This is a genomic window from Prevotella sp. TF12-30 (assembly GCF_003436715.1).
In the GTDB taxonomy this organism is placed as follows: domain Bacteria; phylum Bacteroidota; class Bacteroidia; order Bacteroidales; family Bacteroidaceae; genus Prevotella; species Prevotella copri_A.
This window is the reverse complement of sequence record NZ_QSQJ01000030.1, coordinates 1-47,540: the sequence shown is the minus strand read 5'-3', so window position 1 is coordinate 47,540 and position 47,540 is coordinate 1. Positions and strand designations below refer to the sequence as shown.

The window sequence follows — 47,540 nt, the reverse complement described above, 5'->3', positions numbered from 1 at the left end:
CTCTCTTATTCTCCTTAGGCTGCTTTAGAGCTTTATGTTAATAATCCTAACTCGTAGTTTTTAGAAGAAAGAAGCGTTGAGTTGTGTTTCCGGAAATATAGTTTTTTGTCTTAAAGTTCTTCCAGTAAGATAGTTAAGTAGAATATCCATCAGCAGCAAAAAGTGACTCACTGAGTCATTTATTTAAAAAAAAGAGGAAATGCAGGAACGGCATTTCCTCTTTTATCTGGGGTATTGCTCTTATTCAGAAGAGCCGAATTATTGCTTATCCGAGTCGATGAGGGCGAGCAGATGCTCTACTGCCACCTCCTGCGGAATGTTCTTTTCTACGCAAACCTGCTTGCGGTAAAGACTTACTCGGTTAGGACCGGCGCCTACGTAGCCGTAATCGGCATCCGCCATTTCGCCTGGACCATTCACGATGCAGCCCATGATGCCAATCTTCAAGCCCTTGAGATGCTTGGTTGCCTCCTTGATCTTGGCGATGGTTTCACGAAGATCGTAGAGGGTTCTGCCACAACCTGGACAACTGATATACTCGGTCTTGCTGGTGCGCAGACGGGCTGCCTGAAGAATGCCGAAAGCGGTTTCATCTACTGTCTGGGCAGGGATGTCGCCATCGTTCATCAGCCAGATACCATCGGTCAGACCATCTATCATCAGGGCTCCCATATCGGCTGCTGCCTCCAGCTGGAAGTCGCTCTTCTCCTCCTTGCTGTGCTGGTACATCTCGGCAAAGATAACAGGGTTCTTCAAGCCGGCATTCATCATCTCGTGAACCAATGCACGCTGGTCGCCCAGGCGGTTCTGATGATTGCTGACGCAGATAACCACTACCTCTGGATGAGCCTTCAGGCAGGCGATGTATTCCTCGGCTGGAGTTCCAAACTGCAGGGTGAGGAACTTCACGTCGGCCTTGATGCTGGCGATGAGCGGCATTGCCATGGCAGGGAAGATAGGGTAGAGCTTGGCACCTGTGGTTTCAGGCTTACTGTTCAGCGTCTCGTAAACATTGTAATCTACGATGTAGCTCTGACCAGGCACAAACTGCTTAGGCATCTTACCGCCTATATAGATATAATCAGGCGTAGCATCCTTGTTCTCACAAACGGTGCTCTCGCCGTTGATTCGGTTGCTGATAACCACTGGAACGTTGTTGCCGCCGATATTGCCTACAGCCACTGTTTCGCGGCGGGTAGGGTGCAGCCAGTCGAAGCTAGGACAAGCTGCGGCCGGGATGAGCAGCTGACCCTTCTTTCTGCCGATGTAATCCACCAGATGGCGAGCCACCGGAATCTCTGCAGCAGGCTCCTCGCTGAGGCTTACTCGAACGGTATCGCCGATGCCGTCTGCCAGCAGGGCACCGATGCCTACGGCACTCTTGATTCTGCCATCCTCGCCTTCGCCAGCTTCGGTTACGCCGAGGTGGAGTGGGTAATTCATGCCTTCCTTCTCCATTTCTTCAACCAGGAGGCGCATGGAGCGGACCATCACAACGGTATTGGATGACTTGATGCTGATAACCACATCGTGGAAATTCTCCTTCTTGCAGATGCGCAGGAATTCGAGGCAGCTCTCTACGATGCCCTCAGGGGTATCGCCATAGCGGTTGCGGATGCGGTCGGAGAGTGAACCGTGGTTCACGCCGATGCGGATGGCAGTATGGTTCTCCTTGCAGATGTTGAGGAAAGGCACGAAGCGGTCCTCAATCTTCTGGAGTTCGTGGGCGTACTCCTCATCTGTATATTCCTGCTTGATGAACTTGCGGGCAGGATCCACGTAGTTGCCCGGGTTTACGCGCACCTTCTCGCAGTAGAGTGCAGCCACATCGGCAACGTTAGGATTGAAGTGAACATCGGCAACGAGTGGAGTCTGATAGCCGTCGGCACGGATGCCGGCATTGATGTTCTTCATATTCTCTGCCTCGCGGGAACCCTGTGTGGTGAAGCGCACCAGTTCGCCGCCAGCCTTGATGATTTCCTCTGCCTGACGGACGCAAGCCTCAGTATCATTGGTATTGGTGGTGGTCATCGACTGGATGCGGATAGGGTTATCGCCACCCAGGTCGAGGGCTCCGATATGTGCCACAGAAGAGGCACGGCGGGTATAATTGAATAAATCTACCATAATGTTTAAGATGGGATATGCCCCCGGAAAGAGACATATCGGATTAGATTAATTGCACTTGAAATCGTATTTCACCTCAGCCAGATCCTGGTTTGCCTTCTCGATTTTGGCACCAAGACCAGCCTTCCATGCCTCTACCTTCTGAGCCACTTCCTCATCGGCAAGGGCAATCATCTCGGCAGCGAGGATGGCAGCGTTCTGAGCTGCATTCACACCAACAGTAGCCACAGGAATGCCAGGAGGCATCTGGATGATGCTGAGCATGGCATCAAGACCATCGAGCATACCCTTGATTGGCACACCGATAACTGGCAGTGGGGTAGATGCTGCGATAACACCAGGAAGGGCGGCAGCCATACCGGCAGCGGCGATGATTACCTTTACGCCACGCTCCTTGGCTCCCTTGGCAAATGATTCTACTGCATCCGGTGTGCGGTGTGCAGAGAGGGCATTTACCTCGAAAGGAATCTGGTTGTCGTTCAACCACTTACATGCTTTTTCCATAACAGGCAGATCACTGGTACTGCCCATGATAATGCTTACTAATGGTTTCATTTCTTACTATATTATGTTATTAATTCTTTTTTCTATGTTCCTTGTACGGCACCGGAATCAGATGACCAGGATGGCGCAGGCGGCTCCTACGAGGAATCCCCCGACCACCTGCGAGAGCGAGTGCTGTCGCAGTATCATGCGCGCCGTTCCTACGGCTCCTGCCAGTATCAGCACGAAGCAGAGCCACCACAGTGGGTTGAAAGAGAAGGCGATGGAATAGGATACCAGTCCGCCTGCCACGCCTCCGATGGCGGCTGTATGGGTGCTGATCTTCCACCATATATTGATGAGGGCACATACCATCTGGATGGTGAGTGCCACTACCACGATGATGCTGATGACGCGGGGAGTGTTGCGGTACTCCATCCAGAAGAAGCAGGCGAAGTAGCACACGATGGAGATGATATAGGGCACGAGACGGCGCTCCTTTCTGCCCAGTTCGTGGGATGTCCATCCCTGGCAGAGCCGGTAGAGATGGATGAGCAGCGAGGGTGCCACCACGGTGAGCAGATACACCATGGCAAGCATCACCAGCTTGTACATCATCGGCAACAATGACATGTAGCTGAAGATGAACAGTGCTATCAATCCCACTATCGGCAGATAGAAGGGGGTGAAGATCATGCTCATGATTCGTGCAGTGAATATGATATTCTTCTCTTTCATTTTCTTAATCGTGCTACTGGAATATTGAATTGTTCGCGATACTTCGCTACGGTGCGTCGGGCGATAGGGAATCCTTTTTCCTTCAACGCCTTTGACAATGCTTCATCGCTCAATGGTTTCTTCTTATCTTCGTGCGCTATGATTTCCTGAAGGGCAATCTTGATCTTGCGGGTTGACAGTTCCTCGCCATCCTCGGTGGTATAGCCATCGGTGAAGAAGAACTTGAGGGGGAAGATGCCCCATTTGGTCTGTGCATACTTCACGTTGCTCACTCGCGATATAGTGCTGATATCCAATCCGGTTCTTTCGGCTACATCCTTGAGAATCATCGGTTTCAGGTCGGCTTCGTCTCCATCCAGGAAGAACTGTCGCTGGATGTCGATAATCGCTTTCATGGTTACGATGAGGGTATGCTGCCGCTGCTTGATTGCCTCGATAAATCCCTGTGCCTTGTCCACCTTTCCCTTGGCATAGAACAGGGCTTCTTTCTCGGCTCTGCTCATCTTGTCCTTGTGATTGCGGTATTGCTCTATCATGTCGGTGAAGGATGGAGATATGGTGAGCTCCGGAATGTGACCGCGGTTCAGGCTGAAGGTGATGGAGCCGTCGTCGTTGGTATCTACGATGAAGTCGGGGGTAATCTGCTGGATGTTTCTGCCTTCGGTTTCTCCCATCGAAGCACCCGGTTTCGGGTTCAGTTTCCTGATTTCCTGCTGCAGGGTATCAAGCTGGGTATCATTGAGTTCCAATCCTGCCTTGATCTTGTCCCAGTGCTTCTTGGTAAACTCATCGAAGTAGTCGGTGAATACCTCTTCCATGGTCTTGCGGAGTACGCCTTTCGGCATTCGCTTTACCTGAAGCAGGAGGCATTCCTGAAGGCTTCTTCCGCCTACGCCCGCAGGGTCGAAGCTCTGCAGGACATGGAGCACGTGCTCTATCTCCTTCTCGGTTACATCGATGTTGTGATAGATCATCAGCTCATCGCTGATGCTGTCGAGATCCTTGCGAAGCAGGCCGTCGTCGTCGAGCGATCCGATGAGATATTCCATCACTTCCTTTTCCTTGTCGGTGAGGTTCTGCATATCCATCTGCTCCTTCAGCTTGTCGTAGAAGGACGTGGTGTCTCCATATACCATTTCTTCGTATTCGGCTGTGTCCTGGTTGCCGTATTTGTCGGAGCTGTAATCGGGCATCTGGTCATCCTGTCCGATGCTTTCCAGTGCCTGGTCGAGCTCGTCTTTTCTCTCTTCCTTCTCCGACTGTGCCTCGTAGGCATCATCAGAATCAGTATCACTGTCGCTATTACTGCTATCTGCATCATGTTCCAGCGGAGAATCTCCATCGTAGCTTTCGCTGAGCATATCGTCTGGATTCTCACTCTCCAGTGCAGGATTATCGTCCAGTTCGGCATTGATGCTCTCCTCGAGTTCGGTGAGGGGCATCTCCAGGAGCTTCACCTGCAGCATCTGCTGGGCGGAGAGTTTTTGTAGCTGTTGCAGCTTCTGTGCCTGTGTCTGAATGAGTTTTTGAGCCATATCTTTATTCTTGAGTTGAGCTTTTGCTGTTTATATATCTTTTTTTCTGTTCTGCCTGCAGTGTTTTTTCTGCTTGCAGTATTCTTTTTTCTGTTCTACTTGTAGTATTCCTGCAGGTTGATGGCAAGCTGGTTCAGCTTGTCTGGGTTTCCGTTACCATATCTGTGCCAGATATCCTTGCATGCGCTAATCAGTTTGCTGTCAGGTGCTTGCTGGCGGTTGAGATAAGGGTCGCAGTATTGGTAAACGCCCATCACTTCTGCAATCAGCTTGGGTGAAACCTTGATGAGTTTTCCCAGGTTGATGATTTCCGGTGTTTCAGCCACCATGGTGATGGGTGTGAGCTGGAAGTAGAGGTCGAGGATGATGATGAGCTTCACGGGGTTGAGCGATGGCTCTTCGGCGAGCGGTTCCCAATCTTTCTCGAACGACTCCTTTACTTCTACTCCTGCAAAGAAATCCTTGGCATTTCCGCATCCGTTCATGGATCGGAGAATCTTGATGTCGTGGGATAGGAGACGTGGATTATCGGCATATTTATCCCATAGCCGCTTGATGCGAGGCGTGATGCGCTGCAGCTTGAACATCTGTGCGTGCAGATATTCCGGCTGGATGTGCAGTTCCAAGCTCAAATCGACTATACCCTTTGAATATAAGGGCTTTACTCCCATCGGCTTCTTCTGGTAGAGCTGGAGTAGCAGGAGCCAATAATCGTCGTTCCAAAGAGGATGTTTTGCCATATTACCTTGTTATTTATTATCTTTTGCAAAAGTACAACTTTTCGGTGGTAATACAAAATTATTTAGTGTATATTATCATAAAAATGAGGGGATTATGCCTAAAATACCTCAAGAATGCCCATAGGAAGGGGGCGGATTGCATATAAGAACTTGGCGTGTTGTATAAAAAAGTAGTGCGCAACTTCGATTCTCTCGAAATTGCGCACCTTTAATGCTATATTCCCAAATTTTTCATAACTCAAAGGAGATTATCGCTTTCACAAGCTTTTCTCCATTGCGGCGCCCGAAGCAGTCATTTACTGCTCACAGGCATCATCTTGTTATCCGATACATGTCTTTTTTTACCTTAAGTTACGCTTAACCTATCGACATTATCCTGTTCTCACTGAATAAACAATCTTTTTTTCTTACCTTAAAACTAATAACCTAAAACTAAACAACTAACAATCTTAAACCTAAAAACCTAATAACCTAAACAAAATTTCTTTTCGTCGTCCTTGAATAAACAATCTTTTTTATTACCTTATAACTAATAACCTATAAACAACTAACAATCTTAACCTAAAAACCTAATAACCTTTTGTCTTATTGACGATGCAAAGGTACGACGATTTTGCCATTCCACCAAAACTTTTATGGAGAAAATGCGAAAAAAGCCCGAATTTTTGATGTATGTCAACTATATGTGTGCGCACACAAGTGTTATGAAGCAGATATTTGACCTACATCAACCATTTTACTTCCTATCGAAGAGAAAGGCTTCTTCGCTCATGAAGACGGCTATGGTCTTGAGGCGGAGATAGTCTTCAGAGAGATAGATGAGTCCCTGGTTGCCCCATATCTTTCCTGCTGAGTTGCGGCAGACGTAGTATCGCTGCTCGTCTTTTAGGAAAGTGCCGATGATTTCCATCACGTGGTCATCGGTGGTGCGAAGCTGCTCAAACTCCTCCTGGCGGGAAGTAGGGGTTACGGGACGTTCGTTTTTAGAGATATCCACATAGTTGTCCTTGGCGTGGATAAAGCCTTCTTCAGAAATATCGCCCTCCCAGCATACCGGGTGGCCGTTCTCTATTGCCTTCTGGATATGGAGCATCATCTCATCGAGCGGCAGATTGAGGTAGGAGTCGTGCTGACGGTTGTCGGGAATCTCCAGGGCGAAGTACTCGCGGTAAGGGTGATGGGTGAAGCTGGTGAGCGATACATACTCTTCCGGGTAGCATACGCTGTGGGCGAACTCCAGCGGGGTATATTCGGCACCGAGCATGTGAACCTGCTTGGCTGGCATGTAGCCTATCTCCTGATCAAAGAGATTGTCGAGATCATCCTTCAGCTTTCCGAACCCCGACTTCTGTGAGATGGCTGCATCGCAGAGCTGCTCCACCTTCCGGCAGAGCGTCTTGTAGTTGATATCCTTCGGGTCTTCGTAGCTGTCGTAGGGTTGTGCGCCATACTTATCTATATAATGTATGAGCATGGAAGCCATGCCTCGCATGCTGATGGGCTTGCTGCCCTGCGAGAGATAGTACTCGATGGCTTTCTCCTGGAGCATCATTCGGGCGATGTAAGCCACGGAGAGGTTCACGGAGTCACCCTTCATGATATGTTCGCTCTCTATGGTAGCGAGCATGGCGTATGCCCAGCTGAGTTCGCTCTCGCCCTGATCCTTGACGGGAGTGGTACTGATGAGCCTTACATGGACGGGCAGATTGTTCTTGCCCCCATCCTGAGAGGAAGGAGAGGATGATTTGCCCTGATATCCGCAGCTTACCAGAAGAAGTGCGGCGAGAAGGTGGAGAATGATGCTTCTATTCATATTGTAGTTGTTGTTTATACCTTATTATATATATAAGCAGGATACCATGTATGCGATAAGACTACCATATCGCTGGCTTTAAACAATAAAAGTTCCGCCCCACACATCTGGATGGAACGAAACTTCTATCATCGTATTTATGCTTTGTTTTCCTTTTTCGCAGCTCGCTTTGAGCTGGAGGCGATGCTCCATACTCCCGCTATGATGAGCGGAAGACTCAATATCTGACCCATATCCATAGGCAAGCCTGCCTCGAAAGCCACCTGAATCTCCTTGGTGTATTCCACGAAGAAACGGAAGGTGAAGATGAGGGTAAGGCAAAGACCGAAATAAAGTCCGCTTCCCACACTTTTAGGCCCCTTCTTCTTATAGATGAAGAGGATGAGGAGGAAGATGAGGAGATAGGCTATCGCCTCGTAGAGCTGGCCGGGATGACGCGGATACTGATCTTCCTTGACGAAGATGAATGCCCAAGGCACATCGGTTACCTTGCCGATGATCTCGGAGTTCATCAGGTTGCCCAGGCGGATGAAGCAGGCGGTGATGCCTGATACGATACCCATATTGTCGAGCAATGTCCAGCCGCCCACCTTCGTCTTGCGGCAGTAGAGCCAGATGGCGATGAACAGTCCCAGTACGCCTCCGTGGCTAGCCAGACCTTCATATCCAGTGAATTTCCAGCTGCCGTCTGCCATATGATGCATCGGGATGAACATCTCGACTACGTGATCCCACTGGGTGAGGAAGTATTCCGGCTGGTAGAAGATGCAGTGTCCCAGTCGGGCACCCGCCAGGATGCCGACGAAGAGGTAGATGAAGAGCGGTTCAAATTTATCCTCGCCCAGCTTCTGCTCCTTGTAGAGGCGGTGCATCATCAGATAACCCAGCAGCAAGCCTACCATCCAGCAGGTGGCGTAGTATCTGATGGAGATAGGACCCAGGTGAGCCAAGATGGGATCCGGATCCCATACGATATAGTTAAGCAGATTTGCCATCATAATCGTAGAATTTTTAAAGGGGGAATGCATCCCCCCTCCTTGTTATTACGTAGAAACGGTTATACGTTGAAGCGGAAGTGCATGATGTCGCCATCCTGTACGATGTACTCCTTGCCCTCGATGCCGAGCTTACCAGCCTCGCGTACAGCAGCTTCAGAGCCATACTTGATGTAGTCATCATACTTGATAACCTCTGCACGGATGAATCCCTTCTCGAAGTCGGTGTGGATCACTCCGGCACACTGAGGAGCCTTCCAGCCCTTGTGATAGGTCCATGCCTTCACCTCCATCTCACCGGCGGTGATGAATGTCTCGAGGTTCAGCAGGGCGTATGCCTTCTTGATGAGTCGGTTTACGCCGCTCTCTTCCAGGCCGAGCTCTTCGAGGAACATCAGTTTGTCCTCGTAGGTTTCGAGAGAAGCGATGTCTTCCTCAGTCTTGGCTGCGATGACCATGCACTCGGCACCTTCTTCCTTGGCGATTTCCTCTACCTTCTTGCTATACTCGTTGCCGGTCTTGGCAGAAGCCTCGTCAACATTGGCAACGTAGAGTACAGGCTTGGTAGTGAGGAGGAAGAGGTCGTGAGCCACCTTCTGCTCTTCCTTGCTTTCGAAAGTTACGCCACGGGCGTTCTTTCCCTGCTCCAGAACAGCCTTGTAAGCCTCCAGAACGGTAACCATCAGCTTGGCATCCTTGTTGCCGGCAGCAGCAGTCTTCTGCTGTTTGGCGAGCTGAGATTCGATGGTTTCCAGGTCTTTGAGCTGCAACTCTGTATCGATGACGCTCTTATCCTCCAATGGGTCAACCTTGGCGCCACCTTCGCGCACGATGTTGTCATCGTCGAAGCAGCGGATTACGTGGATGATAGCATCGCACTCACGGATATTTCCTAAGAATTTGTTACCAAGACCTTCGCCCTTGCTGGCACCCTTTACGAGACCTGCGATATCTACGATTTCGCAAGTAGCTGGGACGATGCGTCCTGGGTGAACAATCTCTGCCAACTTGTTGAGTCGCTCATCTGGTACGGTGATGACGCCCAAGTTTGGTTCGATAGTACAGAAAGGGAAGTTAGCTGCCTGTGCCTTTGCACTAGACAGACAGTTGAACAGTGTAGATTTACCCACGTTTGGGAGACCTACAATACCACATTTTAATGCCATTTTATCTTTAAACGTTTAAATTTCTGGGTGCAAAGTTACACATTATAAATGAAAGATACGAAGAAATCGTGGAAAATTAACTAAAAATCATAGATGAGGGAAAATTGATGTTGGAAAAACAAGTGAAACGCTGAAACGCTTGCGGATGCAGAAAGATATAGGGGAGAACGTTGAGGTATATAAGGAAAGTCATCGAAAGATATAGGAAAAGTACCTGGAAGGTATAACAAAAGTCTTTGAGACATATAATGGAAGTTGCCGGAAGATATAGGAGTAATTGCCGGAAGAATTAGTTCCTACGACCGCACAACAGCTGTTGTGCGCTTGCATAACAGGTGATGTGCGAGTGTTGGATGGCTGATGTGCAGTGAAATTCTAGCTTCTTCTCTTGTTATAGAATTATGATAGATATTATTTCTTTTTGCTATTCTTTTTGGTCAATGTCTTTTCGTCAGATTTTAATCTGCGTTCTACTTTCTTGATATCTTCACCTGCAGGAAGATTTTCTGGCACAATGCCACGTTGGAGCATCATATTACGAACAGCCTTATTATTATCGACATGCTCTTGACAGATAGATTGCTGACCATGTAAATCCTTTTGCTGAACGTTGACAGAAGTCATTTCTGCAGCAAAATCTTTAGCTTTAATATTTAGTGTTGGAAGGAAATCGGCGAGAGGTCGGCTGTTAGGAGCACCCAATTTACGTTTGAGAAGAGCCGTGTCGAGATTAAACAACGCCTTGTCACCTAGTGAGCGAATGATGGCAAAGCCTTTGCTGTCCACCCCTCTTTCATACAGCACACCAGAGAGACGCTTCTCTGTTTCTGCAAGTTTTGCACGTGCTTGTACACGTTCGTATTCCAGCAAACGCTTTTGCACCAATTCTGCTCGGCGAGTTTGTACGGCAAAGTAGTTTTGGGCAAAAGAGATTTGTGGCTTGCGTGGATCACCGTTTTGGGCAATGAGATAGCAAGCATAACGAGTCAGCATGTAGTCTTTGACTTCACGCTGAGCACCTTTAGCAAGAGGTATCATTTTCCCAACGCCGGGAAAATGATATTCTACCATTTCGCCAGCGTTGATACAAGCGTCTTTAGCTCGCTCGATGACTCCTTCAAATCTTTCCCATTTGGAATAACCCAACACTTGTGCAAGTTCTCTTGCACTCCAACATTCTACGCCTTCGTATTCGTTGGCAATAGCTTCGAATTGCTCGAACAATTCTTTGATTTCTTCTTCCTTCATAATTGCTTATTTTTATGATATTTCGGCAAAGTTACGCTTTTTATTTGGTTGTAGCAAGGAAAAGGTTATTTATTTCCTTCTTTGCTCATCAATAAATACTTGTATCTCTCCTAAATCTCCAATTTCTTTTGGTAGAACAAACATATTGTATGGGTTCGCATATTTACGGAAATGCTCTTCTATAGAATGTATATCTATTTCATTTATGCTTTTTGAACAGTTAAAACCGATAGGTTCAATGTGACATAGCTTCCATCCTTGTAAAGCATCTGTTCCTAAAGGCTTGGAATACTTTGCTTTTTGTTTGCCATCTTTAGTTTGCATAAACTGCATAGGAATCATATTGTTTTGAAGCATTTCTTTAATTTCTTTCAATGTTGGGGTATGTTGTTTCATAACTTGACCATATACCCAGATTGCAAATGTATTGTCAGAAACTATAATTTCTCTTCCTGTAGGATGTATGAAAGATTGACCTCGGAATTTAATGTCTTTTCGAACAATTAATGGCATGTCTTTGGCATCCACCCAGTCATTAATGATTTTGTTCCAATAATCTAATGTTTCTTTTGATATTTTAGGGTTGAATTCTGAAGAACGCCATAGTTGACCAATTTCCTTGATTTTTCTTCGTATATTATCACCGACCAAATCTGGAGTTGTTTGTTTTGATTTTAAACCAATGTTTTTCGTCTCATTTCGTTCAAACAAGTATTTATTGGCTTTTTGGGGAGTCTTCGTGTAACTATACACTCCTTGTTCTCTGTAACTTTTTGTTTGGATAACATTTGGAAAAGATTTGTAAAAATCTCCTTTCGTCATTTGAAAACTCCCAACAGGTGTCTTTATACAGAAAACGTCGTTTTCTTTTAAGGATTCTATTATGCAAGCTTTAAAAGTTAGTCTGCTACAAGAATATTCTGTGTAACTCATATCGTTTAATTTTGAAAAGACTTCTTGGCTTCTTTCAAACTGTTATATAGCTCATCGTCAAACTCTCGGATGTCTTCGTCAGTCAATACTCCGTCATAGTATAGGTAACATACGGTGATGTAATATCTACCTCCTGACATCCCATCGTATCGGCGAGCGATATGCTTGTCGAATTGGTATACCTTATCATATAGTTTGAGGTATGCATCGTGTGCATCCTCTGCTGATGCGTTCTTGTTCATGAAATCTTTGGTAGATTGCATGAACTTGGCGCACTCTCGCTGCAAGCCCAAATTAATGAGCTTGCGAGCTGTTTTCTTCTGAGACTTCGTTAATTCTATCATGTTCTAAACGTTTCTTTTCTTTTTTAGCCTTATTTCTTATTGATATACATTTCTTGCAGATGTGCAGTCTGTGTCCTTTACCACTGAACGACTCGTTGGATTTATACTCTCCACACATCTTGCAATAATGTCCTTGATGCTTATGTTTCTTTTTACCCATGACTTATTTTGTAAACAACTTTCCTGTGAGATTCAAGAGATTAGAGACAGTCTCTTTGCTCTCCACAGGTATCTTGATGGAGGTTTCGCCTGTCTGCTCGTTTTTCCCAACGATGGAATCAACCAGCTGGGCTGTGGCTTCTGGCGACTTTAAGGTTTCGGCTAAGCCTGAGAGGAAAGATATTCCTTGGTCTATCAAATTCTTTGGCTGACTTGAGCGGTAAGAGGCGGAATCTCTGTTCGAAGATGAATTCGTTTGCTGCTGGATGGAAACCTCTTCTTCTTTTTCCTGGTGGTCTTCTTGGCGCTGTTGCCGTTTTGATCAGCTGTCTGCTTATTGTTTTTGCCATTGTTGTATTACTTTAAATATATTGACGCAAAGTTACACATTATAAATGAAAGATACAAAAAAATCGTGGAAAATTAACTAAAACTTGGGGTATGAGACGAGAAAAAGGGCTGGTGGTATAGGTTTTCTCAAAAACTTTTCTTACCTTTGCGAAAAAATCAAGGCTTATGTCAGAGAATCAAGATATACGATGGGTACAGCGATTGAGCAACTATGACAAGGCGGTTACTCGATTGCTGTGAAAAAGTTACCATTTTCCCAGCGCTGGGAAAATGGTAAGAGATTAGAGATTTTTTTCGAATTGCTTCAATACATCGCATCGGGTGGTGTATTGATCCACAATTTCCGGATGCTGATGACAGAACTTGCTCCATTCCATCATAGCCTGATATTGAGCGGATTGTGGCTGTAGAAGCTTCTGCTCTTTCCAGTTGGCATCGTAGGTTATCTTAAACCATGGATCGATGCCGATGGATGAGAGGGCATAGAGCGAATGATAGCGAAGCGTGAGGTTACTGCTTTGCTTGCTCACCTTGAGATATTTCTGAGCGATAGCTGCGAAATCGGCTTCGCCTGTGCGGGCACTATCGGCTACACTCTTGCCATAATGGGTAAGATACCAGCAGTCGCCATAGCAGGATGCCTGATAATAGCGGGTGGCAAGCTCATAGGCAAGTTTTTCTCTAACTTCGCCTTCACGAGCCACATTGTATTGGCTGATGAGCTGGTTCATCTCCTGGCAGAATTTCCATTTCGGGTTCTCCTTCAGGTGGGCATAACTGCCCTGAATGCTCCACATGTTGGAATCATTCACCTTCTGGTGGTTAAACCAGTAAGGCACAGTATAGCTGCGCTTCTCGGCGTAGAAGCTGATGGCCTGGTTGTTGATGAACTTCAGGGATACATCCTTCTGCCAGCGGGCAGCTTCGCCAAAATTGCCTTCGGCAAGATACTTGGTGCCTATCATGTCCTTGAAGAAATCGGCATTGCGATAGAGTGACTGGCAGACGTATTGCTCGAAGGCATCCTGATGCTGAGCGGTGATGAAGCGATAGTAATCTGCCAGCTGCTGCGCAGAGAGTGAGTCAAGACGAATGGCGTATTCTGATGAATAAAGATAGCGGCTGATGTATTCTTCATTCTGTTGCTCCTTGTAGAAGGTTCGCATGTAGGCATCCATCATGCCATACATCGCCGTGGCTATGCTTTCGTAATCTCTGCCGGCTTCCTGCCGGTTTTCCTTTTTCGCCTTATCTGCCATCGTCTTGAACCGGTTGTACAGGGCGCGGTAAGCTACACGCTCCATCACCTCAATATAATGAATGTCGGGATTGGTGAAATCATCCTTTTTCGGGTATTCTCCCTTCGCTTTTTGGCTTTCTCCCTTTGCCATCTCATTGAGCCATTTGAATTCGCCGACCAGATATTGTGGGTAATCGCTATCCACCTGTACATTTCGGGTAGAAACCAGAAGTCGGATGGCTCTTGCATTGTCTTTCATTCTCTGTGTGCCATCTAGCTTGATGGCTTCGGTGCTTTCCTTCCATGCTTCCCGCTGATATCCATAGAGATAATGGAGCATGGCGGTGGCAGAGCGCCACAGACAAGGATTCTGCGTCTTGCCTTCGGCGATGACCTTATTGGCAAAGGTGATGAAGTTGAGGGCTTCTTTCTGATAGATAACCTTGGCGCCTATTTCCTCAATCCACTCCTTATTTAACTGTTCTTTGGAGCGACTGTCTATCGTCTGCTGACAGTTGTTCACGAAATCCTGCACCAGATAGGTGAGCATAGCCGAGTTCGGATTCTTGAAATAAGTGCTCTGAATGCCTGCAAGATTGCGATAGTTTCGGGCGAGCACCCTGATGCTTGCCATATCTCCCTGCTCGGCATAGATATCCAGTGCCTGCTGATGTCTTCCCGTCTTCCATAAAGCCCGGGCATAAATGTTGCGCATCGCCTCTCGCCATGGTGATTTCGGAAGTCGGGAGGCGATGGCATTCCAATAGGTGATGTTCTGCTGGTGGAATCCTTTCATCATGTTGGTGCGCATACGGAGCAGGGCATACTGGCTCTTGAGTTGGGTGCCTTTATAAATTTTGGCGGCATTGTTGAGCCGTGTCAGCGATTGCTGTATCTGCAGTCGTTCTTGCTTAGAGGCGTAATTCCAGGCATTGGGATTCAGTTTCTCGCAGGCATCCAGGTAGGCATTCAGGTTTCTTAAGTAAGAAAGCATTCCTGCATCCTTCTTGCTTTGGGCTATTTTCTTAATGTCCTCCTTGTTCCATCTGTAGAAAGATAAGTTGATGGAGGATGTATTGCCGGCATACTTCTGCCAGTAGCTGGCGATGTCGTAGAGATACGCCGGCGAAGTCTGGTCGCGATTGAACACGCTGAACATATAATAGTTGTGATCAGAGTATTCGGCAACGCAGGCGTTGGCGTGGGTGCTAAATGCTGCTGCCATCACTCCTATGATTAAAAATCTTTTCATAATCTTCTGATTTAAATCGTTTGATATTATCGGTGTTGAGGTCGAAGAGAATGACCTCGCTGTTGATGTCTTCATCCTGATGATTGATGCTTCTTACGGCTTCCATGATGTCGCTCATTTCGGGCTTTCTTATCACGATGCTGTCGTTTGGCAATACGGGGAAATCATCATCTGCATGCATGATGCCTACGAATTTTCCTTCTCTGAAGAGGACTCGCCAGCTGAAGAGCGGATAAGCGGCAGAAAGCGGCAACGGATAACTGCCCAGATGCTGGATGTAAGGAGCCACATCCTTCATATCGAGTATCGGCTTTTGGCAACTTAGCTGTTTTACATCGCCCGTATTATACATCATCAGGATGCCTCTATCCACAGGGGGTGGGGTCATCGAGAGCTGGTGTAGCCGGATGGTGGCTGACAGCTGTATCTGCTTGTCTTTGGCTTTCTCCTTTAAAATATGGAGGAATTTAAAATAAGCTTCTTGCGTTGATGCTGTCCAGTCGCAGTCTATCTGAATCTCTTTCACGTTCTCGATGTCATTGGCTTCGTTCATCTGAAGGATGCGGTTCAGAATCTTATCTGCGAGTTGCCGGGGTGTTTCATCTGAAGATTTTCTGCCCGACTTGTCGTTGCGGATAGGATTCGTCTTGGTATTTGCTTTGAAACAGTCGTTTACGATATAGACAACGGGGATAATCTCCATTCCTTTCGGCATCAGAGATTCTTTCTCCTTTTCTTCAGTTGTCCTTTTCTCATCGGCTGTATCAAATTGCAGGGTAGCATTGGGCATGATTTCTCCATCTGCATCCCTTACCACATCAAAGAATCTAACGTAGAGTCGTTTGATATGGTGTTTCTGGATGAAGTTCTTCTTGCTGCTGTCCATCTGCCAGGTCGTACTCCAATAGTAGGCGGAGCGTATGGTTTCTGTTGTTTTATCTTGTGAACAGGAAATCAAGCAGATGCAGATGAATAATGCCAGCAGCAAGCGCATTGATGTAAGATCATTCCATATTCTTCTCATCATCTATAGCGTTTTGTCGGCAAAGATAGATATTTCCTGGTGAATGTGGCAAGAAACGAGATGTAAATAAAGTTAAAAAGGTCTCATATCATATTCCCTACATTGGGAAAACGATATGAGACCTTTTGTTGGTATGATGGTTTTTATCCTTCAATTACCCCTTTCCACAAACCGTGGAGATTGCAGTATTCGCGAGCCGTAACATCCTTGGCTTCAGCGCTTGTCATGAAGATGGCTTCCGGCTTTTCGCCTGGTTTCAACTCATGGCGGAGCACATCGGTAGGGGTGAGCAGCTCAATCCACTGGATGTAATGCTCTGGGAGCATCGGATGCTCCACACTTCCTACAGTTACTCGGTAGCCGCCCTCGATAGGTTCTATCACAGGCACGTGCTTCTCCTTGGCGCCATCGCTGGTGTTTTCCTTCATCAGCTTCATCGGTTCGCCACAGCAGCTGAGCACGGCTCCCGGGTTTACTACTTCTACCACGTTGCCGCAAATCTGGCAGCGGTAGATTTCTCTAATCTTTGTCATAATGGTTCCTCCTATTATTTTATGAATGTGTTGCCTGAATATCAGGCTTTTCATTCAGATGATTCCTTTGTGAGTATTTCCTTCGGGGGATTCCCCAAAAGAGTCTTACTCCTCAACAGGGCTGAAATCGTCCTTGCCTACTCCGCAGAGAGGGCAAACCCAATCATCAGGGATATCCTCGAAAGCTGTACCTGGAGCGATGCCACCCTCTGGATCTCCTACTTCTGGATCATAAATCCAGCCACAAACGTCACATACATATTTCTTCATAATGTTTCCTTTCTTCTTTTTATATTAATAATCTTGTTCTTGTAGTCGTTATCAGACAAGTACTGCTGTATATCTGGGAATATCCTATTGCTCAGATGTTTTGCTATACTTCTTTCAGACCGACAATGCAAAGATACAAATAGTTTTTCTAACTTCCAAATAAAATTGAATAAATTATAATTTTATTATATCTTTTAAATTCTGATAACATTGTGTTTTTCCCAAATTCCTCGTAAAACTGCTCCCAGTTTTTCTCTAAGCTACCTCTAATCTTTTCCTAATCTTTCCCTGAAACTCCTTTCTTATCCCCATTCCTGGTCTTCCTTATCTCGCTGCAGGCATCTTTTTTATCCTATTATATAGAGTTTTTTGTGTTTTATCGCTTTGCTCTGAAAAAAAAGTTGTATATTTGCACCATCATAACTAACTATAACAATTTTATTATGGGAATTAAAATGAATTTCAAGTCACAATTATGTGCCGCAATCCTTACTTTGGGTTGCTCTTGCCTTTCGGCTAATGCCATGGTTGCGAATGATGCTGCCAAGGAAAATAAGGCTCAGCATTATCAGCCATCTGCAGAAAACCTGGAATCACGCAAGCAGTTCCAGGACGATAAGTTCGGTATCTTCCTGCATTGGGGATTGTACAGCATGCTCGCTACCGGCGAATGGACAATGACCAATAAGGACCTGAACTACAAGGAGTATGCCAAGCTGGCTGGCGGTTTCTATCCTTCTAAGTTTGATGCTGCCAAATGGGTGGCTGCCATCAAGGCTTCAGGTGCCAAGTACATCTGCTTTACCACTCGCCACCACGAGGGATTCTCTATGTTCAAGACCAAGTATTCTGATTATAATATAGTAGATGCTACTCCTTTCCGTCGCGACATCGTGAAGGAACTGGCTGATGAGTGCCACAAGCAGGGCATCGCTTTGCACCTTTATTACTCTCATATCGACTGGTATCGTGAGGATGCTGTTTGGGGAAGAACAGGTAGAGGTACCGGTCGCCCTAACCCTGAGGGTAACTGGAAGAGCTACTATCAGTTTATGAACAACCAGCTTACAGAACTTCTTACCAACTACGGTAAGGTGAGATGTATCTGGTTTGATGGATGGTGGGATCAGGATCAGAATCCTAACTTCGATTGGCAGTTACCAGAGCAGTATGCGCTTATCCATCGCCTGCAGCCAGGCTGCCTGATCGTAAACAACCATCACTCTTCTCCTTTCGAGGGTGAGGATGTTCAGGCTTTCGAGCGTGATCTTCCTGGAGAGAATAAGGCAGGATTGTCGGGTCAGGACATCAGTCGCCTGCCTCTTGAAACCTGCGAGACCATGAACGGCATGTGGGGTTATAAGATTACCGACCAGGATTATAAATCTACCAAGACGCTGGTACATTACCTGGTGAATGCAGCTGGTAAGAATGCCAACCTGCTGATGAACATCGGCCCTCAGCCAGATGGCGAACTTCCTGCAGTTGCATTGGAGCGCCTGGCTGAGATGGGTGAGTGGATGAAGACTTACGGCGAAACCATCTATGGTACCCGCGGTGGCATCGTGGCTCCTCACGATTGGGGTGTTACTACCCAGAAGGGCAATCGTCTCTTCGTTCATATCCTGAACCTGAAGGATAAGAGCCTCTTCCTGCCTCTCGGAAACAAGAAGGTGAAGAAGGCATTCGACTTTGCCAGCAAGAAGCCGGTGAAGGTTCAGAAGTGCGAAGGCGGTGTGCTCCTGAATCTCGGTGAGGTTCCTACAGAGATGGATAAGGTTGTGGAAATCGCACTCTAAGATTGTGTGAATATTATATTGGAAAAGTGTCGTAATCTCCTGGAATATTGGAAATTGCGACACTTTTCTATTTTGTGGGAAAACGCGGTCTGCGTTATCGGAAAAAATCCTTTCTTGTTATCGGAAAAAACTTTTTCGTTTTAGAATAATCCTATCCCAAAAGGTTGGCGATGGTTTGCTTTACTCTTTCAGCAGAAGTAACAGGAGAGTTGCTTTCATCAGCACCTTCGGCACCCATATACACGTTGGTGTTGAGCTGCTTCATCTTGCTCGGCACATTGACTCTTGCCGAGAAGTGATATTCGTGGATACCTGTGGCATCGAAGATGGTGCGGATGTTATCCTCGTTTACGCCACATCCGGCAAGGAGGATGATTCGTCCGGCTGCTGCCTGCTTGAGCTCTGAAAGAAGCGCTACGCCTTCTACTGCCTTAGGTTGCTGACCCGATGTAAGGATACGGTCGCAACCCAGGGAGATGATGTCTTCCAAGGCTTTCTGAGGGTTGGCTGCTCGGTCGAAGGCACGGTGGAAAGTAACGCTCATCGGCTTCAGTTCATCACCGCCTTTCGCCAGTTCCACGAGTCGGCGGTTCGCCTCCATATCCACTTCTCCATCCTCTGTGAGGCATCCTATCACTACGCCATCAACGCCCAGTTCTCTGCAGAGGCAGATATCCTCCTCCATGCGTTCAATCTCCAGTGGAGTGTAGAGAAAATCGCCACCACGAGGGCGGATGATGACGTGGAGCAAGGTCTTATCCAACAACTTTCGGGCAACCTTTATCTCGCCATACGATGGGGTAGTACCACCCTCAGGTATGCCTGCACACAGTTCCACACGGTTGGCTCCACCTTCCTGCGCAGCCAGACAGCTCTCTACGCTGTTGGCGCATATTTCAAACTTAAAATCGTCTCTGTTCATAGTTTCTATTTTTTCTTTCTATTTAGTTATTTGATTATTACTAATTTTTTCTCTTTTTACTTGATTTCTCAATATTTGCTGCAAAGATAACATTTTTTCTTTTGGGGATGGCTATTATTTCGAAAAAAAACATTATTTTTGCAGAAAGTTTGTAACGTAACATCAATATATTAACTGGAATATAATAAATATAATTAAAAAGCTAACTAACAATGAGAAAGTTTTTAGTAATGTTCGCCATTACATTCTTAGCCTCTTGGCAGACAATGTTGGCAGCAAACGGCCACTTCATTACCGATGCAGCTTATCGCACGAAAGTGGAAACGGCCTTCAAACAGAAGGTAAATCTTGTAGGTAAGCAGTTTTATGACCAGAAGATGCTCAAGAAGCAGAAAGCTACAGCCGATGAGCAGGGAGCCTTGCAGTTTCTCTATGCCTACATGCCTGTGGCTGATGTAACCGACTATCCTACCAGCTTCTTCCTGGAGAATGTGCGCACCAGTTTCGAGGCACGCCAGCAGATGGCTTGGGGAAACAAGGTGCCTGAGTTGCTCTTCCGCCACTTCGTGCTCCCTGTACGCATCAACAATGAGAACCTGGATAATTCGCGTATGGTATTTTTCAAGGAATTGAAGGAGCGCGTAAAGGGTATGGGTATGAAGGATGCTATCCTCGAGGTAAACCACTGGTGCCACGAGCTGGTAACCTATCAACCATCCGATGGCCGTACTTCGGCTCCTCTTTCTACCATCCGTTCGGCTTACGGCCGCTGCGGTGAGCAGAGTACCTTTACGGTAGCTGCCCTGAGAGCTATTGGCATTCCTGCACGCCAGGTTTATACCCCACGCTGGGCACATACCGATGATAACCACGCCTGGGTAGAGGCTTGGGCAGATGGTACCTGGTATTTCCTGGGTGCCTGCGAGCCGGAAGCTGTACTGAACCTGGCTTGGTTTAATGCTCCTGCATCCCGTGCGATGCTGATGCATACCAAGGCGTTCGGTGACTACAATGGTCCTGAGGAGGTAATGCTCCGCACTTCCAACTATACCGAGATCAACCTCATCGACAACTACGGTTCTTCTGCCCGCATCGATTTCGAAATCGTAGATGCAGCAGGCAATCCTGTAGATGGTGCCAAGGTGGACTTCAAAATCTACAACTATGCAGAGTTCTGCACCGTAGTAACCAAATATACAGGTGCTGATGGTGCCACCTTCCTTTCTGCCGGCAAGGGCGATATGATGATCTGGGCATCCAAGAACGGCAAGTATGGCTTTGCCAAGGCTTCTTTCGGCAAGGACAAGAAGGTAGTGGTTCGTATGGATCATCAGGTAACTGTACCTGGCGCTGAGCAGAAGACCATCCTCTTCCGTGACTCCTTCGATATCGTTCCTCCTCCAGAGCATGCCAATATCCCAGAGGTTTCTGCCGAGGCAAGAGCCAAGAACCTGGAGCGCTTTGCCTATGAGGATTCTATCCGCCATGCCTATCTCGCAACCTTCTACAACAAGGAGAGTGCATTGCAGGCTCTGAAGGATAATGGTCTTGCTGCAGGTTCTGAGGAGAATACCCAGAAGATGGTGAAGTATCTGGTAGGTTCAAGCGGTAACCACCGTGTTATCCTCACCTTCCTGAAGAATCACAAGGACCGTATCGACCGTGCCATTAAGCTGCTCGGTACATTGAGTGCCAAGGACTTGAGAGATATGCAGATGGATATCCTGGAAGATAACTTCAATGCCAAGAGCAATCAGCTTTCTCCTCGCGTGGAAAACGAGATGATCATCACTCCGTTCAAGCAGTTCTTCGAGAAGGAGTTTGCCAAGCAGCAGGTAGCCTTTAAGAATAATCCTAATCTCCTGGTAGAGTGGGTGAAGAAGAATATCCGCATCAATCCAGACCTGAAGGCTCTGCAGATTGCCCAGACACCTATCGGCGTATATCGTTCACGCCTTACAGACGCCCGCTCTCGCAAGGTTTTCTTCGTAGATGTAGCCAGAAGCTTGGGCATCGAGGCTCAGGTGGATGAGGTGACCAAGAAGACTCAGTATAAGAATGCCAATGGTGGCGAATGGATTGACGTAGATTTCGACAATGCCGTGCAGAAGGCTTCTGCCATGGGCAAGTTCGTGCTGAACTACAAGGATAATGGTGCTGTGGATGATCCTAAGTACTACAGCCATTTCACTATCCATCGCATCAACCCTGATGGTTCTACCTCGCTCCTGGAGTATCCTGAGGAGGGTTGTACCTGGAGCGGTACCTTCAAGAATGGCGTAGATATGGATGAGGGCGATTATGCCCTGGTATCTGGTACCCGTCTTGCCAACGGTGGTGTGCTCGCAGAGATGCAGCTGTTCCATGTAAAGCAGGGGGCTACTACCCAGGTGGATATGAATCTGCGCAGTTCTGAGACAGAGATTACCGTAAAGGGTAACTTCAATTCAGAATCCAAGTTCATCCTCTTGCCAAGCAATCAGGAGGTTAGCCTTTTGAGCCAGACAGGTCGCGGCTACTTCGTAACAGGTATGATCGGTGTAGGTCAGGAGCCAACCAACCACGCCTTGAAGGACATCGCCAAGGTGGCACAGGTATTCGAGAAGTGGGGTCGTCCTATCGTTATTCTCTTTGAGGATGAGGCATCTGCCAAAAAGTTCAGAATCTCAGAGTTCCCTGGTTTGCCAAAGAACATCATCTTCGGTATCGACAAGGATGGTTCCTGCCGCAAGGAGATGGTGGAGAACATGAAGCTTCAGAACAAGAACCTGCTTCCTATCTTCACGATTTCTGATACCTTCAACAGAGTGGTATTCCTCTCTCAGGGTTATACCATCGGATTGGGTGAGCAGCTGGAATCTGTGATCAAGAGATTATAAAAGCTGAGCGTTTCAGCGTTTCACTTGAAAATTCGATATAGCTGAGCGTTTCAGCGTTTCACTTCATTTTACGCTAGTACTTTTTGCGTGAGCGATAGTGCAAACACCATATAAAAATAAAAAGCCCAGAGCATTCCGCCCTGGGCTTTTATTTTGCTGTTATTTCTTTACGGAGATGGTTTTGATTTCTACCTGCATATCCTTATCGGCTGTACGGTTCTTGGTAAGCCACTTCTGGAAATCCTCGTACTTCAATTCTCTAGGCAAACCGGCTACGGCATTGTCTATCGCCTTGATGAATGGGTTAGGCGAACTGATTACATAGATATAATTCGTTTCTGCCGCCTTTTCGCAGGTCATGTTATATTCATCTACATCTGCCGGCTGAAAGAGCGGTGCAGCCGTCTTGGAATTGAAAAATACGTATCTCGTGTTGGCATCCACCCTCACCTTGCCATCCTGAGATGACTGATAAGGCAGGAGACAGTAGGCATTCTTGCTGTCATCTATCAGATAAACGGCTACGTATCCCTTGGTAGATGACTGGTAGGAGAGATAGAGATCGTCGCCACTCTTGAAGTTGTCGCTTTCGAATCTGTCTTCTGTACCGTTTCTCAGAATCTTGGCAACGAAACTGTTCTGTGTGGCAACCAGCTCCCGTGCCTTTCCGCTTACTGAGCATTTCACCACCAGCATGCCCTGTTCGTAACTGATTTCGTACTTAGGTTCGCCGATGGTTTCCAGCCATTCACCCTTCACGTCGCTGCTGCTCAGCGAGGTGAAATCCGTTTGTGTAGAGCCATTGGTATTGTTCATCAGGGTAGCGTTATGCTGCGCCACCACGGTACCGAACTCATCGCCCAAGGCTTGAATCTGCGCTCTGCTCAGAGCCGTCTTCTTGGCTTGCTCCAGCGAAACGTTTTCCGGTGCATGGTAGATGTATTCTCCGTGCACTTTCCTGGTGCGCTGGGCATAGCTGGTTGTAGCTACGCCCAGGAACATCAGAATCATCACAAAAATGTAGTGTCTCATCCTTGCTGATTTTTATGTTATTCTTATTTCAGTTTCAGCTCTTTCCAGCCTGCTGCAAGCGAGGTAGAAGGAGTGGCAGTAGGAGTCTGAACCTTGCGGTTGATAACCACTGACTGCTGCTTCACATTTTCAGAGATGTAGCTTTCAAGTTCGCCGAGGCTTACATCACCCTTGGTTTCCTGGAGTTTCTTCAGGAGATAGTAGGTGAAGAGGCCATGACCCTTGGCTGAGTATGGGAATGCAGTTTCATCGCCCGATGCTGCACTGAATACCACCATGTTGCCACGTGGATCTTCCTGCTTAGCCTTCAGCGCTACGCCACGGGCAGAAGCCAGCATGCCTTCCTCGCGCTTCGAGCCGCTGAAGCAGGCATCCAGGAACACCACAATCTCCTTTGCCTTGGTAGAACCCAACTCGGCATAGAGCTTGTTCAGAGAGTAGCAACCCTCTGTCTGCGTGCCGTCGGCATCGGTAGGAAGCAGGTAGGCATCCTTCGTAGATTCGTTAGGAATACCATGACCGGCATAGTAGAATACGATGTTGATGTCGCCGTTGAATGCGCTGGCGATATTCTTGATATCGCGTATGGCGCGGAGCATCGTACCGTATGAGGCATCAGCATAGTAACGCACGTTTTCTGCCGGCATGCCCAGTGTCTTCTCGCAGTATTTGGAGAAGGCAAGACCATCGTTCAGAGCCAGTGGTACGCCTGCCACATTACTGTAGTTCTGGTTGGCGATGACCACGGCAAAGGTCTTGGTGTTGCTGGTAGGATTCTCTGGGATATTCTCATCCACATCCGATGTTCCCAGCTTCACGTTCTGCTGCTGTACCGTCTGCTTGTTTGCATTCTCGTTGGATGCCAGCATATTGGCGGTGATAGGGTCGAAGTGTACCTCTACGTTGGTGGCGGTATAGTTGAGCGCTGCTGCGTTGTCGTACTGATACTGCTTGCCCGAAGGGGTGATGATGGTGAGCTTGGCGAGTGCCAGGTGATCCTTGTCGATGAAGTACTGTGGATCCTTAAACTGCATACCGTTCCAGTTGGAAGCGAAGATGCGTGCCTCGTTGTTGGCTCTTGGCACCGGTACGATCATCTCGCCGAGAACAGGCGATGTTACCAGGAATACCTCGTGGTCGGCATCGTATGGTTTCAGTTCCAGATGACGCAGGTTTACTCTTGATTCGTACTTGCTGATGTATTCCTGCTGTGCAAGTCGCTGCATCTCGGCAATCTTGGCATCTCGGTTCTTCTCGGTCATGCGCGCGCGATACTCATCCAGAGTCTCGTAGCTGTCCTTCTTCTGCCATTTGTCGATGCGGTTTTCGATGAATGGAATGGCAAAGGCAGAGTAAGCTGGGATTCCCTTCTCCTCTGCAGTACTCTGGTCGTTGCTTAGTGTCTGTGTCTGAGGTGCAGCGGCAGCGATGGTTGGCTTTACCTCGCCATTGAACTCGATGAGCTGAGGAATCACGTTCGACTCGATTTTACCGCCTCCGAGCGAAGCCAGCTTGTTGTTGATGATATTGAAGTTCTCCTTATCACCTACACACTTGTATGCGATGGCGAGAGCCTGGGTGTATTTCAGCGAAAGTGGGTCGCTGATGATGATGTTCTTGATGTGACCGATAGAATAGGTGAAGTAATCCTTATATACGGTCTCCAGATCCTTGATGTGAGGATCGTTTTCCTTGAGCTCCAGCGCCTGGTTATAGTTTTGCACACCTATGTTATAGTTGTTGATAGCCAGGTGTTTCAATACATCAAGAGCCTTAGGATGAGCTACTTGCAGTTTCTTGTAGATATCGAGCGCCTGCTCGAAATGATGGCCTTCCTCATAGAGTTTACCCTGGATGTTGAGAAGGGTCTCATCGTCTGGGCGGAGGGCAAGACCCTTGCCTACGAACTTCTGGAGATTGGCATTATCCTTGTGGTCGATACACAGATTTACTGCCGACGAAATGATGTCATAGTCGGTAGGATAGTTATCAGATGCCTGTTCGAGAGTGATGACGGCAAGCTGATATTTATTGGATTGTGCGCAAGCCTTGATGAGGTTGACGAATACCGATTTACGGTACTTCTCGTCACCCGAACGGAGATAAGCTTGCAGGTATGGAATAGCTTCCTCATACTGGCGGCGGTTTACCAGATTGGCTGCCGCAAAGTAAGAGAGCTGTGAATAGGCATTTTGAGAGGTGTAACCACCATCGGCAAAGTCGGATAAGCCGACAACATCCACGTAGGCGCGTGCAAACTTGATGGCGTTTCCTGTGCTCTGGTTGTTACTGTTATAGGCAGCGGCATTAGGTAGGAAAGCAATGATATTCTTCATATTGGCCATCGCCTGTGAATATTCGGCACTCGTCTTCTCTGAGTGGGTAATGATGGCGTAAGTTGCCGTATAGCAACGATATAGCGCATCGTACATCTGAGATTTGTCCTCGTCCTTGTTGGCGAGCTGAACAAACTCTCTGTAGGCGTCGTTAGAGTCAGTTATCGTCTGGGCAGCCAGTTTGCTGCCCGACGATAAGAGTAAAATAGATATTGCAATAAATACTTTCTTCATTATAGAATCCATCAATATTAGAATACATCAATAAAGGTGAACTTCACGCCGATGCGGCGGTATTCTCCACCCTTGTTCTCAGATACTTCGATATAAGTATCATAAGAGGTCTTCATCTTCTGGAGTGCTGGGATATTCTTCTCGATATAATCCTTCACACCCATGGCACGCAAGTAAGCCAGCTGATCGTTCTCGCCGATACCGGTAGATTTGGTTACGGTGATATTGCTCAGTTCGCCGTTCTTGTGTACTGGTTCCTGCTCGAAGTCGCCATAGCAGCCATCGTATGCCACGGTGCGGCTGAATGGCAAGGCATCTGCCATACCGGTAATCTGAATCTTCACCTGCTTGCCCTCTGCGGTATATTTGGCGAAATCTTCCTCCAAAGCCTTCTTCACGATGGCGAGCATTGCCTGAGCGGCATTGGATTCTTCTACCTTAAAGCGACCTGGTGCAAAGTCATCCTTGGCCGAGTACTCCTCATCTACAGCATAAGATACATCTACATCATAGTTGAAGATGTTCTTACCTGATGCATCGGTGGCGTTGGCTACCTTGGTATGTACATCTATCTTGGTATGATCAGAGATGATGTTCTGCTCCTGGGCATTCTTCATGATCTTGTTCTTGATTTCCTCAAGCTTCAACTCTTCCATCTTGGCACCCTGAAGCTGCTCGAATGGTACGAAGTTGTCGTCTGACTCCAAGAATGCCAATGACTTACGCTCGGTGTTGTCGAACACGTATTTCTTGCCTGTCTTCTTGTTGATAACCTCGGTATATACAAGCTCGAATTCATCCTTGTCGTTCAATCCATACTGGGTATTGGTGAATTCCAGGCTTCCTGCATCCATGCCTTCCAACTCGCTAACAGGTACTGTCAAGTAGATGCTTGGCATGTTGTTGAATTCCAGGGTCAACATATTCATATCTGAGTTATAGTTACCGAGCTTTACGTCGGATGTGGTGAGGAGATTATCTGCCATGTTGGTAGCAATCTGTGACTCAAAGAGGCGCATCTGCTTCAATCTTGATTCCTCGTTCACACGGGCATTGTAGTCGTCAAGGCTCTCGCCTTCCATACGCTTCATCCACTCATCCATACGGCTGTTCAACTCATTCTTCAGCTTCTCCTGACGGTTAGGACTCAGGAATCCTACCGGGGTAAAGACGATTCCGCTGGTATAGTTGTGTACCAGATAGATATCATTCTTCACGTTCTTTGAGAAGTTGATGTACTTGATTCCGCCTTCCTTGGCATCCACGTACTGGCGGTCGTCCTCATTGAGCAGGTTGATGAAAGCCACACGCTGGTCGCCTGTTACGATAGCCAGATACTTGTTTTCCGGGTGGAAGAAGCATCTTTCAGCGATACCCATGGCATCGAAGTGCTTGCTCACGGTGAAAGTCTTGGTATCATATACATCGCAGGTTCCGTCTGCTGTGAGAACTGCCATCTGCTTGCTGTTGCTTGAGAAGGCTACGTCCTTGAAAGCTGCCTTGAGCGGAAGGGTAGTGCGCACGGTTTCATTCTCCAGGTTGATGACCTGAAGCTTATCCTTGGTGCTGGCGATGAGGAAGAATCCGTTAGGGCTTGCATCGAGGCGGGTAGCTGGTTCTTTGATGGCGAAACTCTTCACCTCGCGGGTCTTGCGGGTTTCAAAGATGTGGATTTTGGAATCCGATCCCATCACGTAGAGGAACTTGGCGTTTGGTGAATAGCAGATAGCCAGTGGCTTAAACAGCTTGTTGGTCGTAATCTTGCCCAATTGCTGATCCTTGGTCATCAAACTAAATACATCTACGGTATTCTTGTCTTTCTTGCTGTCGATGAAGGCATACGAACTGCCGCTTGGGTTAATGGTAAGTGCATTGATGCGATTACCTGTGTACATCAGGTAGTTACGCATATTATAGATTTCCTTGCCATTGTAGTAGTAGTAGCCACTGTAGTAGTTGGCAAGTCCATCTGGTACCTTATCGAATTTTACCTTGATTTCGTGCAGCTGCTTTTTCTCAGCCTCCTGTGCAGAGAGGCTGAGTGCAGTGCATCCTAACAGGCAAACAATTGCCAATGTAGTCTTTTTCATGTGACTTTGCAAATATTATTTTGTTCCCAATACGTTATCAAGTTTCTTGTGAAGCTCCGCACTCTCGTTTTCGAGGCTCTGGCGGATGGCATTCTTGGCAGCAGCCTTAGCCATGGCTCCATTGTATGCGATGCGGACGAGTACTTCCTTGTTCTTGTTCTTCAAGGTACGGTAGCACTCCATGACTGTGATGGTTCTGCCGATGCTCTGTACGATGAGGCTCTTGCTGGCCATGATACTCTTGGTAACGGTAACTGCTTCTTCCATGGCAAGCTGCTGGGTAGCTACAGAGTTGTCGATAAGACCTGAAACTTCTGTCTGAATCTGAGCTGCAAGGTTCTGCTTGGCCAGTTCCATGGCTTGCATCTTGGCGCCGTCATAGTTCTCACCGATACTCATGGCTTCACCCATGATGTACATTGGGTACATAGATTCGTCATACTGATACTGCATAGCGTATGACTTATCCAACTGCTTTTCCAGTGGGAGTGCACCAGGAGCTGTCTGCCAGCCTTCTTTCTGAAGCTTCTTGGCTTCTTTCTTTGCAGCCTTTGATGCTTTCTCGTTGAGTTCAGACTTAGATGCCTTGAGCATCTCCAAGCGTTCTTTTCTTAAGTCCTTAGCATTCTGTGCCTGGGCAAATGAACTGATAGGTGCTGTCATCAGGCAGAGCAAACCTACAAGGAAAAATAGATGTTTCATAAGCTTTGAATTTTATATTATCATTATTCTTTTTCTTTGCAAAGGTAGGGAAAAAAAGCCAATGTATGTTGGTTCATTTTGGTTCAATTCTCCTTGCCTTACCTATACTTGATAGATTTCTGCTACAAATATACAAAAAAATAATAAAAGAATCTCATAAACCTATAAAAAAAGCCGCAAATGGCTCGTTTTTTACCATTTGCAGCTATTTTTTGTTTATTTGAACGCTAGGAAAGGCTTCTTCTTCTTGTTCTTTGAAGTCTTTCTTGTTGCTCTTTGAAGTCTTTCTTCTTTCTTTTTAAGTCTTTTCCTAAAGAGTTGATGCTCTTTTTAATGCGCTTCCAGCCAGTTCTTTCCCCAGCCGGCATCAGCAATCAAAGGAACCTTGAGCTTATAGGCATTCTCCATTTCCTCTATCACGATTTTCTCTACCTTCTCTTTTTCCTCTGGATAAACAGAGAAGTTGAGTTCATCGTGTACCTGGATGATCATCTTACTCTTGATGCCCTCTGCCTTGAATCGGTTGAAGATCTTCACCATAGCAACCTTGATGATGTCGGCTTCTGATCCCTGGATAGGGGCATTGATGGCATTGCGCTCTGCGAAGCCTCTTACTGTGCCGTTCTTGCTGTTGATATCTGGCAGGTAGCGACGACGGTGGAAGAGGGTTTCGGCATAGCCTTTCTCCCTTGCTATCTCTTTCGACTTCTCCATATAGGCATGTACGCCCGGGAAGGTGCGGAAGTAATCTTCTATGATTTGCTTCGCCTCTCGGTTCTCGATGTTCATGCGCTGAGCAAGGCCGAAGGTGGTAATGCCGTAGATGATACCGAAGTTGGCCGTCTTTGCTTTCTTGCGCTGGGCATCGGTTACGTCCTTGATGTCTTCATGCCAGATCTTGGCTGCAGTAGCTGCGTGGATATCTGATCCTTCCAGGAAAGCCTCTACCATATTAGGATCCTCGCTCAGGTGTGCCATGATGCGGAGTTCTATCTGGGAGTAATCTGCAGAAAAGAACAGACATCCCGGCTCTGGGATAAAGCATCTTCTTATCTCCTTTCCGTCATCATCGCGCACAGGGATATTCTGCAGGTTCGGATCGCTGGATGACAGGCGACCCGTAGCGGTGATGGTTTGGTTAAAGGAGGCATGGATGTGACCTGTACGAGGATTAATGAGCTTAGGAAGAGCATCTACATAGGTTCCCAACAGTTTCTTTAATCCTCTGTAGTTCAGAATCTCATCGATGATTGGACTCTTGCTGCGCAATTGCTGCAATACTTCCTCGCTCGTTACGTACTGTCCGGTCTTTGTCTTCTTTGGCTTTTCCACAATCTTCATCTTGCCGAAGAGAATATCGCCTACCTGACGTGGAGAACCAATATTGAATGATTCGCCTGCCAACTCATAGATATGATGTTCTATCTCATTGAGTCGATTGGTTAAATTATTAGACGTTTCCTTCAGTGTATCTGTGTCTATACATACGCCAGTCATCTCCATGTGGGCAAGAACAGGCACCAACGGCATCTCTACATTCCAGAATAAATCCTCGCACTCTATCTCCTTGAGCTTTGGTTCGAGTACATTCTTCAGGCGCAGGGTGATGTCGGCATCTTCTGCTGCATACTCGTAAACTTCTGCCGGAGACAGGTCGCGCATCGATTTCTGGTTTTTTCCCTTAGGACCTATCAACTCTTCTATGTGAACCGTCTGGTATTTGAGATATACCTCGGCGAGGTAATCCATATTGTGATAAAGCTCCGGCTGGATGAGATAATGAGCAATCATCGTATCGAACATCTTTCCCTGTATCTCCACTCCGTAATTCATCAGCACTTCGTAATCGTACTTGATGTTTTGTCCCACTTTCAGAATTTCCGGGTTCTCGTAGAGCGGTTTGAAGATGTTTACGAATTTTAAGGCTTCTTCACGTTCCGCTGGAATTGCAACGTAGAAAGCCTCTTTCTCCTTTACCGCAAAGCTCAATCCCACTAATTCTGCATCTACTGCGGAGGTGGAAGTGGTCTCTGTGTCTAAACTGAGAATCTGCTTTGTAATTAAATAGTTAAAGAGATTTCGTGCATCTTCTTCTGTTTCAATGAGTTTGTAGGTGTGAGCAACCGTTTTAATGGTTTCAAAACTCGTGTTTTCTTCCTCTTCTTGCCCATCGTCTTGCTGTGCGCCAAAGAGATCAAGCTCTCCTGTAGCCTTTGTTTGCACTTTTTGAGGTTTTTTAAGAACACGCTTTGCGAACGACTTAAACTCCAGATCGGTGAAGATTTCATCCAGCTTGGCATTGTCTGGTTCTTCCAGTTTCAGATCTTCCATCTTGAGCTCTACCGGAACATCGGTTCTGATGGTTGCCAGGAACTTCGAAATTTTGATATCCTCTATGGCACCCTCCACTTTCTCGCGAAGCTTGCCTTTCACCTCGGCGCTGTTTTCTATCAATCCCTCTACGCTTCCAAACTGGTTGATGAGTTTGATGGCTGTCTTCTCTCCAACACCCGGGCATCCAGGGAAGTTGTCGGCAGAGTCACCCATCAATGCCAGAAGATCGATAACCTGGAGTGGGGAAGAGATGCTGTATTTCTCTTCAATCTCGGCAACGCCCAACTTCTCGTAACCACCGCCATGGCGAGGTCGGAACATGAATACGTTGTCTCTTACCAGCTGGGCATAATCCTTATCTGGTGTGAGCATATAGGTTTCGATACCCATCTCGCCTGCCTTCAAGGCAACGGTACCAATGATATCATCCGCCTCGAAACCATCCACCTGAAGAATAGGAATATGATAAGCCTCCAGGATATTCTTGATGATAGGTACCGAGAGCTTGATGTCTTCCGGTGTCTCTTCTCGCTGTGCTTTATACGCAGGAAAAGCTTCGTGACGGAAGGTTTTGCCATGGTCGAAAGCCACGGCAATATGGGTTGGCTTCTCCTTGGTGAGTATCTCGTTGAGGGTATTGCAGAAGCCCATTACACACGAAGTATTAAGTCCCTTCGAATTGATTCGAGGGGCTTTCATAAAGGCATAATACGACCTATAAATGAGCGCATATGCGTCTAAAAGGAACAATTTATCCATAATATTCATTTTTATGGTGTAAAATTACTAAAAAAATGCGATATTTCAAGAATAAATGCGTAATTTTGTATCAAATTTCAGAATTAATGGACTATTTATCACTTATTAAGCAGCCTATTGAGGCAGAATTGGCAGATTTTGTTGATTTGTTCAACAAATCTTTGATGCATAGCGATGGCCTTCTTTCCCAGGTGCTCGACCATATCCGTCAGCGCGCTGGTAAACGAATGCGCCCTATGCTCATCCTGTTGATGGCGCGAAATTTCGGCAAGGTTTCAGAGGTTACCCAGCATTCAGCAGTCGGTTTGGAGTTGCTCCATACCGCCTCTCTTGTGCATGATGATGTGGTAGATGAAAGCGGCGAGCGTCGTGGTCAAGCAAGTGTGAATGCTACTTATAATAATAAGGTAGCCGTGCTTGTTGGTGACTATATTCTTTCTACCGCTTTGCTCAATGTTTCCTATTCACACTCCGAGGAAATCGTACGCTATCTGGCAGAATTGGGTCGTATCTTGTCGAATGGTGAGATACTTCAGCTCAACAGTATTAGTAATGATGAAATCTCAGAAGAGATATATTATCAGGTAATCAAACAGAAAACAGCTGCTCTCTTTGAGGCTTGTGCAGGTATTGGTGCAATGTCAACTCATGCTTCTGCCATAGAGATAGAAGAGGCGAAGCGATTCGGTCAGAATCTGGGTATTATCTTCCAGATTCGTGATGACATCTTTGATTATTACGACTCCAAGGAGATAGGTAAACCTACCGGAAATGATATGACCGAGGGAAAGCTTACTCTTCCGGTTATCTATGCCTTGAAATCTACTGGCGACGAAGAGATGCTGAAGCTTGCACGAAAGGTGAAGGCTCGTACTGTATCGCGAGAAGAGATTGCTCAGCTTGTTGCGTTTACCAAGGAAAACGGCGGTATTGAATACGCTGATAAGCGTATGTGGGATTTCCATGCCGAGGCGATGACTTTCCTTGATACCTATGTGGAGGATAAGAGCATCTATAATGCGCTGAAGGCTTATTTGGATTTTGTGATTGAACGTAAGGCGTAATATCATTTAATCACGCAATTTTGATTTATTGAAACTTGATATACATTAAAGGAAAGGGCTGGTTCTCTCGTTGAGAATCAGCCCTTTATCTTTTATCTATCTCCTTTGTCAAGGTTTGAATTACACGATTGCCTTTTAGAAGTACTTGATTTCCTTTCCTACAAGCTCGCTTAAGAGGAGGTTGGTAAGGCGTGAGGTTCCCAGGCGCAACCACTCGTTGGTCAACCATTTCTCACCCAAAACTTCCTTCACGATGGTGTAGTAAACCACTGCGTCGTGAACGGTGTTGATGCCGCCGGCAGGCTTGAAACCAATCTGGATGCCAGTCTTCTCATAATATGCCTTGATTGCCTGGCACATTACGTAAGCTGCCTCTGGAGTAGCTGAAACCTTCTCCTTACCTGTAGAAGTCTTGATGTAATCAGAACCTGCATACATGGCAAGAACAGAAGCCTTCATGATGTTGCTGCAGTTCTTCAAATCGCTTGTTTCCAGGATACACTTCATCTTGTGCTCGCCGCAGGTTGCCTTCAACTCCTGGATATCGTCGCAGAGACCTTCGTAATCCTCGCTGAAGAATTTGCCAACTGGCATAACGATATCTACCTCTGTAGCGCCATCCTTGATAGCCATAGCTGTCTCGGCAATCTTTACCTCTATGAATGTCTGAGATGAAGGGAAATTGCCGCTTACTACTGCGATTTCTACGCCATCTACTTCCAAACTCTGACTGATAAGTCCTGCGAAGTTAGGGTAGGTGCATACGGTTGCTACGTGAGGAAGTTCAGGATAATCCTTGGCAAATTGATTTACCTTTTCAATCATTGCCAGGATGCTTTCTTCTGTATCTTCTGTATGAAGAGATGTAAGTTCGATGCTGCCAAAGAGGAATTTCTTCACCTCCATGGTTTCGTTTTCTGCTACCTTCTCGTCAAGAATCTTCTTTACTTCTGCTGCTACTTCCTCGTCGTTGAGGTCGCAGTTATACTGTTTCAAGACAGATAAATACTTATCGTCTGACTCGCTGTATTGTCCCTGCTGCTGTGCAAGAACCTGTTCTTTAATGCTGCTCATACTTAATGTTACTTGTTTAATTATTAAAGTTGAGTTATCTATATTATTCTTTAAATTTCGGTTTTACTCCTTCGATTTCGGAGGTGCTTCTTCCTTCAATTTCGGGTTGTTTACTCCTTCAATTTTGAATCATTATGATTCTTCAATTTCGGATTGTCCTTATGTCTTTCCGAATCCCTTTGGGTCTTTTTGTCGATGCTTTTCTGGAGCTCTTCGGTAAGATCGATACCCGTTTGGTTAGCCAGACAGATGAGAACCCAGAGAACGTCTGCCATTTCCTCTCCTAGGTTAGGCTTTTCGCCTTTCTTGAAGCTCTGGTCGCCGTATGTTCGGGCGATGACACGAGCCAGTTCTCCTACTTCTTCCGTAAGACAAGCCATATTGGTTAGTTCGCTGAAATAGCGAACGCCATATTCCTTAATCCACTTATCTACTGCTTCCTGTGCTTCTTTTATTGTCATTTTCTTATTCCTTATTATGGGTATCCATCATGATGGTAACAGGACCATCATTCAGTAATTCTACCTTCATGTCGGCACCAAATTCGCCCGTTCCTACTGGTTTTCCGAGTGCATCGGAAAGCTTTTTGCAGAATTCCTCGTAGAGCGGAACGCTGATTTCGTGTTTGGCAGCTCTTAGCCAGCTAGGGCGATTACCCTTCTTGTAGCTGGCGAATAGGGTGAACTGGCTAATCACCAGAACCTCGCCGTTTACATCCATGATAGAGCGGTTCATTACGTGATTCTCGTCGTCGAAAACACGAAGGCCTATGACCTTTCTAACCAACCAATCTACGTCTTCTGAAGTGTCGCTTTCCTCAACGCCGAGAAGGATTAGATAGCCCTGCTTGATGGCAGATTTCACTTCTCCTTCGATGGTAACAGAGGCATGACCGACACGTTGTATTACTATTCTCATATTACTACTTTGAACTTTGAATGTTGAACATTGAACTTTATGAATAGCATTTTGTGGAATCCTGGGTTCTGTTCAATCTTTATTATTATTACTATAGTTTCAACTGCAAATATACGACTTTTATTTCATATTCTCGCTCTTTTCTGTGAAATATTTCGCAAGAATCTCGGCTTTATGAGGTCCTAATACCTCTGAAAGCTGTTCCTGTGATGCTTCTTTTATCTTTTTCACGCTCTTAAACTTGCTCAGAAGCGCTTCTTTTGCCTTAGGACCGATGCCCTTGATGTCGTCTAACTCGGAATGGAGAGCGTGCTTGCTTCGCTTGTCGCGATGGAAGGTGATGGCGTATCTATGTACCTCGTCCTGTATCTGCGTCAACACCTTGAAAAGCTCGCTTTCTGGTGGTAGAGCGATGGTTTGTGGCGGAAAACCGTAGAGAAGTTCGTTGGTGCGATGGCGGTCGTCCTTGGCAAGACCTGCGATAGGGATTTCCAGGTGCAGTTCGTCTTCTATCACCTCTCTTACCACCTCCATCTGCCCCTTGCCACCATCGGTGATGATGAGGTCTGGCAGGGGAGTTTCTTCCTCTAGCATGCGACTGTACCGGCGTCTTACCACCTCCTGCATCGAAGCATAATCATCTGGTCCTTCCACCGTCTTGATGTTGTATTTTCTATAGTCCTTTCTTGATGGTTTCATACCTTTATATACAATACATCCAGCCACGGCATCGGTACCCGATATGTTGGAATTATCGAAGCATTCTATCTGGTAAGGCATCTTTGGAAGCTTCAGTTTCGATTGCAATTCCTTCATCAATCGGGTTTGCTTCTGTTCAGGATTGAGCTTTTCAGCCTGCTTCAAACGGTCGAATTTATACTGCTTGCAGTTCATTTCCGATAGTTCCAGAAGGTGCTTCTTGTCGCCCCTCTGAGGCACGAAGAAGGTAGCATCTTTCAGCTTCCATTCCATCTCGAAAGGTACGATGATCTCCTTCGAAGTGGAGTGGAAACGCTCCCTGATTTCCGGTATGGCGGTAATCAGAAGTTCCTCGTCGCTTTCCTCCAACTTGCGCTTGTACTCGTAGGTAAAGCTCTGGTTGATGGTGCCGTTTTTCACGTGAATATAGTTGATGAAGGCGTTCTTGTTGGCGTCATCATTCACGATGGTGAAGACATCCACATCGGTAATCGTATGGCTTACCACCTCGCTTTTTGCCTCAAATTCGTCCAGTAATTGATACTTCTTCTTGTATTCTTCGGCTATTTCAAAGCGTAGAAGCTCGGCATTTTTCATCATCAGATCATAGAGATATTTGCTTACTTCACGGGTATTTCCCTTCAGAATTTCACGCGCCTGGCGCATGTTTTCCTGGTATTCCTCGTAGCTCTGCTTGCTGATGCAGGGTGCTCCGCAGTTGTGAATATGGTACTCCAGACAGGGCTTATATTTGCCTTCCGCCACGCCTTCTTTGGTGATAGGAAACCTGCAAGTACGGGGTTTATACAGCTTCTTGATGACCTCCAGAACGGCATACATACTGCCAACATGAGGGTAAGGGCCGAAGAAAGTTCCCACCTTTTTATTGATATGGCGCGTCTTGAAAATGCGGGGAAAATACTCGTTGGTAACACATATAGAGGGGTAGGTTTTGCCGTCTTTCAGCAAAACATTATACCTTGGATTATACTTTTTAATAAGGCTGTTTTCCAGCAAAAGTGCATCTTCTTCGGTGTTCACGACGGTGTATGAGATGTCGAAAATCTTAGAAACAAGCACCTTTGTCTTGTATCTATCTACCTCTTTATGGAAGTAGGAAGATACTCTTCTCTTCAGATTTTTCGCCTTTCCTACATATATAATCGTGTGGTTCTCGTCGTAATATTGATAGCTTCCCGGTTTCTCCGGCATGCTTAAGACGATGCTTTTTAACCGTGCTAATCTTTCCTCATTTTCTTGTTTCGTCATACCTTTATGGGGTTAAAATAGGGTGAAAGAGCGTTGCTGTTTCACGTGAAACGGCAACGCCCGTATGCTTTATAACTGCAGAATAATATGCATTATTCAAGCATTTTTTATGCTTTACAACTGCAATAACGTAGATACTTCTACATCCTCATCGAAGTTCTTTCTGCCTTCGAAATTCTCGTTTACGAGCTCGATGATAAAGTTAGCATACACCTTCTTTGGGTGGAATTTCTTCACCAGATTGCAGGCTGCCTTCATGGTTCCGCCGGTAGCGAGAAGGTCGTCGTGAAGGAGGATTATGTCGTTCTCGTTGATGGCATCTTCGTGGATTTCGATGGTGTCCATACCGTATTCTTTCGCATAGCTTTCCTGTACGGTTTTGCATGGAAGCTTACCTGGCTTTCGGCATAAAACTACGCCTGCGCCGAGACGGATTGCGAGGGCAGAAGACATCACGAAACCACGTGATTCGATGCCTACAATCTTGGTAATACCTTTGTCTTTGTAGATCTCGTACATCTCATCGCAGATCTCTTTAAGAGACTCTGGATTCTTAAACAGGGTACTTACATCGCGGAAGTTTACCCCCTTGATAGGCCAATCTGGAATGCAACGCAGATTGTCTAATAATAGCTGATTGTTCATTGTCTTTTATACTATAAATTAATACTATATTTTTTATTGTTTCTTCGAGTTTTGGCAGCTTTTATCGGCTGTGTTCCACGGAAACACTGAAGTTTTTCTTTAACCACAATTTTCTTGATGCAAAAGAGTCTAAGTTCTTTGTTATCAAATGCTTTATGTGAGAGTGGTTTCACGTGAAACATTGCTGAGATCCCTTGTTTTGCAGGTTTTTTCTTGCTGAAACCGCCAATTCTTCTGCTTGTCTTCCAGGTAAGACGAGCAATGCATCTTTGCTTATCTTCCCAGTAGGACGAGCAGTACATTGATGTCGCTTGGAGATACACCTGGAATTCGGCTTGCCTGAGCCAACGTGTCAGGGTCGATGCGCTCGAGCTTTTGTCGTCCTTCTGTTGAGATTTCGAGAATCTCAGAGTAGTTGAAGCGTCCCTTGATTCTGATGTTCTCCAGACGGTGCATCTTGTCGGCGATGAGTCGCTCGCGCTCGATGTATCCTTTGTACTTCATCTTGATTTCTGCCGCCTCGGCAATCTCTTCTTTCCGGTTGTCTGGTGCTTCCATCGCTGCCTTCAGGTCGGGGATGATTTCCGACAGGTTCTGAAGGTTGAGATGCGGACGAGCCACGAGGTCGATGAGCTTGCAGCCGGCGCGGAGTGGAGTAGTGCCGAGTGCTTCGAGCTTCGGATTGATCTCGTCTTTCTTGATAGGATAGTTGGCGCAGAAGTCTATGATTCTTTCGATAGCATCTTTCTTCTCCATCCACCAGTCGTAACGGTCGCGCTTGGCGATGCCGAGCTCGTATGCTTTTTCCGTGAGTCGGGAATCGGCGTCGTCCTGGCGAAGCAGGATGCGGTACTCGGCTCTTGAGGTGAACATGCGGTATGGTTCATCTACACCCTTTGTGGTGAGGTCATCGATGAGTACGCCGATGTAACTCTCGTCTCGCTTCATCTCGAACGTCTTGTCGCCCACGCAATGAAGTGCAGCGTTGATTCCGGCAACCGTGCCCTGACCTCCTGCTTCTTCGTAACCGGTGGTTCCGTTTACCTGTCCGGCAAAGAAAAGTCCCTTGATGATTTTCGACTCCAGCGAATGCTTCAGCTGGGTTGGGTCGAAGTAATCGTACTCGATGGCGTAACCTGGTCGGTAGATCTTCGCATCTCTCAATGCCGGGATTTCGTGGAGTGCATCCAGTTGGATTTCCATCGGCATGCTGGATGAGAATCCATTCAGGTACATTTCATTGGTGTCTTCACCTTCTGGTTCCAGGAAGAGCGGGTGCTGTTCCTTGTCGGGGAAGGTGACAAGCTTGGTTTCGATGCTTGGACAGTAACGGGGACCTGTGCTTTGGATTTGACCATTATATAAAGGTGAGTCGTTTAATCCGCTTTTCAGGATTTCGTGCACCTTGCTGTTCGTATAGCATGTCCAGCAAGGAAGCTGTTTCAGAACTCTGTGGTTGCCCATGTACGAGAACTGATGGAAATCGATGTCACCCGGTTGCTCCTCCATGTCTTCGAAGTGAACGCTTCGCTTGTCGATGCGGACAGGAGTTCCTGTTTTCATTCTTGCCGATGTGATTCCCCATCGGGTGATGCTTTCTGTGAAATGATGAACGGCAGGTTCTGCACATCTTCCACCTTCCACCATCTTTCTTCCCACGTGCATCAATCCGTTGAGAAAAGTGCCAGCGGTGATGATGATGCTCTTGGCATAGAATTCTGCACCCCAGATGGTGCGCACGCCGATTGCCTCTCCGTTTGCTACGAGAAGCTCGTCTGCCTGGTCTTGCCAGATGTCGAGATGGTCGGTATGGTCGAGAATGGTTCTCCATTCCCAGATGAACTTGCCACGGTCGCATTGAGCACGAGGACTCCATACGGCAGGTCCCTTTCCTATATTAAGCATACGGAACTGGATAGCCGTCTTGTCGGTGACGATACCCATCTGTCCGCCCAGTGCATCAATCTCTCGCACAATCTGTCCCTTGGCAATACCGCCTATGGCAGGATTGCAACTCATCTGACCAATCTTGTTCATGTCCATCGTTATCAAGCAGGTGTTGGCGCCCATGTTTGCCGAGGCAGCTGCTGCCTCGCATCCGGCGTGCCCTCCACCGATAACGAGTACGTCATAATTGAAGTTCATAATCTCTGTTTCTAATCTATATTTTATCTAATTTTCGGCAAAAGTAAGAAATTTAATTGAAATTTTAGCAAAAATACTTTGATAAATCATTAAAATATAGTAATTTTGCAGCAGACTTGCGAAAATATACCTATAAATGAGGATTGCAGAATGCCTTGAAAGTGGTATTGCAAGTACGAGATGAAGGAAATAATAAATTAGTTTCAAACAGTTAAATAATTAAAATTCAATCATTTATGTGGTTAATCAATTCATCTATTGGTAGAAAGGTAGTGATGTCAGTAACTGGTATCGCTCTTATTCTATTCTTGACATTCCACGGTTGCATGAATGTGGTTGCGCTTTTCTCTGGAGAAGCTTACAACGCAATCTGCGAGTTGTTGGGTGCTAACTGGTACGCCGTAGTTGCAACATTAGGTTTGGCAGCTTTGGCAGTTTGTCACATCGTTTACGCTTTCATCCTGACAGCACAGAACCGTCGTGCTCGTGGTAATCAGCGTTACGAGGTAACCGCAAAGCCAGAGAAGGTAGAGTGGGCTAGCCAGAACATGTTGGTGCTCGGTATCATCATCGTTCTCGGTTTGTTGCTTCACCTCTTCAATTTCTGGTACAACATGATGTTTGCTGAACTTTTGGGTACAAGCTTCGGCCACAGCCCAGCAGACGGCTTCGCATTCATTCAGGACACCTTCGCTAACCCAGTGTTCGTAGTTCTCTACATCATCTGGTTGGTAGCTCTTTGGTTCCACCTCACTCACGGTTTCTGGAGTGCTATTCAGACTCTCGGTTGGAACGGTAAGACTTGGTTCTGCCGTTGGAAGACTATTGGTATGATTTACTCTACCATCCTGCTTCTCCTCTTCATCGTTGTCGTATTGGCATTCGCTTTCGGTTGCGCTCCATCTTTGTGCTGCGCATAATTCGTATAATCATTTAAGTATTAAAAAAGATTATGGCAAAAACATTAAATTCTAGAATACCTGAAGGACCAGTTGCTGAGAAGTGGACCAACTATAAGGCTCACCAGCGTTTGGTTAACCCAAAGAATAAGTTAAAGCTCGACGTTATCGTCGTAGGTACAGGTTTGGCAGGTGCTTCTGCAGCTGCTTCTCTTGGCGAGATGGGCTTCAACATCTTGAACTTCTGCATCCAGGACTCTCCACGTCGTGCTCACTCTATCGCTGCACAGGGTGGTATCAATGCAGCTAAGAATTATCAGAATGATGGTGACTCTGTTTACCGTCTGTTCTACGATACAGTAAAGGGTGGTGACTACCGTGCTCGTGAGGCTAACGTTTACCGTTTGGCTGAGGTGAGCAACGACATCATCGACCAGTGCGTAGCTCAGGGCGTTCCTTTCGCTCGTGAATACGGTGGTATGTTGGCTAACCGTTCTTTCGGTGGTGCTCAGGTATCTCGTACATTCTATGCTAAGGGTCAGACAGGTCAGCAGCTCCTCCTCGGTGCTTACTCTTCTTTGAGCCGCATGGTTGAGGCAGGTAAGGTTAAGCTCTTCACCCGTTACGAGATGGAGGATGTTGTTATCGTTGACGGTCACGCTCGTGGTATCATCGCCAAGAATCTGATCACAGGTAAGTTGGAGCGTTTCTCTGCCAACGCCGTAGTTATCGCTACCGGTGGTTATGGTAACGCTTACTTCCTTTCTACAAACGCTATGGGTTGTAACTGTACAGCAGCTATCCAGTGCTACCGCAAGGGTGCTGACTTCGCTAACCCATCTTACGTTCAGATTCACCCTACATGTATCCCTGTTCACGGTACAAACCAGAGTAAGTTGACTTTGATGTCAGAGTCACTCCGTAACGATGGTCGTATCTGGGTTCCTAAGAAGATTGAGGATGCCAAGGCATTGCAGGCAGGTACAAAGAAGGGTTCTGATATTCCTGAGGAAGACCGCGACTACTACTTGGAGCGCCGTTACCCTGCATTCGGTAACCTGGTTCCTCGTGACGTGGCTTCTCGTGCAGCTAAGGAGCGTTGCGACAAGGGCTTCGGTGTCAACAACACAGGTCTTGCCGTATTCCTCGACTTCTCTGAGTCTATCAACCGTCTCGGTATCGACGTTATCCTTCAGCGTTATGGCAACCTCTTCGATATGTATGAGGAGATTACCGACGTTAACCCAGGTGAGTTGGCTAACGAGATTAACGGCGTGAAGTACTACAACCCAATGATGATCTTCCCTGCTATCCACTATACAATGGGTGGTATCTGGGTTGACTACGAGTTGATGACCACAATCCCAGGTCTCTTCGCTATTGGTGAGTGTAACTTCTCTGACCACGGTGCTAACCGTTTGGGTGCATCTGCTTTGATGCAGGGTTTGGCTGACGGTTACTTCGTATTGCCATACACCATCCAGAACTACTTGGCCGATCAGGCATTGTGGCCAAAGCTCTCTACCGATCTCCCAGAGTTCGCAGAGGCAGAGGCAGGTGTTCAGAAGGAAATCGACCGCCTGATGGGTATCCAGGGCAAGCGCTCTGTAGATTCTATCCACAAGGAGTTGGGGCACATCCTTTGGGAGCACGTAGGTATGGGTCGTACCAAGGAAGGTCTTGAGGAAGGCTTGAAGAAGATGAAGGCTCTCCGCGAGGAATTCAACAAGAACCTCTTCATCCCTGGCAAGAAGGAAGGCTTGAACGTAGAGTTGGATAAGGCTATCCACTTGCGTGACTTCATCTTGATGGGCGAGTTGATCGCTTACGACGCATTGCACCGCAACGAGAGCTGTGGTGGTCACTTCCGTGAGGAGTACCAGACAGAGGAAGGCGAGGCTAAGCGTGATGACGAGAACTTCTTCTACGTAGGTTGCTGGGAGTATCAGGGCAACGATACAACTGCTCCAGTGCTCAACAAGGAACCTCTCGAGTATGAGGCAATTAAGGTACAGACAAGAAATTACAAGAATTAAAAAGCGAACAAGACAATGGCAAGAAATATAAGTTTCACAGTTAAGTATTGGAAGCAGGACGGCCCTACAGCACAGGGTCACTTCGATACACACGAGATGAAGAACATCCCAGATGATACTTCATTCCTCGAGATGCTCGACATCTTGAACGAGGAGCTCATCGAGTCAGGTCAGGAGCCTTTCGTCTTCGACCACGACTGCCGCGAGGGTATCTGCGGTATGTGCTCTCTCTATATTAATGGTACACCTCATGGTAAGACTGAGCGTGGTGCTACAACATGTCAGCTCTACATGCGTCGTTTCAACGATGGTGACGTTATCACCGTTGAGCCTTGGCGTTCTGCTGGTTTCCCTATCATCAAGGACTGTATGGTTGACCGTTCAGCATTCGACAAGATCATCCAGGCAGGTGGTTACACCAGCATCCGTACAGGTCAGGCTCAGGATGCCAACGCTATCCTGATTCCTAAGGAGAATGCAGACGAGGCAATGGATTGCGCTACATGTATCGGTTGCGGTGCTTGTGTTGCTGCATGTAAGAATGGTTCTGCCATGCTCTTCGTCAGCTCAAAGGTTAGCCAGCTGGCACTTCTCCCACAGGGTCGTGTAGAGGCTGCTGCCCGTGCTAAGAAGATGATTGCACGCATGGATGAGCTCGGATTCGGTAACTGTACAAACACTCGTGCTTGCGAGGCTGTTTGTCCTAAGAACGAGTCTATCGCTAACATCGCCCGCTTGAACCGTGAGTTCTTGAAGGCTAAGTTGGCTGACTAATCAACCGTATCTCTTAAGACACCGGATTTTTCTCTTCGCATTCGAACGAATGCGAGAGAATTTTCTCAAAAACCCTTCACTCTTCACCTTTTGTGTGTAAGCGGTTGAAGGATAGGTAGTTGGGTGGGTGAAGAGTTAAAATGACTCTTCACCCACCCTTCACCTTTTTATAAGGCTGGAGCTTTTGGAGCTCTTCGGTTCTGTAGCTATTCCGTTGTGGGTCAGTGATTTACATTTATAGGTGAAGAGAGGTGAAGAGTGGTGAAGAGTCAGCGCCACTCTTCACCTCTCAAATCCCCAGTGTTTATCGGGGTTTCAGGCTAAATGGTGAAGAGTGAAGAGTGAAAACGAGAGTAGGCTTTTTTACTGCGGAGGCCTCATTCCAATTTTTGCCTTGCCATGGCATTTTTTTGCCCTTTAGGAGGGCATTTTTTTGCCATTGCCAGGCAATATTCCTTATGTCGTGAGAGGTTTAAAAGAACAGAAGTATTAAGCTATAAAAATATAAAGTACCATTCCATAAAGATATAAAAAGAGCATAAATGATGAACCAAGCTACTCAAGACTTTATTCGCCAGCACCAGGACGAAGATGTCCGCCAGCTGGCTTTTCTCGGAAGCAAGTATCCGGAAGTAGATATGCCTTTCGCTCTCGATCAGATTCGCGGGCGAAAGATGGCTCGTGTCAAGTTGCCTCGTTGGGCAAGTCTCGAAGGCATCATCTATCCTCCTCATATTTCTATGGAGCAATGCTCCTCTGAATCTACTGCGCTTTACAAGGCAGAATTGGCTGCGAGACTGCTCGGTTTGCCGGCTTCTTCATCTGGAACCGAGATGAAGACTGAAAATGAAATAGAGTTTGTTGACCTGACAGGTGGATTTGGAGTAGATTTCTCTTATATCGCAGCCCGATTGGGAGTGAAGTCGATGTACGTGGAGCGTCAGGCTCATCTCTGCGAGGCGGCTAAGGAGAACTTTGAGCGACTGGGCTTGAAGAACGCCATCGTGAAGAATGGGGATGGAATAGAGGTTCTTCATTCTTTTCTGCCAAAGAAAGATGATGCTGCATCAGCTGATGATTCTTTAGGCATCATTTATGACCAACCTTTGTCATTACTTAAGACCAAGCTTGGTCTTAAGTTAATCTTCATTGATCCTGCCCGTAGAGATGATGCGGGCAACAAGGTGGTATCCTTGAAGGATTGCACGCCCGATGTTACCGTTTTGCAGGAAGAGATGCTTTCGAAGGCAGATTACGTTATCATCAAACTCTCTCCGATGCTCGACTGGCACCGTGCCATAAGCGAATTAAGCCACGTAAGAGAGGTTCATATCATCTCCGTGAACAATGAGTGCAAAGAGCTCCTTTTAGTGCTCTCTGCGCGAAATATGGGCGGAAATCTCCGCATTTATTGCGTCAATGATGCGCAATCCTTCGTCTGCGACGAGATGGATATGGAGTCTTCTTCCGTCAAGATTGCCCCATCCACGCTTGAAGAGATGCAGTATCTTTATGAGCCGAATGCGTCGTTGATGAAAGCCGGCTGTTTCGGTGTTCTTTCCGATCGTTATGATGCGAGGATGCTTTCCAAGAACAGCCATCTTTTCGTGAGCCAGGCACCTATCGAAGCATTCCCTGGCAGAAGTTTCCGCATCATCGCCATCTCTTCTTTCAATAAGAAGGAGTTGAAGCGTCATCTGTCAGGAATCACCAAGGCGAACATCGCTACCCGCAACTTCCCTCTCTCCGTAGCGGAATTGCGCAAGCGATTGAAGCTGAAGGATGGTGGTGAAACCTATATTTTCGCCACCACACTGAGCGACGAAAGCCATGTGCTGGTAATAACGGAGAAAGCTTGTCAGAAAATTAAAGAATAAGAAAATGAGGTTAATTAGGTGTTGCATTGATACCAATGCAGGAACTGATGTGAAATGTTTGCGAAATATGAGGGTGCGCCATAGGCTTATGACACACCCTCTTGACGTATTATTTTCTTTTTTCCTTGAAGAACTTCTCGAAGAAGTCCATTTGCTTTTGATTTTGAACAGGCCCCAAATGCAGTCCTTCCTTCATAATCATCACCGTTGGTTTACCTTCCTGGTAGGTAGTCCAGAAAGGAAGGCTATTCCCATTTGGATTTCCTGTCTTGGTAAAGTTGATCCAGTAGCATGACATGATTTGTTCCATGTGCTGCTCCGTCTCGGTCATCTTTCCAGAGCCAAACTTATAGCCATAGATGAATGGCATCTCTGCCACATGGCTAGCTCCTCCCTTGCGGCTTTTCACGATGGTGTTCTCTGAGTCTTGGTCAAAGTAATACATATACACCTTGCCCTTGCCGGTCTTGCTCTGCAGGTTAGCCCAGGCATACGTTCCCCATGCAAAGGAGCCATCACGGAAAATGTCGGATTGGGCGAAGTAGGTTTCTTCCTCTGTCTTGGCAGGATAGAGACTGAGAACCTGGTCTGCCCAGCTTCCATATATCTCATGGATTCTTTTCTCATGGTCACTTACACTGACAGGGCGGCTAAACATACTTCCTTCGTCGCTGTTGGTTCCTATGATGACATTTACATCATTGTAGTTTCCCTTTTCATAGAGCTTATACTGGTCATCGGTGATGGAGTAGCCGTCAACGTTTGGCCAGAAGGACTCAAAGTCGGTATTCTTCACGATGTCCATAGCCGGAACTTTTCTTAGCTGCTTCAAGTTCTTAGCCTTGAGTCTCTTTTGAAGGAGAAGTCCACCTGCTTCTGCCGCTTTGGTGGTGAGCATGGCTGTGTTACCATTTCTGCTTTCACCCACAGGCCAGAAGGAGCTACCACTTTCGCTGATGGCTCCTCGGAAGAGTCCCTTGGCAAGGGGAGAGGCGCATAGTATACTTACCGAGATACCACCGGCAGATTCTCCTGCAATGGTAATCTTGTCAGGGTCTCCACCGAAGGCAGCGATATTGTCGTGAATCCATTTTAAGGCCATCACTTGGTCAAGGATGCCATAGTTACCAGATATGTTCTTGCCAGATTCCTTACTCAGCTCTGGATGTGCCATGAATCCCAAGGCTCCCAAGCGGTATTCTATGCTGCAATAGATGATGCCTTCCTTGACAAAGCTTTCCTGAGTTCCACTGTAGGAGCCAGAAAGAAAGGCTCCTCCATGAATCATCACAAATACAGGGAGTTTGTCATTCTTGCTCTTGGCTGGCGTTTCCACACTGAGGTATAGGCAGTCCTCGCTCATGCCCTGTTCACCACCATTTTGGTTAGGGTCGATGGGCTGTGGTGGACGGTCTCCCCATTTGTCTGCTTTGAATACTCCCTTCCAAGGCTTCTTGCTCACAGGGGCTTTCCATCTGAGGTTGCCCACTGGTGCTTCTGCGTATGGGATTCCCTTGTATAGGGCGAATCCTTCATGTTCCACTCCTTCAATTTCTCCTTGCTCCACTGTTGTTCTTAGCAGTTGGGCGTTAGCTGCCGATAGGCAAAAGAGTGCCAGGGCTGCTATCAGTAGATGTTTTTTCAATCTCATTTCTGGTTATTCCATTAATTCCGCAACACTATTATTAATTAAACTTTTTAAGCACCTGAGCAACAGAAAGTTGCTCAGGATTTTGCTATGTCAGAATTTTCACTTATCTTAGTGTTGCGAAAAGAAAACAAGCAAAACTCTGATATGACATGGCAAAGATACAAATTAATTCTGAGAAACTCACTCCTTTTGGAGGAATAATTTCGGGTCATGGAGCAATTTGACTCCATATTGTCTTCTGTGATCGACTCTACCCTCAGAATGTCACTACTCATTTGGTGAAGGGAAGGATATTTGTTTGTTCAAGATGCCTATTGAGGGTATCTTGAACAAAAATATCCTTGAAATCGTTTTGTTATCTCAATGGAAAGTTGTACTTTTGCGCTCATATATGATAGTTGAATATTATAATTTACAATACTCTGTTAATTCTTATGTAATCGATTGAAAA

36 protein-coding genes are annotated in these 47,540 nt (G+C 46.6%); 8 read left to right on the top strand and 28 right to left on the bottom strand.

The window, feature by feature from the left end:
* Positions 1–258: 258 nt before the first annotated feature.
* The 11 genes from DXD25_RS11360 to DXD25_RS11310 form a co-directional block, all read right to left on the bottom strand.
* Positions 259–2,127 carry a 4-hydroxy-3-methylbut-2-en-1-yl diphosphate synthase gene (locus tag DXD25_RS11360; protein ID WP_117663601.1) on the bottom strand — a complete coding sequence of 623 codons (1,869 nt, stop codon included), beginning with the start codon at positions 2,125–2,127 and terminating at the stop codon, positions 259–261.
* Between the two features lie 48 nt (positions 2,128–2,175).
* Positions 2,176–2,682, bottom strand: coding sequence for a 5-(carboxyamino)imidazole ribonucleotide mutase (gene purE, locus DXD25_RS11355; protein WP_117663600.1), 507 nt, complete (start codon positions 2,680–2,682; stop codon positions 2,176–2,178).
* Between the two features lie 57 nt (positions 2,683–2,739).
* Positions 2,740–3,348, bottom strand: a complete 609-nt coding sequence (locus tag DXD25_RS11350; RefSeq protein WP_117663599.1) for a phosphatase PAP2 family protein — start codon at positions 3,346–3,348, stop codon at positions 2,740–2,742.
* Positions 3,345–4,883: an RNA polymerase factor sigma-54 gene (rpoN, locus tag DXD25_RS11345; protein ID WP_117663598.1), complete on the bottom strand. Its 1,539-nt coding sequence runs from the start codon at positions 4,881–4,883 to the stop codon at positions 3,345–3,347. Before rpoN ends, DXD25_RS11350 begins: the two co-directional genes overlap by 4 nt.
* 95 nt (positions 4,884–4,978) lie before the next feature.
* Positions 4,979–5,623, bottom strand: coding sequence for a hypothetical protein (locus DXD25_RS11340; RefSeq protein ID WP_089543061.1), 645 nt, complete (start codon positions 5,621–5,623; stop codon positions 4,979–4,981).
* A gap of 736 nt (positions 5,624–6,359) precedes the next feature.
* A complete protein-coding gene (locus DXD25_RS11335; protein WP_117663597.1) occupies positions 6,360–7,436 on the bottom strand; it encodes a C1 family peptidase in 1,077 nt (358 codons plus the stop codon).
* 137 nt (positions 7,437–7,573) lie between these two features.
* The gene (gene lgt / locus DXD25_RS11330) at positions 7,574–8,434 is read right to left on the bottom strand and encodes a prolipoprotein diacylglyceryl transferase (protein WP_370453418.1); all 861 of its coding nucleotides are present in this window, start codon (positions 8,432–8,434) and stop codon (positions 7,574–7,576) included.
* Positions 8,435–8,493: 59 nt separating this feature from the next.
* Positions 8,494–9,597, bottom strand: coding sequence for a redox-regulated ATPase YchF (gene ychF, locus DXD25_RS11325; RefSeq protein ID WP_117663596.1), 1,104 nt, complete (start codon positions 9,595–9,597; stop codon positions 8,494–8,496).
* Between the two features lie 411 nt (positions 9,598–10,008).
* Positions 10,009–10,845 (bottom strand): DNA damage-inducible protein D, encoded by an 837-nt coding sequence (dinD, locus tag DXD25_RS11320; protein WP_117663595.1) that lies wholly within the window; start codon positions 10,843–10,845, stop codon positions 10,009–10,011.
* A 69-nt stretch (positions 10,846–10,914) separates the two neighbouring features.
* Entirely contained in the window at positions 10,915–11,778 is an 864-nt protein-coding gene (locus DXD25_RS11315) for a hypothetical protein (RefSeq protein ID WP_117663594.1), read from the bottom strand.
* Positions 11,779–11,783: 5 nt separating this feature from the next.
* The gene (locus DXD25_RS11310; RefSeq protein WP_147327900.1) at positions 11,784–12,122 is read right to left on the bottom strand and encodes a hypothetical protein; all 339 of its coding nucleotides are present in this window, start codon (positions 12,120–12,122) and stop codon (positions 11,784–11,786) included.
* A 185-nt stretch (positions 12,123–12,307) separates the two neighbouring features.
* On the opposite strand from DXD25_RS11310, the gene DXD25_RS16710 reads away from it, so the two are divergent.
* On the top strand, positions 12,308–12,493 hold the full coding sequence (locus DXD25_RS16710) for a hypothetical protein (RefSeq protein ID WP_158556331.1): 186 nt from the start codon (positions 12,308–12,310) through the stop codon (positions 12,491–12,493).
* 420 nt (positions 12,494–12,913) lie between these two features.
* On the opposite strand, the gene DXD25_RS11295 is transcribed toward DXD25_RS16710, so the two are convergent.
* The 4 genes from DXD25_RS11295 to rd form a co-directional block, all read right to left on the bottom strand.
* The gene (locus tag DXD25_RS11295) at positions 12,914–15,124 is read right to left on the bottom strand and encodes a hypothetical protein (RefSeq protein WP_147327899.1); all 2,211 of its coding nucleotides are present in this window, start codon (positions 15,122–15,124) and stop codon (positions 12,914–12,916) included.
* Positions 15,081–16,151 (bottom strand): hypothetical protein, encoded by a 1,071-nt coding sequence (locus tag DXD25_RS11290; RefSeq protein WP_233522290.1) that lies wholly within the window; start codon positions 16,149–16,151, stop codon positions 15,081–15,083. The genes DXD25_RS11295 and DXD25_RS11290 overlap by 44 nt, the downstream gene beginning before the upstream one ends.
* A gap of 140 nt (positions 16,152–16,291) precedes the next feature.
* Positions 16,292–16,681, bottom strand: coding sequence for a desulfoferrodoxin (locus tag DXD25_RS11285; RefSeq protein ID WP_117663590.1), 390 nt, complete (start codon positions 16,679–16,681; stop codon positions 16,292–16,294).
* A 105-nt stretch (positions 16,682–16,786) separates the two neighbouring features.
* A complete protein-coding gene (gene rd / locus DXD25_RS11280; protein ID WP_117663589.1) occupies positions 16,787–16,951 on the bottom strand; it encodes a rubredoxin in 165 nt (54 codons plus the stop codon).
* A gap of 524 nt (positions 16,952–17,475) precedes the next feature.
* On the opposite strand from rd, the gene DXD25_RS11275 reads away from it, so the two are divergent.
* A complete protein-coding gene (locus DXD25_RS11275; protein WP_117663603.1) occupies positions 17,476–18,750 on the top strand; it encodes an alpha-L-fucosidase in 1,275 nt (424 codons plus the stop codon).
* Positions 18,751–18,901: 151 nt separating this feature from the next.
* Here DXD25_RS11275 and DXD25_RS11270 read toward each other — a convergent pair whose 3' ends face one another.
* Positions 18,902–19,672, bottom strand: a complete 771-nt coding sequence (locus DXD25_RS11270) for a copper homeostasis protein CutC (protein ID WP_117663588.1) — start codon at positions 19,670–19,672, stop codon at positions 18,902–18,904.
* Between the two features lie 212 nt (positions 19,673–19,884).
* Here DXD25_RS11270 and DXD25_RS11265 point away from each other — a divergent pair, with 212 nt between their 5' ends.
* Positions 19,885–22,551: a transglutaminase family protein gene (locus DXD25_RS11265; protein ID WP_117663587.1), complete on the top strand. Its 2,667-nt coding sequence runs from the start codon at positions 19,885–19,887 to the stop codon at positions 22,549–22,551.
* Positions 22,552–22,710: 159 nt separating this feature from the next.
* On the opposite strand, the gene DXD25_RS11260 is transcribed toward DXD25_RS11265, so the two are convergent.
* The 5 genes from DXD25_RS11260 to polA all read right to left on the bottom strand — a co-directional run bounded on the left by DXD25_RS11260 (position 22,711) and on the right by polA (position 32,038).
* Positions 22,711–23,583 (bottom strand): DUF4384 domain-containing protein, encoded by an 873-nt coding sequence (locus DXD25_RS11260; protein WP_117663586.1) that lies wholly within the window; start codon positions 23,581–23,583, stop codon positions 22,711–22,713.
* A 23-nt stretch (positions 23,584–23,606) separates the two neighbouring features.
* Positions 23,607–26,153: a caspase family protein gene (locus tag DXD25_RS11255; protein WP_158556330.1), complete on the bottom strand. Its 2,547-nt coding sequence runs from the start codon at positions 26,151–26,153 to the stop codon at positions 23,607–23,609.
* A gap of 17 nt (positions 26,154–26,170) precedes the next feature.
* Positions 26,171–28,243, bottom strand: coding sequence for a WD40 repeat domain-containing protein (locus tag DXD25_RS11250; RefSeq protein WP_117663584.1), 2,073 nt, complete (start codon positions 28,241–28,243; stop codon positions 26,171–26,173).
* A gap of 15 nt (positions 28,244–28,258) precedes the next feature.
* Entirely contained in the window at positions 28,259–28,945 is a 687-nt protein-coding gene (locus DXD25_RS11245) for a hypothetical protein (RefSeq protein ID WP_233522289.1), read from the bottom strand.
* A 330-nt stretch (positions 28,946–29,275) separates the two neighbouring features.
* A complete protein-coding gene (gene polA, locus DXD25_RS11240; RefSeq protein WP_117663583.1) occupies positions 29,276–32,038 on the bottom strand; it encodes a DNA polymerase I in 2,763 nt (920 codons plus the stop codon).
* Between the two features lie 86 nt (positions 32,039–32,124).
* On the opposite strand from polA, the gene DXD25_RS11235 reads away from it, so the two are divergent.
* A complete protein-coding gene (locus DXD25_RS11235; protein WP_117663582.1) occupies positions 32,125–33,102 on the top strand; it encodes a polyprenyl synthetase family protein in 978 nt (325 codons plus the stop codon).
* A 135-nt stretch (positions 33,103–33,237) separates the two neighbouring features.
* Here DXD25_RS11235 and deoC read toward each other — a convergent pair whose 3' ends face one another.
* From deoC to mnmG, 6 genes are all read right to left on the bottom strand, one after another.
* Positions 33,238–34,176, bottom strand: a complete 939-nt coding sequence (gene deoC / locus DXD25_RS11230; RefSeq protein ID WP_117663581.1) for a deoxyribose-phosphate aldolase — start codon at positions 34,174–34,176, stop codon at positions 33,238–33,240.
* A gap of 110 nt (positions 34,177–34,286) precedes the next feature.
* Entirely contained in the window at positions 34,287–34,637 is a 351-nt protein-coding gene (locus tag DXD25_RS11225; protein ID WP_117663580.1) for a nucleotide pyrophosphohydrolase, read from the bottom strand.
* Positions 34,638–34,641: 4 nt separating this feature from the next.
* Positions 34,642–35,094, bottom strand: a complete 453-nt coding sequence (gene dtd, locus DXD25_RS11220; protein WP_117663579.1) for a D-aminoacyl-tRNA deacylase — start codon at positions 35,092–35,094, stop codon at positions 34,642–34,644.
* Positions 35,095–35,214: 120 nt separating this feature from the next.
* Positions 35,215–37,062 (bottom strand): excinuclease ABC subunit UvrC, encoded by a 1,848-nt coding sequence (gene uvrC, locus DXD25_RS11215; RefSeq protein WP_117663578.1) that lies wholly within the window; start codon positions 37,060–37,062, stop codon positions 35,215–35,217.
* 114 nt (positions 37,063–37,176) lie between these two features.
* Complete coding sequence (locus tag DXD25_RS11210) at positions 37,177–37,707, bottom strand: adenine phosphoribosyltransferase (RefSeq protein WP_089543078.1); 531 nt, start codon at positions 37,705–37,707, stop codon at positions 37,177–37,179.
* A 273-nt stretch (positions 37,708–37,980) separates the two neighbouring features.
* Positions 37,981–39,852: a tRNA uridine-5-carboxymethylaminomethyl(34) synthesis enzyme MnmG gene (gene mnmG, locus DXD25_RS11205; protein WP_117663577.1), complete on the bottom strand. Its 1,872-nt coding sequence runs from the start codon at positions 39,850–39,852 to the stop codon at positions 37,981–37,983.
* Positions 39,853–40,088: 236 nt separating this feature from the next.
* Here mnmG and DXD25_RS11200 point away from each other — a divergent pair, with 236 nt between their 5' ends.
* From DXD25_RS11200 to DXD25_RS11185, 4 genes are all read left to right on the top strand, one after another.
* Positions 40,089–40,772 (top strand): succinate dehydrogenase/fumarate reductase cytochrome b subunit, encoded by a 684-nt coding sequence (locus DXD25_RS11200; protein WP_117663576.1) that lies wholly within the window; start codon positions 40,089–40,091, stop codon positions 40,770–40,772.
* 32 nt (positions 40,773–40,804) lie between these two features.
* On the top strand, positions 40,805–42,787 hold the full coding sequence (locus DXD25_RS11195) for a fumarate reductase/succinate dehydrogenase flavoprotein subunit (protein ID WP_117663575.1): 1,983 nt from the start codon (positions 40,805–40,807) through the stop codon (positions 42,785–42,787).
* Between the two features lie 15 nt (positions 42,788–42,802).
* A complete protein-coding gene (locus DXD25_RS11190) occupies positions 42,803–43,561 on the top strand; it encodes a succinate dehydrogenase/fumarate reductase iron-sulfur subunit (RefSeq protein WP_022120108.1) in 759 nt (252 codons plus the stop codon).
* 542 nt (positions 43,562–44,103) lie between these two features.
* The gene (locus DXD25_RS11185; RefSeq protein ID WP_117663574.1) at positions 44,104–45,438 is read left to right on the top strand and encodes a class I SAM-dependent methyltransferase; all 1,335 of its coding nucleotides are present in this window, start codon (positions 44,104–44,106) and stop codon (positions 45,436–45,438) included.
* A 109-nt stretch (positions 45,439–45,547) separates the two neighbouring features.
* Here the strand turns inward: DXD25_RS11185 and DXD25_RS11180 are convergent, their stop codons facing one another.
* Positions 45,548–47,083 carry a carboxylesterase/lipase family protein gene (locus DXD25_RS11180; protein ID WP_233522288.1) on the bottom strand — a complete coding sequence of 512 codons (1,536 nt, stop codon included), beginning with the start codon at positions 47,081–47,083 and terminating at the stop codon, positions 45,548–45,550.
* Between the last annotated feature and the right edge of the window lie 457 nt (positions 47,084–47,540).

Excerpts from the sequence above, each read along its gene's own strand:
- DXD25_RS11360 (WP_117663601.1), bottom strand. The coding sequence starts at position 2,127 with ATGGTAGATTTATTCAATTATACCCGCCGTGCCTCTTCTGTGGCACAT.
- purE (WP_117663600.1), bottom strand. The coding sequence starts at position 2,682 with ATGAAACCATTAGTAAGCATTATCATGGGCAGTACCAGTGATCTGCCT.
- DXD25_RS11350 (WP_117663599.1), bottom strand. The coding sequence starts at position 3,348 with ATGAAAGAGAAGAATATCATATTCACTGCACGAATCATGAGCATGATC.
- rpoN (WP_117663598.1), bottom strand. The coding sequence starts at position 4,883 with ATGGCTCAAAAACTCATTCAGACACAGGCACAGAAGCTGCAACAGCTA.
- DXD25_RS11340 (WP_089543061.1), bottom strand. The coding sequence starts at position 5,623 with ATGGCAAAACATCCTCTTTGGAACGACGATTATTGGCTCCTGCTACTC.
- DXD25_RS11335 (WP_117663597.1), bottom strand. The coding sequence starts at position 7,436 with ATGAATAGAAGCATCATTCTCCACCTTCTCGCCGCACTTCTTCTGGTA.
- lgt (WP_370453418.1), bottom strand. The coding sequence starts at position 8,434 with ATGATGGCAAATCTGCTTAACTATATCGTATGGGATCCGGATCCCATC.
- ychF (WP_117663596.1), bottom strand. The coding sequence starts at position 9,597 with ATGGCATTAAAATGTGGTATTGTAGGTCTCCCAAACGTGGGTAAATCT.
- dinD (WP_117663595.1), bottom strand. The coding sequence starts at position 10,845 with ATGAAGGAAGAAGAAATCAAAGAATTGTTCGAGCAATTCGAAGCTATT.
- DXD25_RS11315 (WP_117663594.1), bottom strand. The coding sequence starts at position 11,778 with ATGAGTTACACAGAATATTCTTGTAGCAGACTAACTTTTAAAGCTTGC.
- DXD25_RS11310 (WP_147327900.1), bottom strand. The coding sequence starts at position 12,122 with ATGATAGAATTAACGAAGTCTCAGAAGAAAACAGCTCGCAAGCTCATT.
- DXD25_RS11295 (WP_147327899.1), bottom strand. The coding sequence starts at position 15,124 with ATGAAAAGATTTTTAATCATAGGAGTGATGGCAGCAGCATTTAGCACC.
- DXD25_RS11290 (WP_233522290.1), bottom strand. The coding sequence starts at position 16,151 with ATGATGAGAAGAATATGGAATGATCTTACATCAATGCGCTTGCTGCTG.
- DXD25_RS11285 (WP_117663590.1), bottom strand. The coding sequence starts at position 16,681 with ATGACAAAGATTAGAGAAATCTACCGCTGCCAGATTTGCGGCAACGTG.
- rd (WP_117663589.1), bottom strand. The coding sequence starts at position 16,951 with ATGAAGAAATATGTATGTGACGTTTGTGGCTGGATTTATGATCCAGAA.
- DXD25_RS11275 (WP_117663603.1), top strand. The coding sequence starts at position 17,476 with ATGGTTGCGAATGATGCTGCCAAGGAAAATAAGGCTCAGCATTATCAG.
- DXD25_RS11270 (WP_117663588.1), bottom strand. The coding sequence starts at position 19,672 with ATGAACAGAGACGATTTTAAGTTTGAAATATGCGCCAACAGCGTAGAG.
- DXD25_RS11265 (WP_117663587.1), top strand. The coding sequence starts at position 19,885 with ATGAGAAAGTTTTTAGTAATGTTCGCCATTACATTCTTAGCCTCTTGG.
- DXD25_RS11260 (WP_117663586.1), bottom strand. The coding sequence starts at position 23,583 with ATGAGACACTACATTTTTGTGATGATTCTGATGTTCCTGGGCGTAGCT.
- DXD25_RS11255 (WP_158556330.1), bottom strand. The coding sequence starts at position 26,153 with ATGAAGAAAGTATTTATTGCAATATCTATTTTACTCTTATCGTCGGGC.
- DXD25_RS11250 (WP_117663584.1), bottom strand. The coding sequence starts at position 28,243 with ATGAAAAAGACTACATTGGCAATTGTTTGCCTGTTAGGATGCACTGCA.
- DXD25_RS11245 (WP_233522289.1), bottom strand. The coding sequence starts at position 28,945 with ATGAAACATCTATTTTTCCTTGTAGGTTTGCTCTGCCTGATGACAGCA.
- polA (WP_117663583.1), bottom strand. The coding sequence starts at position 32,038 with ATGGATAAATTGTTCCTTTTAGACGCATATGCGCTCATTTATAGGTCG.
- DXD25_RS11235 (WP_117663582.1), top strand. The coding sequence starts at position 32,125 with ATGGACTATTTATCACTTATTAAGCAGCCTATTGAGGCAGAATTGGCA.
- deoC (WP_117663581.1), bottom strand. The coding sequence starts at position 34,176 with ATGAGCAGCATTAAAGAACAGGTTCTTGCACAGCAGCAGGGACAATAC.
- DXD25_RS11225 (WP_117663580.1), bottom strand. The coding sequence starts at position 34,637 with ATGACAATAAAAGAAGCACAGGAAGCAGTAGATAAGTGGATTAAGGAA.
- dtd (WP_117663579.1), bottom strand. The coding sequence starts at position 35,094 with ATGAGAATAGTAATACAACGTGTCGGTCATGCCTCTGTTACCATCGAA.
- uvrC (WP_117663578.1), bottom strand. The coding sequence starts at position 37,062 with ATGACGAAACAAGAAAATGAGGAAAGATTAGCACGGTTAAAAAGCATC.
- DXD25_RS11210 (WP_089543078.1), bottom strand. The coding sequence starts at position 37,707 with ATGAACAATCAGCTATTATTAGACAATCTGCGTTGCATTCCAGATTGG.
- mnmG (WP_117663577.1), bottom strand. The coding sequence starts at position 39,852 with ATGAACTTCAATTATGACGTACTCGTTATCGGTGGAGGGCACGCCGGA.
- DXD25_RS11200 (WP_117663576.1), top strand. The coding sequence starts at position 40,089 with ATGTGGTTAATCAATTCATCTATTGGTAGAAAGGTAGTGATGTCAGTA.
- DXD25_RS11195 (WP_117663575.1), top strand. The coding sequence starts at position 40,805 with ATGGCAAAAACATTAAATTCTAGAATACCTGAAGGACCAGTTGCTGAG.
- DXD25_RS11190 (WP_022120108.1), top strand. The coding sequence starts at position 42,803 with ATGGCAAGAAATATAAGTTTCACAGTTAAGTATTGGAAGCAGGACGGC.
- DXD25_RS11185 (WP_117663574.1), top strand. The coding sequence starts at position 44,104 with ATGATGAACCAAGCTACTCAAGACTTTATTCGCCAGCACCAGGACGAA.